62 protein-coding genes (1 of these 62 only partly in view) are annotated in these 54,042 nt (G+C 69.4%); 15 read left to right on the top strand and 47 right to left on the bottom strand.

Translation table 11 applies throughout. The annotated features are described in order from the left end of the window. Together ACIGCK_RS13695 and ACIGCK_RS13690 are read left to right on the top strand one after the other, a co-directional pair. A protein-coding gene (locus ACIGCK_RS13695) for a LuxR C-terminal-related transcriptional regulator (RefSeq protein WP_396666803.1) crosses the window boundary here: on the top strand, positions 1–1,402 show its 3' portion. 53 nt of this gene lie to the left of the window's left edge; only the last 1,402 of its 1,455 coding nucleotides appear in the window; the start codon falls outside the window, past its left edge; its stop codon occupies positions 1,400–1,402. Between the two features lie 279 nt (positions 1,403–1,681). Next, entirely contained in the window at positions 1,682–2,329 is a 648-nt protein-coding gene (locus tag ACIGCK_RS13690) for a DAK2 domain-containing protein (protein ID WP_396666802.1), read from the top strand. A gap of 267 nt (positions 2,330–2,596) precedes the next feature. On the opposite strand, the gene ACIGCK_RS13685 is transcribed toward ACIGCK_RS13690, so the two are convergent. The 3 genes from ACIGCK_RS13685 to ACIGCK_RS13675 form a co-directional block, all read right to left on the bottom strand. Continuing rightward, the gene (locus ACIGCK_RS13685; RefSeq protein ID WP_396666801.1) at positions 2,597–2,803 is read right to left on the bottom strand and encodes a hypothetical protein; all 207 of its coding nucleotides are present in this window, start codon (positions 2,801–2,803) and stop codon (positions 2,597–2,599) included. A gap of 110 nt (positions 2,804–2,913) precedes the next feature. Next, complete coding sequence (locus tag ACIGCK_RS13680) at positions 2,914–3,468, bottom strand: flavin reductase family protein (protein WP_396666800.1); 555 nt, start codon at positions 3,466–3,468, stop codon at positions 2,914–2,916. A 223-nt stretch (positions 3,469–3,691) separates the two neighbouring features. Continuing rightward, entirely contained in the window at positions 3,692–4,093 is a 402-nt protein-coding gene (locus ACIGCK_RS13675; protein WP_396666799.1) for an ankyrin repeat domain-containing protein, read from the bottom strand. A 631-nt stretch (positions 4,094–4,724) separates the two neighbouring features. Here ACIGCK_RS13675 and ACIGCK_RS13670 point away from each other — a divergent pair. Continuing rightward, a complete protein-coding gene (locus ACIGCK_RS13670; RefSeq protein ID WP_396666798.1) occupies positions 4,725–5,267 on the top strand; it encodes a hypothetical protein in 543 nt (180 codons plus the stop codon). 127 nt (positions 5,268–5,394) lie between these two features. Continuing rightward, positions 5,395–5,823, top strand: a complete 429-nt coding sequence (locus ACIGCK_RS13665) for a VanZ family protein (RefSeq protein ID WP_396666797.1) — start codon at positions 5,395–5,397, stop codon at positions 5,821–5,823. A 3-nt stretch (positions 5,824–5,826) separates the two neighbouring features. On the opposite strand, the gene ACIGCK_RS13660 is transcribed toward ACIGCK_RS13665, so the two are convergent. The 3 genes from ACIGCK_RS13660 to truA all read right to left on the bottom strand — a co-directional run bounded on the left by ACIGCK_RS13660 (position 5,827) and on the right by truA (position 8,910). Then, on the bottom strand, positions 5,827–6,534 hold the full coding sequence (locus tag ACIGCK_RS13660) for an endonuclease/exonuclease/phosphatase family protein (protein ID WP_396666796.1): 708 nt from the start codon (positions 6,532–6,534) through the stop codon (positions 5,827–5,829). A 484-nt stretch (positions 6,535–7,018) separates the two neighbouring features. Beyond that, positions 7,019–7,996 (bottom strand): acyltransferase family protein, encoded by a 978-nt coding sequence (locus ACIGCK_RS13655; RefSeq protein ID WP_396666795.1) that lies wholly within the window; start codon positions 7,994–7,996, stop codon positions 7,019–7,021. Positions 7,997–8,067: 71 nt separating this feature from the next. Then, the gene (gene truA / locus ACIGCK_RS13650; protein WP_396666794.1) at positions 8,068–8,910 is read right to left on the bottom strand and encodes a tRNA pseudouridine(38-40) synthase TruA; all 843 of its coding nucleotides are present in this window, start codon (positions 8,908–8,910) and stop codon (positions 8,068–8,070) included. Between the two features lie 277 nt (positions 8,911–9,187). On the opposite strand from truA, the gene ACIGCK_RS13645 reads away from it, so the two are divergent. After that, on the top strand, positions 9,188–10,414 hold the full coding sequence (locus tag ACIGCK_RS13645; protein ID WP_396666793.1) for a hypothetical protein: 1,227 nt from the start codon (positions 9,188–9,190) through the stop codon (positions 10,412–10,414). 15 nt (positions 10,415–10,429) lie between these two features. Here ACIGCK_RS13645 and ACIGCK_RS13640 read toward each other — a convergent pair whose 3' ends face one another. Next, positions 10,430–10,633: a hypothetical protein gene (locus ACIGCK_RS13640; protein WP_396666792.1), complete on the bottom strand. Its 204-nt coding sequence runs from the start codon at positions 10,631–10,633 to the stop codon at positions 10,430–10,432. 171 nt (positions 10,634–10,804) lie between these two features. Here ACIGCK_RS13640 and ACIGCK_RS13635 point away from each other — a divergent pair, with 171 nt between their 5' ends. After that, positions 10,805–12,367 carry a DUF4038 domain-containing protein gene (locus ACIGCK_RS13635; protein ID WP_396666791.1) on the top strand — a complete coding sequence of 521 codons (1,563 nt, stop codon included), beginning with the start codon at positions 10,805–10,807 and terminating at the stop codon, positions 12,365–12,367. Positions 12,368–12,428: 61 nt separating this feature from the next. On the opposite strand, the gene ACIGCK_RS13630 is transcribed toward ACIGCK_RS13635, so the two are convergent. From ACIGCK_RS13630 to ACIGCK_RS13620, 3 genes are read right to left on the bottom strand one after another with little or no spacing between them, the layout of a single operon-like run. After that, positions 12,429–13,535: a glycosyltransferase gene (locus ACIGCK_RS13630; RefSeq protein WP_396666790.1), complete on the bottom strand. Its 1,107-nt coding sequence runs from the start codon at positions 13,533–13,535 to the stop codon at positions 12,429–12,431. A 10-nt stretch (positions 13,536–13,545) separates the two neighbouring features. Further along, on the bottom strand, positions 13,546–14,628 hold the full coding sequence (locus ACIGCK_RS13625; RefSeq protein WP_396666789.1) for a hypothetical protein: 1,083 nt from the start codon (positions 14,626–14,628) through the stop codon (positions 13,546–13,548). Then, positions 14,625–15,752, bottom strand: a complete 1,128-nt coding sequence (locus ACIGCK_RS13620) for a glycosyltransferase family 4 protein (RefSeq protein WP_396666788.1) — start codon at positions 15,750–15,752, stop codon at positions 14,625–14,627. The genes ACIGCK_RS13625 and ACIGCK_RS13620 overlap by 4 nt, the downstream gene beginning before the upstream one ends. 280 nt (positions 15,753–16,032) lie before the next feature. Here ACIGCK_RS13620 and ACIGCK_RS13615 point away from each other — a divergent pair, with 280 nt between their 5' ends. The 6 genes from ACIGCK_RS13615 (at position 16,033) to ACIGCK_RS13590 (ending at position 22,950) form a co-directional block, all read left to right on the top strand. Next, positions 16,033–17,616, top strand: a complete 1,584-nt coding sequence (locus ACIGCK_RS13615) for a polysaccharide biosynthesis tyrosine autokinase (protein WP_396666787.1) — start codon at positions 16,033–16,035, stop codon at positions 17,614–17,616. Between the two features lie 52 nt (positions 17,617–17,668). Continuing rightward, positions 17,669–19,147, top strand: a complete 1,479-nt coding sequence (locus ACIGCK_RS13610; protein WP_396666786.1) for a sugar transferase — start codon at positions 17,669–17,671, stop codon at positions 19,145–19,147. A gap of 83 nt (positions 19,148–19,230) precedes the next feature. After that, complete coding sequence (locus tag ACIGCK_RS13605; protein ID WP_396666785.1) at positions 19,231–20,052, top strand: sugar phosphate nucleotidyltransferase; 822 nt, start codon at positions 19,231–19,233, stop codon at positions 20,050–20,052. A gap of 2 nt (positions 20,053–20,054) precedes the next feature. Further along, on the top strand, positions 20,055–21,080 hold the full coding sequence (locus ACIGCK_RS13600; RefSeq protein WP_396666784.1) for an NAD-dependent epimerase/dehydratase family protein: 1,026 nt from the start codon (positions 20,055–20,057) through the stop codon (positions 21,078–21,080). After that, positions 21,077–21,649, top strand: a complete 573-nt coding sequence (gene rfbC, locus ACIGCK_RS13595) for a dTDP-4-dehydrorhamnose 3,5-epimerase (protein WP_396666783.1) — start codon at positions 21,077–21,079, stop codon at positions 21,647–21,649. Before ACIGCK_RS13600 ends, rfbC begins: the two co-directional genes overlap by 4 nt. Beyond that, on the top strand, positions 21,646–22,950 hold the full coding sequence (locus ACIGCK_RS13590) for an NAD(P)H-dependent oxidoreductase (RefSeq protein ID WP_396666782.1): 1,305 nt from the start codon (positions 21,646–21,648) through the stop codon (positions 22,948–22,950). Before rfbC ends, ACIGCK_RS13590 begins: the two co-directional genes overlap by 4 nt. A gap of 67 nt (positions 22,951–23,017) precedes the next feature. Here the strand turns inward: ACIGCK_RS13590 and ACIGCK_RS13585 are convergent, their stop codons facing one another. Continuing rightward, the gene (locus ACIGCK_RS13585; RefSeq protein WP_396666836.1) at positions 23,018–23,371 is read right to left on the bottom strand and encodes a MerR family transcriptional regulator; all 354 of its coding nucleotides are present in this window, start codon (positions 23,369–23,371) and stop codon (positions 23,018–23,020) included. A gap of 191 nt (positions 23,372–23,562) precedes the next feature. On the opposite strand from ACIGCK_RS13585, the gene ACIGCK_RS13580 reads away from it, so the two are divergent. Next, the gene (locus ACIGCK_RS13580; protein ID WP_396666781.1) at positions 23,563–25,086 is read left to right on the top strand and encodes a SulP family inorganic anion transporter; all 1,524 of its coding nucleotides are present in this window, start codon (positions 23,563–23,565) and stop codon (positions 25,084–25,086) included. Between the two features lie 28 nt (positions 25,087–25,114). On the opposite strand, the gene ACIGCK_RS13575 is transcribed toward ACIGCK_RS13580, so the two are convergent. Further along, on the bottom strand, positions 25,115–26,215 hold the full coding sequence (locus tag ACIGCK_RS13575; protein WP_396666780.1) for a hypothetical protein: 1,101 nt from the start codon (positions 26,213–26,215) through the stop codon (positions 25,115–25,117). Positions 26,216–26,410: 195 nt separating this feature from the next. Here ACIGCK_RS13575 and ACIGCK_RS13570 point away from each other — a divergent pair, with 195 nt between their 5' ends. After that, positions 26,411–28,408 carry an acyltransferase family protein gene (locus ACIGCK_RS13570; RefSeq protein WP_396666779.1) on the top strand — a complete coding sequence of 666 codons (1,998 nt, stop codon included), beginning with the start codon at positions 26,411–26,413 and terminating at the stop codon, positions 28,406–28,408. 79 nt (positions 28,409–28,487) lie between these two features. Here the strand turns inward: ACIGCK_RS13570 and rplQ are convergent, their stop codons facing one another. The 31 genes from rplQ to rpsJ form a co-directional block, all read right to left on the bottom strand. After that, positions 28,488–29,048, bottom strand: a complete 561-nt coding sequence (gene rplQ, locus ACIGCK_RS13565; protein ID WP_396666778.1) for a 50S ribosomal protein L17 — start codon at positions 29,046–29,048, stop codon at positions 28,488–28,490. A 43-nt stretch (positions 29,049–29,091) separates the two neighbouring features. Next, positions 29,092–30,081, bottom strand: a complete 990-nt coding sequence (locus ACIGCK_RS13560) for a DNA-directed RNA polymerase subunit alpha (RefSeq protein ID WP_330170418.1) — start codon at positions 30,079–30,081, stop codon at positions 29,092–29,094. Positions 30,082–30,248: 167 nt separating this feature from the next. After that, a complete protein-coding gene (gene rpsK / locus ACIGCK_RS13555; RefSeq protein ID WP_013583990.1) occupies positions 30,249–30,647 on the bottom strand; it encodes a 30S ribosomal protein S11 in 399 nt (132 codons plus the stop codon). Between the two features lie 29 nt (positions 30,648–30,676). Beyond that, positions 30,677–31,057 (bottom strand): 30S ribosomal protein S13, encoded by a 381-nt coding sequence (gene rpsM / locus ACIGCK_RS13550; RefSeq protein ID WP_396666777.1) that lies wholly within the window; start codon positions 31,055–31,057, stop codon positions 30,677–30,679. Positions 31,058–31,208: 151 nt separating this feature from the next. Next, on the bottom strand, positions 31,209–31,325 hold the full coding sequence (rpmJ, locus tag ACIGCK_RS13545) for a 50S ribosomal protein L36 (protein WP_005050492.1): 117 nt from the start codon (positions 31,323–31,325) through the stop codon (positions 31,209–31,211). Between the two features lie 84 nt (positions 31,326–31,409). Further along, a complete protein-coding gene (gene infA, locus ACIGCK_RS13540) occupies positions 31,410–31,631 on the bottom strand; it encodes a translation initiation factor IF-1 (protein WP_017201569.1) in 222 nt (73 codons plus the stop codon). Between the two features lie 173 nt (positions 31,632–31,804). Next, the gene (locus tag ACIGCK_RS13535) at positions 31,805–33,688 is read right to left on the bottom strand and encodes a choice-of-anchor A family protein (protein ID WP_396666776.1); all 1,884 of its coding nucleotides are present in this window, start codon (positions 33,686–33,688) and stop codon (positions 31,805–31,807) included. Between the two features lie 43 nt (positions 33,689–33,731). Then, positions 33,732–34,412, bottom strand: a complete 681-nt coding sequence (locus ACIGCK_RS13530) for a DsbA family protein (RefSeq protein WP_396666775.1) — start codon at positions 34,410–34,412, stop codon at positions 33,732–33,734. A 22-nt stretch (positions 34,413–34,434) separates the two neighbouring features. After that, on the bottom strand, positions 34,435–35,280 hold the full coding sequence (gene map / locus ACIGCK_RS13525; protein ID WP_330170422.1) for a type I methionyl aminopeptidase: 846 nt from the start codon (positions 35,278–35,280) through the stop codon (positions 34,435–34,437). 1 nt (position 35,281) lies between these two features. Further along, complete coding sequence (locus ACIGCK_RS13520; protein WP_330170423.1) at positions 35,282–35,887, bottom strand: adenylate kinase; 606 nt, start codon at positions 35,885–35,887, stop codon at positions 35,282–35,284. Next, on the bottom strand, positions 35,884–37,206 hold the full coding sequence (secY, locus tag ACIGCK_RS13515) for a preprotein translocase subunit SecY (RefSeq protein ID WP_330170424.1): 1,323 nt from the start codon (positions 37,204–37,206) through the stop codon (positions 35,884–35,886). Before secY ends, ACIGCK_RS13520 begins: the two co-directional genes overlap by 4 nt. A 150-nt stretch (positions 37,207–37,356) precedes the next feature. Further along, positions 37,357–37,905, bottom strand: coding sequence for a 50S ribosomal protein L15 (rplO, locus tag ACIGCK_RS13510; RefSeq protein ID WP_396666774.1), 549 nt, complete (start codon positions 37,903–37,905; stop codon positions 37,357–37,359). Beyond that, the gene (rpmD, locus tag ACIGCK_RS13505) at positions 37,905–38,090 is read right to left on the bottom strand and encodes a 50S ribosomal protein L30 (protein WP_194424257.1); all 186 of its coding nucleotides are present in this window, start codon (positions 38,088–38,090) and stop codon (positions 37,905–37,907) included. Before rpmD ends, rplO begins: the two co-directional genes overlap by 1 nt. Beyond that, the gene (rpsE, locus tag ACIGCK_RS13500) at positions 38,090–38,770 is read right to left on the bottom strand and encodes a 30S ribosomal protein S5 (RefSeq protein ID WP_396666773.1); all 681 of its coding nucleotides are present in this window, start codon (positions 38,768–38,770) and stop codon (positions 38,090–38,092) included. Before rpsE ends, rpmD begins: the two co-directional genes overlap by 1 nt. Further along, on the bottom strand, positions 38,767–39,126 hold the full coding sequence (rplR, locus tag ACIGCK_RS13495) for a 50S ribosomal protein L18 (RefSeq protein WP_330170426.1): 360 nt from the start codon (positions 39,124–39,126) through the stop codon (positions 38,767–38,769). Before rplR ends, rpsE begins: the two co-directional genes overlap by 4 nt. A 2-nt stretch (positions 39,127–39,128) precedes the next feature. Further along, positions 39,129–39,665 carry a 50S ribosomal protein L6 gene (rplF, locus tag ACIGCK_RS13490; RefSeq protein ID WP_396666772.1) on the bottom strand — a complete coding sequence of 179 codons (537 nt, stop codon included), beginning with the start codon at positions 39,663–39,665 and terminating at the stop codon, positions 39,129–39,131. 6 nt (positions 39,666–39,671) lie between these two features. After that, a complete protein-coding gene (gene rpsH / locus ACIGCK_RS13485; RefSeq protein WP_330170428.1) occupies positions 39,672–40,070 on the bottom strand; it encodes a 30S ribosomal protein S8 in 399 nt (132 codons plus the stop codon). A gap of 83 nt (positions 40,071–40,153) precedes the next feature. Further along, positions 40,154–40,744, bottom strand: a complete 591-nt coding sequence (gene rplE / locus ACIGCK_RS13480) for a 50S ribosomal protein L5 (RefSeq protein WP_330170429.1) — start codon at positions 40,742–40,744, stop codon at positions 40,154–40,156. Beyond that, the gene (rplX, locus tag ACIGCK_RS13475; protein WP_330170430.1) at positions 40,744–41,103 is read right to left on the bottom strand and encodes a 50S ribosomal protein L24; all 360 of its coding nucleotides are present in this window, start codon (positions 41,101–41,103) and stop codon (positions 40,744–40,746) included. Before rplX ends, rplE begins: the two co-directional genes overlap by 1 nt. 3 nt (positions 41,104–41,106) lie before the next feature. After that, positions 41,107–41,475 carry a 50S ribosomal protein L14 gene (rplN, locus tag ACIGCK_RS13470; RefSeq protein WP_330170431.1) on the bottom strand — a complete coding sequence of 123 codons (369 nt, stop codon included), beginning with the start codon at positions 41,473–41,475 and terminating at the stop codon, positions 41,107–41,109. A 3-nt stretch (positions 41,476–41,478) separates the two neighbouring features. Beyond that, a complete protein-coding gene (rpsQ, locus tag ACIGCK_RS13465) occupies positions 41,479–41,814 on the bottom strand; it encodes a 30S ribosomal protein S17 (RefSeq protein WP_330172054.1) in 336 nt (111 codons plus the stop codon). Next, positions 41,814–42,128: a 50S ribosomal protein L29 gene (rpmC, locus tag ACIGCK_RS13460; protein WP_396666769.1), complete on the bottom strand. Its 315-nt coding sequence runs from the start codon at positions 42,126–42,128 to the stop codon at positions 41,814–41,816. The genes rpsQ and rpmC overlap by 1 nt, the downstream gene beginning before the upstream one ends. Continuing rightward, a complete protein-coding gene (gene rplP / locus ACIGCK_RS13455; RefSeq protein WP_045275476.1) occupies positions 42,128–42,547 on the bottom strand; it encodes a 50S ribosomal protein L16 in 420 nt (139 codons plus the stop codon). The genes rpmC and rplP overlap by 1 nt, the downstream gene beginning before the upstream one ends. Continuing rightward, the gene (gene rpsC / locus ACIGCK_RS13450) at positions 42,547–43,302 is read right to left on the bottom strand and encodes a 30S ribosomal protein S3 (RefSeq protein ID WP_330170433.1); all 756 of its coding nucleotides are present in this window, start codon (positions 43,300–43,302) and stop codon (positions 42,547–42,549) included. The genes rplP and rpsC overlap by 1 nt, the downstream gene beginning before the upstream one ends. Beyond that, on the bottom strand, positions 43,302–43,697 hold the full coding sequence (rplV, locus tag ACIGCK_RS13445) for a 50S ribosomal protein L22 (protein WP_330170434.1): 396 nt from the start codon (positions 43,695–43,697) through the stop codon (positions 43,302–43,304). The genes rpsC and rplV overlap by 1 nt, the downstream gene beginning before the upstream one ends. A 22-nt stretch (positions 43,698–43,719) precedes the next feature. Next, positions 43,720–44,001, bottom strand: a complete 282-nt coding sequence (rpsS, locus tag ACIGCK_RS13440; protein ID WP_330170435.1) for a 30S ribosomal protein S19 — start codon at positions 43,999–44,001, stop codon at positions 43,720–43,722. Between the two features lie 13 nt (positions 44,002–44,014). Continuing rightward, a complete protein-coding gene (gene rplB, locus ACIGCK_RS13435) occupies positions 44,015–44,854 on the bottom strand; it encodes a 50S ribosomal protein L2 (protein ID WP_330170436.1) in 840 nt (279 codons plus the stop codon). Between the two features lie 24 nt (positions 44,855–44,878). After that, on the bottom strand, positions 44,879–45,178 hold the full coding sequence (gene rplW / locus ACIGCK_RS13430) for a 50S ribosomal protein L23 (protein WP_330170437.1): 300 nt from the start codon (positions 45,176–45,178) through the stop codon (positions 44,879–44,881). After that, the gene (gene rplD, locus ACIGCK_RS13425; protein ID WP_396666765.1) at positions 45,175–45,834 is read right to left on the bottom strand and encodes a 50S ribosomal protein L4; all 660 of its coding nucleotides are present in this window, start codon (positions 45,832–45,834) and stop codon (positions 45,175–45,177) included. The genes rplW and rplD overlap by 4 nt, the downstream gene beginning before the upstream one ends. 4 nt (positions 45,835–45,838) lie before the next feature. Then, complete coding sequence (gene rplC / locus ACIGCK_RS13420; protein WP_396666763.1) at positions 45,839–46,498, bottom strand: 50S ribosomal protein L3; 660 nt, start codon at positions 46,496–46,498, stop codon at positions 45,839–45,841. Positions 46,499–46,505: 7 nt separating this feature from the next. Next, on the bottom strand, positions 46,506–46,814 hold the full coding sequence (rpsJ, locus tag ACIGCK_RS13415; RefSeq protein WP_013584016.1) for a 30S ribosomal protein S10: 309 nt from the start codon (positions 46,812–46,814) through the stop codon (positions 46,506–46,508). An 837-nt stretch (positions 46,815–47,651) separates the two neighbouring features. Between rpsJ and ACIGCK_RS13410 the strand changes: the two genes are divergently transcribed. After that, positions 47,652–49,202 carry a NosD domain-containing protein gene (locus tag ACIGCK_RS13410; protein ID WP_396666761.1) on the top strand — a complete coding sequence of 517 codons (1,551 nt, stop codon included), beginning with the start codon at positions 47,652–47,654 and terminating at the stop codon, positions 49,200–49,202. Positions 49,203–49,305: 103 nt separating this feature from the next. Here ACIGCK_RS13410 and tuf read toward each other — a convergent pair whose 3' ends face one another. The 4 genes from tuf to rpsL form a co-directional block, all read right to left on the bottom strand. Beyond that, complete coding sequence (tuf, locus tag ACIGCK_RS13405; RefSeq protein ID WP_396666759.1) at positions 49,306–50,499, bottom strand: elongation factor Tu; 1,194 nt, start codon at positions 50,497–50,499, stop codon at positions 49,306–49,308. A gap of 125 nt (positions 50,500–50,624) precedes the next feature. Beyond that, on the bottom strand, positions 50,625–52,739 hold the full coding sequence (gene fusA / locus ACIGCK_RS13400) for an elongation factor G (protein WP_330170442.1): 2,115 nt from the start codon (positions 52,737–52,739) through the stop codon (positions 50,625–50,627). An 86-nt stretch (positions 52,740–52,825) separates the two neighbouring features. Beyond that, the gene (gene rpsG, locus ACIGCK_RS13395) at positions 52,826–53,296 is read right to left on the bottom strand and encodes a 30S ribosomal protein S7 (protein ID WP_100809897.1); all 471 of its coding nucleotides are present in this window, start codon (positions 53,294–53,296) and stop codon (positions 52,826–52,828) included. A 5-nt stretch (positions 53,297–53,301) separates the two neighbouring features. After that, entirely contained in the window at positions 53,302–53,670 is a 369-nt protein-coding gene (gene rpsL, locus ACIGCK_RS13390) for a 30S ribosomal protein S12 (protein ID WP_292812855.1), read from the bottom strand. Positions 53,671–54,042 lie beyond the last annotated feature (372 nt).

Genomic DNA, 54,042 nt, shown 5'->3' with positions numbered 1-54,042 from the left:
AGGAGCCGTTCCCGCGCTCGCACCGTCCTCTCCCCGGCCCGGGGCGGCCCTCGCCCTCTACTACGGCACCGATCCCCACCGCCTGAGGGCCTCGCTCGCACGCAGCGTCCCCACCGACGCTCTGGGCCGGTCGACACGCCACGTCCTCCTGGCCCTCACCGGGGTCCCCGATCCCGGTGACACCGACGGCATCCTCCCGAGGGACGAGAAGATCGCCTGCGCCGTACGCGAGCGCGCCCGCGGCAGGCCCGGGAAAGCGCTCGAGATCCTCCGCGAACACGTCGCGGTGCAGCGCGCCTCCGCCACCGTCGACGACTCGGACGGGTGGCATCCCTTCCTCGCCCTGCTCCGCGGCAGCACGGCTATGTTCGCCGGCGACCTCGTCGATGCACAGGCCCATCTCACTCGCGCACGCATGTGGCACGTCGCGCCGGAGCTGCGCATCATCCACCGGCACGCCCACGCCCTCTCCGCCCTGCTGCACGCCGTGGTCGGCAACCGCGCGGTGGCGCTCGGCGAACTGAAGTCGCTCGATCAGGTCCCCGTCACCGGGTCCTGGGTCGAGGCGGAGATCGCCGCGGCGAAGTCCCTGTGCCTCTCCGCGCTCGAGGCCGGCGACATCGACCGCCGCACCTCCCCGTCGATGCCCCTGTCGGATCTCCGGGAGCTCTGGCCCTTCGCCGCCGTCGTCTACACGCAGCCGCATCTGGAGCAGGGACACTTCGTGGATGTCGAGGCGACGCTCGAGAGCATCGAACGGGCCGGCTGGCCCGGAGTGGACACCAGCGACGGGCTCCCGGGGTCGGTGGTGCCGCTCCTGAGAGCCGGCATCGCCCGCGCGCGAGGAGACCTGCTCGGCGCCGCGCGGGCTCTCGGCCGCGCGGATCCGCGCTGCTGGGAAACCCGGTCGGCGCGGACCCTGCTGCTCCTCGATACCGGCGAGCTCGGCCGCGCACGAGACTCCGCCGAGGAACTCCTCCGACGCGCGACCGGGATGCGGCGTATGCGCCTCACCGCCCTCGGCATCCTCGCGGCGTGCGCGCTCCGCACGAAGGACTCGGACGCGGCCGACCACCATCTCGGGGCGCTCTGTTCGCAGTCCATGCCCCTCAGCCCCAGCGAGTGCGGCCTCCTGCCCGCCGACGTCGCGGCGGCGCTGGATGACCGGGCGTCGTCGCCCACAGTCGAGTCGCCGGGCGAATCGAACCCGGGCGCCGTCACTCCCGGGGAGCGTGCGCTTCTCACGCTGCTCGAGACCGGGGCCACCCGCGCCGAGATCGCTGCGGCTCTCTTCGTCTCGGTGAACACCGTCAAGACCAGGCTCCGCCTGCTCTACCGCAAGCTCGGCGCGTCCTCCGCGGCCGAGGCCCTTGCCCATGCACACCGCCGCGGCGACCTCTGAGCGGATCGGGCCCGCTCACCGGGGTGAAGGTCGGGTGAGGCGGCGGTTTTTCGTCGGCTGCGCCGGCCGCTCCGTCTACCGTGGGGGGGTGCGAGGTCTATCGCCCGCCACCGTCGTCCCCAGCGACGGGTGCCGACGCAGTCCCCAATGCCCGGTGCACGGCGGGTCCTCGCGCTCGGGCCCCCTCGAGACGCTCGTTCCCCAAGAGCGCGTCTCGAGGGGGCCACCTCGAGCAGCCACGGACCCGAACCGCTTCCCCACTGGGGTCGAGGAGTACCGGTGATCACCCGAGGTCATTCGCTCAGCTGGCTGGAGCTCTTCGAGGACGCTGTGCTGTCACAGGCAGACCTCCTCGGAGAGCTCGACGCGCGCAACGACGACGGCGATTTCGCAGAGAACGTCCGACAGGGGCTCGTCTTCACGCGCGAATACCTGGCGCTCCTACCCGCAGACGGAGCGCGCGCACCGTTCCTCGCCCTCGGCCGCGGCTTCCTCGAGGTGGGCAGCATGGGCGGCGCGCTTCTGGGAATGGTCTTCCACGCGATCTCGCGGGGCTGCCGCGGAGACGACGACCTCACTCTCTCCCAGCTGGCGGCCGCGGTGCGGACGGCGAGTGCGACGGTCGCCCGGCGCACGGGCGCTACGCTCGGCCAGAAGACGCTCCTGGACGCGCTCCTCCCGGCCGACTGGGCGCTCGCGTCGGCCGTCTGCGCGGGCGCCGACGGCGCCACCGCGCTCGATCAGGCGGCCGCCGCGGCCGAGTCCGGCGCACGGGCCACCGGAGCGATGCCCAACGTCTACGGCGCATCGGCCCGCAGGGGAGTGCCGGATGGCGGCGGGGCCTCCGACCCGGGCGCCGTGACGGTGGCGCTGTTCTTCGCAGCGGGGGCGCACGCGCTCGGCCGGAGGCAGGGCGCTCCGGTCTGACCCGACCACAGGCGCGAGAACTCACGACGCCGAAACGTCAGGACCTTTCGTCGGCGCCTCGTCCGAAGCCGTCTCGCGGGCGCGACGGCTCATATCATCTGATCCCGCGGGGGTGGGGGCTGCCGGCCCGATACCACCCGAATCGACAGCCCCCGCACGTGACCGGCACGAGTCGAAGCCTGCTCCCCCAAGAGCCTCGGCCTTTCGTGATGTCAGTCCAATTCAAGCGGATATGACGCCGCGATCGCACCACCCGCCGTGAACGGATCAGCCGAGCTGCTTCTGCGCCCGCTTGACGGCGCGCCGGAACTTCTTGCTCGCACGCTTGCGGATCTTCTTCACCGTGCGGTCGTTCCACACCGACCCGGCGGCGTCGCGGACGGCGTCGTACTGCGCCCGTCCCTGACGGGAACCGGCGAGGAACGCGGCGATCACGATGACCGTGAGCGCGGCGAGGATGAATGCCTTCTTCATGACGGAGTGTCCTTCCTGAGGCGGTCCGACCACGCTAGGTGGCGGGCGCCCGGCGCCGCCGGGGCTGGCGGATGCCACCCGGATGCGCTACACCGCGCAGCGGGTGCGGCTCACCCCAGGCCGCTCAGCCGGTGGAAGCGCTGCTGCTGATAGACGAGGGGATGGGCGTCGTGATCCACGCTCAGGCCATGCACCTGCATCACGACGATGCGGTGGTCGCCCGCCGGGGTGGTCGAGAGCACCTCGCAGTCGAGCCACATCGTGGAGCCGTCGACGAAGAGAGCCCCGGCATCCGTCGCCGTCGTGGACAGCCCGGCGAACCGGTCGCGGCTGCGGGAGGCGAGCTGGAGGCAGGCGTCGGCGTGATCGCCGCCGAGGATCGACACCCCCAGCCGGCCCGCGCCCTCGAGCACGGGCCAGGTGGTGGAGGCGTTCTGCACCGAGAACATGACCATCGCGGGGCTGTAGGACACGCCCACCGAGAAGGACGACGCGACCATGCCGACCGGGGACCCGTCGACCACGGCGCAGATCGCCGCGACGCCGGAGGGGAACCGTCCGAACGCCCCCCGCACATGCGCGGGCTCGTCGCTTACGGCTGTCAGGGATCGAGACGGCGGCGCGGTCTGCGCGGGGTGCTCGACGAGATCGGAAACGAAGCTCATGGGCAGACTCCTTCGACGGATGGCGCACGGGGCGACCAGGCGATCCGGTGGGGATCGCACCGACGGAGGACAGCCGAGCCGCATCTGCCGGTACGCACCGGTGGGAAAGATGCCCCCGAGGTCTTGTGTCTCGGATGGGTCCGCAGCGGCTCACGCTGCCCCGCCAGTATGTCCGCGAGCGATTACGCCACCGTGACCCCGAGGTAACGGGAGTGTTGCGCGGTCACCGCGCCTCGTCGAGCACCGTCTTCATCTCAGGCAACCCGAACTGGTCGGCGATCTGCGCGGCCGTCGGCACGCTGAGATCCGGATCGCCTCCAGCTCCGAGCAGGGCGCGCAGCGTATCGACATCGCGGCGGAACACGGCGCACGCGATCGCCGTCTGACCCGCCTGGTTGACCGCGTTCACATCCGCTCCGCGCCGGAGGAGATCGGCGACCGTCTCGCTGTGCTCGGCGTACGTGGCGACGATGAGCAGCGTGTCCCCCCGCGCGTTGCGCGTGTTCACAGGCACACCGGTGTCGATCATCTCGGCCAGCGGGCCGGTACGTCCTTCGCGCGCGAGTGCGAACGTGCCGTCGATGACCTCAGCGCTCAGGTGCGCCCCGGGGTTGCCGTCGCTCATCGTGCCATTCTGGCGCCCCGCCGCGTGCGGCGCATCCCAGCGCCCCGATCGCCGACCGCGTTGTGCGCATAGGGCCCGCGGAGTATCGTCCCCGGCATCCACGATGATGTGGATGAAATCTGGGGTTGGGGAACACCATGGTCGGATTCACGGTGCATGCGGAGCGCGCGCGGGGCAGCGCGCCAGAGGCGACACGACGCTCGGCGCCGCCGTTCGAGCCCTCGCGACGGCCGTTCGTGCCGCGGATGCTGTGGGGGACGGGGCAGGAACGCTGCGCCGAATGCGGCAGCACGCTCAGCCCGGGGGCGGCCTACCGCCTGTCCGCCAGGGCGGTCTACTGTTCGCCCGAGCACGCGGAGCAGGATCTGCGAAGCTGAACTCGCCCTCCCGGCGGTCATTCCGCAGTACGCACGCGTTCAGCGTCTCTTCACGCAAATGAAACATCCGGGGTTGGCATATCCTGCGATCTTCCTGAATACTGGAACGCGGAGGGGGCTGACCCGCTGGGGGTCTTGGCCGGCTGGGCTTCATGTTTCCCCGAGACCGTCGAAGTGGGGGCTTCGTGGTCTCAGTGCATACATCACGCTGACCACATACGCAGACCAAGGGAATTCACAACATGAAGCTCACGATGAAGAAGGCAGCCGCCGCATTCGCCCTGGCCGGTGCCCTCGCGCTGGGCGCTCCTGCTGCTGCCAGCGCCTACGTCCCGAGCGGCAGCATCAGCGGCCCGTCGACCGTCGCACCCGGCGGTACCGGCACCTTCAGCTTCGCCGCCGGCGTCTTCGACGCGGGCGCCACCGTCACCTTCACGATCACGGGTGAAGGCGCGAGCGGGGTTACCCTCGCGTCGATCGTCAAGACCGCGATCGAGACGAAGAGCTACACGAAGCCCGCCAACGCGGACGGGTCCGCGTCGGTGCAGGTGACCCTGCACCCGCAGGCGACGGGCACCTACACGCTCACGGCGACCGACGGCAACGTCTCCACGCCGAACATCACGATCACCGCCGCGGCCGCGGCCGGCGGCTCGGGCGGCGACGCCCTGCCCGACACCGGCACCGACAGCGCGCTCATGCTCGGCCTCTGGGTCGGCGGCGGTGCCCTGCTGCTCGCCGGTGGCGCGATCGTCGTCGCCACGACCGTCCGCCGTCAGCGCCAGCACGCGGCCTGACACCGGCTCCACGAAGGCCCCGCACCGCTACGGCGTGGGGGGCCTTCGTCGTGCGCGGCGGGCACCGCCACCGGGATAGGATTCCGGCAACCCGGCGACGACGCCTCCCACGACCCGCGGAGGGCGAATGCACACACCGTACGAGCAGCCGCGACGTCCTGCGTCACAGGTCTCCCGCGGACTCGCGGTGGGCACGCTCGTCGTCTATGTCGCGACCCTCGGTCTCATCGCCCTGTGGCCGACCCACATCGACGCACCGTTCTCCCCGCACATCGCATGGCTCCTCGAACGCGTGCCCCTCCTGACATACAACCGTCTCGAGTTCGCCGCGAACATTCTCCTGTTCGTGCCGTTAGGCTTCCTGCTCGCGGTGCTGGTGGCACCCCGCTGGCGATGGACGATCCCGCTCGCCGCCCTCGCGGTGTCGGCCCTCATCGAGGGGTGGCAGGCGCTTGGGCCCGGCCGCACGTCGACGCTGCTGGATGTCGCGGCGAATGCCGCCGGGGGCGTGCTGGGGCTCGTGATCGCCCTGATCGCCCTTCCCCGTCGCCGATGATCCTCAGACGCCGGATGCCGCGACCGTCGAGGTCAGGGGCACCGCTCCCGGGCTGGCCGTGACGAGGATCGGCTTGTGATCGGACAGCCCCTGTGGGAGCGTGCGGACGCCCTCGATGTCGAACCCGACCGAGGTCGCGAAGTCGTAGTGACCGCGGAAGAACCGGTAACGGGTGTAGGTGCGGGCGTCGCTGAGGTTCAGTTCGTACCCCTGCTCCCTCACCTTCTGCCCGAGGTTCTCCTTGAAGACCGGGTAGTTGTAGTCGCCGACCATGAGGGCCGGTAGCCCGGGGCCCATCTTCTCGAGCTCGACGAGCGCCGTACGGATCTGGTGCCGGCGAAGCGAGTTGAGTGCCGTGAGAGGCGCCGCGTGGAAGGAGGCGACGATGATCTCGCGGCCCGCGTCGATATCCAGCAGGCGCACTCCCAGCACGCGTTCCTCGGCCGGCTTGAGCACGCGATCGTGCAGGGACTTCTTCACCGCCAGCGCGCGCACATCCAGCGCCCGGAACCCGTTCGCGCGGTAGTACACGGCGAGCCCCAGCCGGTTGCGCGCCGTGGCCTCCGCGAGACGGAGCCCGTGGATCTCGTGCGGGATGCCTGTCGAGTCGCACTCCTGCAGACACAGCACGTCCGGATCGTGCCGGTCGGCGAGCGACGCCAGCTCGCGGGCGGCCCGGTGCTTGCGAAGGTTGTACGAGATGACTCTCATGGCATATCGAGCGTACGCCCACGTCGTTACGGCGAGGTGTCTCGGCCGCGTCCGGTCGCCCTTTCACCGCCGCCTCCCAGGCCGCGGCTTCCTGGGGTGCGGCAAGAAGCCTGTCTGCCGGACGAGGCTCGAGCGGCGTAGCATCACTATCGAGAGAGTTATCCTCGGCGACCACTATCCCCCCTGTGCCGCCGAACGCACTTTCGATTGCCCTCTACGGACACCCGCGTATTCCCCCCGACGCACCGTAGGGGGCGTTCTTCATTCCGCATGTTCGCCCGGAACCGCGTGTCGCTGCCCGCCTACTCGACATATAGCGCCGTTTCTCCCTAAAATGCTGACGGGGAGAGAATTCTCCGGTTGGCGCTGTCCCCAGCAGCGTGCGCGACACGGTCCCCAACGCGTCGCCCGCAACCGACTCTCCCGCAGTGGCCCCCTCGAGATGCCCGTTCCCCAAGAGTGCACCCCGAGGGGGCCACCTTCGTCAGCGCAGGGCGCTCGCGCGCGTCGACGCCGGCCATTCGAACAGCCACCCGACCAGAGGCGCCCGCGTGCGCAGCATGGCGAAGAGCGTCCCGACCACCATCGCGGCGCCGACTCCGATCATCCAGACCGCCCACGCCGCCCTCCACCCCGCCGCCGCGATGAGGAGCGAGTCGAGCATCCAGATGAGCGTGTAGTGGGTCACGTAGAACACGATCGAATTCCGCCCCACGTACTCGACCGGCATCGGCGCTCGGCCGAGCGCCTTCCCCGGCAGTACCGTCGCCACAGCGACGATGAGGCCCACCACCCCCCACGCGTAGGCCGGTTCGTAGCGCACCTGAACGCCGGCGACGCTCATCGCCGATACGGCGACAGCGGCCGCCAGACCGGCACCGATGGCGAGCCTGCGGATCGGCGCCGACCATCGCACCGGTCCCCTCCTCGACCACGCCCACCCGAGCAGGAAGAAGGCGAGGAGGAACAAGAAGCGCGACATCCGGTAGTCCTCGGGCGCGAAGCCCGAGGCGAGCATGGCCACAAGAGCCGGCCACAGGGGCGGGACTCCCGCGCGTGCCAGCAACCACGCGAGCGCGTAGTACGCCAGCAGGAACCACAGATACCAGAGGTAGGTGGGCGGGAAGAGGAGAATGTTGGGCACGAGCGAGAGCGTGAATGTCCCCGTGACGACGAGGAAGATGACCGACCACAGCAGGTAGGGCCAGCCGATCGCACGAAGCTTCCCCATGGCGTAGGCGCGGGTCGGCTTGGACAGCGCTCGCGGGACCAGGATGCCGGAGAGGAACATCAGTAGCGGCATCCGGAACGGCGAGACGATGTCGTCGAATGCGCTCAGCGCAGGTGGCACCGTGAGCCCGAAGTCCGCCACCCACGTCATGGAATGGTGCATCACGACGAGGAGGATGGCGACCCCCCGGGCCTGATCCATCCACCGCAAACGCTCCCCCAGCTCCCCCATGCCCCCACCCTACGGACAACCCTCGCGTTACGGAAGGTTTGACCCTCCCGTGAGGTGAGGGTGACAGGGATTCACCCCAGTTCGCGCCGTGCGCGCGTCTGGGTCGCGCGTTCCGCGAGGAGATCCGATGCGGGGTAGCCCACCTCGGCCAGGGTGAGTCCCCGGGCGGCGAGCACCGGAAAGGCGCTCGATCGAGTCCCCTCGTCGCGGAGGCGCGCGGCATCCTCGACGTCCAGGCGCCCCTCTCCGATCGCCGCGCACACGCCGACGAGGGCGCGCACCATGCTGTGGCAGAAGGCGTCGGCCCGCACCTCGGCCTCGAGCACGCCGTCGGGCAGTCTCCGCCAGGTGTAGTCCAGCAGTGTCCGGATCGTCGTGGCCCCCTCTCGGGGGCGGCAGTAGGCCGCGAAGTCATGAAGCCCTCGAAGGCTGGATGCCGCGGCATCCATCGCAGCCGCGTCGAGCGACGCCCGCACCGAGGTGGTGTCATGACGGCGGAGCGGATCGTAGCCGGAGGCCGCATCGGCGATGCGGTAGACGTAGCGCCTCCAGACGGGCGAGAAGCGGGCGTCGAACCCCTCGGGGGCCGCGGTCGCGGCACGCACCGTCACGTCGGAGTACGCCCCGAGCACCCCCCGGAGGCGATGCGCGAGCTGATCGAGCGGGGGACGCGTGTCACGAGGGCGGTGGAGTCGCTCGATGTCATCGGGGGCGACATCGACGTGCGCGACCTGCCCTGTGGCATGCACGCCGGCATCCGTGCGTCCGGCAACGACCAGGCGCGGCGCGGCCGGGCTGCGCAGCACCCGCTGCAGCGCGGTCTCGAGCGCTCCCTGCACCGTCCGCAGGCCGGGCTGGCGCGCCCACCCGGCGAAGTGCGTGCCGTCGTAGGCGATGTCGAGGCGGATCCGCACGCCGCCAGCCTACTTGCGCTTGCCCGACCCGCCGCATGCTTCCGCCCGGCGGGTATCCCCCGGTGTCGGCAAGGACGACGAGGCCCATCACGCGTGCGGCCGCGTCCTCATTCCGGCGATCGATGCGGTGGGGAGGGCGCTGCGGATCGTCGGCCCCTGACTTGTGTCCTGTCCGCACGTGAGGCAGGGTGAGAGATGCCGTGCGCGGGCGCGTGACACGGCAGGGGCTGGGGGGACGCATGGTGGGGCATGCTTGCGCGAGCGCGGGTGGGGACCGATGAGGTTCCGCCGTCTGCTGTACCTCGCGACGTTCCTGATGGTGCCGGCGCTCAGCGCCGTCACGCCCCTCATCGCCATCCCGGCGATCACGAGCACTGCGGGCGCGCGCGGGTGGGAGGCCTACGCGCTCGGCCTATCGATCGGATCCGCGGCCTGCGTCATCATCGAGCTGGGCTGGCCGCTGACCGGACCCCAGCGGGTCGCCGCGGAGCCGCCGGGACGGCGCTGGGCGACCCTGGTCTCGTCGGTGCGCACTCGACTGCTGGCCCTGCTGGTGCTCGCTCCGCTGGCCGTGCTCGTGGCGATCGCGCTCACCCGGATCACCGGCGCGTCCTACACGATCACGGCGGCCCTCATGGCGGCGGCGAGCGCCGCGACGGGCCTGTCGGGCAACTGGTACTTCACCGGCGTCGGGCGCCCGCTGCGCATCCTCACCTCCGACGCGCTTCCGCGTGCGCTCCTCGTCGTCGCAGGATCGATCGCGGTCGTGAACGGGGCGCCGCTGCAGACGATCCCCGCGGCGTTCCTCATCGCCGTCCTCTTCAGCCCCATCGCGAGCCTCCTGCTGGCGCGTCACGAACGGGAAGGGCCGACGCGTTTCCGCCTGCGCGACGATATCGCCACGATACGAGGTCAGCTGACCGCGATGAGCGGGCGGTCGATCGCCGCGCTGTACGCCGCGCTGCCCATCACGCTCGTGGGGATCTTCGCCCCCTCCGCGCTTGCCGCGTTCGCCGCTGTGGAGCGGCTCATGCGGATGTCGCTGACGATTCTGCAGGCCGTTCCCAACGCCCTGCAGAACTGGCTCGGCCAGGCGCGCGACCCCGCCGAGATCCGCCATCACGTGCTCACCGTGATCAAGCTGAACTCGGCGCTGGGCCTCGTGTGCGGCGTCGGCTTCGCGGTGCTCGCCCCATGGATCAGCTCGATCCTGTTCACGGGCACGGTGGCGGTCGATCCGCTGCTCGCCGCGGCGTCCGGCACCGTCCTCGCCCTGGTCTGTCTGACCCGCGCCACGGGTCCCCTCGGCCTCATCCGATACCGGAAGATCCACGCGGTGACGGTCTCCGCCGCGGCCGCCGCCGCCGTGGGCGTGCCCGCCATCTGCGTCCTCGCGGTGTTCTACGGAGCCGTGGGGGCGGCCCTCGGCGGGGTCCTCGCCGAGGCGACGGCGGCGGCGGTGCAGATCGTGGTGCTCGCGCGCGTCATGCGGCGACGCACCTGAGCGCGCCGGTCCGGCTCATGGCTGCGAGTCGGCGTTGCCGGCGGCGTCGGCAGCGTCGCGGCGAGCGGGCGCGGGGTCGGCGACGCTCGCTCGCCAGCTTCCCATGACCTGCGCATGCTCGTCGCCGCGCCGGACGACACGGCCGATGACGAGCGCGACTCCCACGCCCACGACCAGCCAGACGACGAGCACGAGAGCGACAACGACCAGGAGTTCCACGCGTACCCGCCCTCGAGACCCTCGCGGATCCGAGCGGACCAGCGCCGTCATCCTATCGGCCGAACCCGTTCACGGTGGTGAACCCGCGCCCAACCCTCTAGCATGGGAAGAGTTGGCCGCCTGGGGAGGGGGCCGCGTCGGGGAGTATCGAGACACGTCTGGGGGCGTTCGATGGCATACGGGGGCAACTGGGAAGGCGGACGCGTCGTCGTCCGTTCGGAGACGGTGGATTCCGAGCCCGCCCGCACCCAGAATGCGGGCCCGGCCGAACCGGTGGTCGCGCCCGCCGGCGGCGGGGGACGTCGCATCAACCGGCGCGACGCGCTGCGTCTCGGACTGTTCGGACTCGGCGGCGTGATCATCGGAGGGCTCGGCGGATTCGCCCTCGGCCGCTCGACGGCTCCGTCGGCGACCGCACCGCACCCCGTGAGCGGTGCGCCGGAGCGCGCCGGGCTGGCATCCGCCGCCTTCCCGATCACGATCGGCGCCGACGCGCGCTCGCTCGTGGACAGCGAAGGCCGCCACTTCCTCTACCTCGCCGACACCCCCTGGAACGCCATCAGCCGGATGACGCGCGAGTCGTTCACCACGCTCGCCACCGCGCGCAGTGAAGGCGGATTCACCGCCCTGCAGATGTCGGTGCTCGACTTCGACCCCCGGGCGCAGAACGCCTACGGCGAGCGCCCCTTCGCCGAGCGCGGCGACCTTGCGGAGCCGCTGAGGGGCGAAGCCGACTATTGGACGCACGTCGAGTGGTGCGTCGACGAGTGCGCCCGCCTGGGACTGGTGGCCTGTCTTGTCCCGAGCTGGTACGGCGGATGGGGCGATGCGTGGCGGGGGTACGTCACCGAGGACAACGCCGCCGCCTACGGCACCTTCCTGGCGGACCTCCTGGGTGACCGCCCCAACGTGTGGTGGCTGCTCGGCGGCGACAACGATCCCACCGACGAGGGCGAGGCCACGTCGGGCGTCCCCGGCGGCCTCTCGCGCGGTCCGGTGGTCGCGGCGACCATCCAGATGGGCCGAGCGCTCTACGAGGGACAGTCCGTTCCTCAGCTGATGTCCTATCACACGGCCCGCGAGATGACCGTCGAGGAGCACTTCGGCGACGAGGCGTGGTATCAGCTGTCGGCGGCGTACAGCGGCGCCGACCCCGCACCGTTCGTCCGCGCGGAGTTCGACCGCAGCACCGTGCGCCCCGTCATCCTGTGGGAGTCCTACTACGACGGCCGTGACAGGGAACCCCTCCTCGACCGCCGGGAGGTACGCGCTCAGGCCTACCACGCCTTCCTGTCCGGCGCCGCGGGCGCCGCATACGGCCACGAGGACGTCTGGCCGGTGACCGAGGAGTGGCCGGCGGCGCTGGCGGCCGGCTCCGCCGAGGACGTCCGCGTCCTCAGCACGCTGCTCGCCGCTTTCGTGCCCGGCGTGCTCGAGCCGCTCGGAGCCGAGTCGGGCCTGCTTCCCGACGGTCACGGCACGCCCGGCACCGCTTCGGCCGTGGCCGTGGCCGCACTGCCCGACGGGGCGGGCGCCATGGCCTACTTCGGCGAGCCGCGCTCGACCATCACGATCGACACCACCGCTCTCGATGCCGACGCCACCTTCGCCATCCGCTGGTTCGATCCGGCGACGGGAGAAGAGTTCTTCGTCGCAGACGACCGCGCGGGCGAGCACGTCGTCGTGAGTTGGCCCTCGACCTGGAGCGACGCGGTTCTGCTCGTGCGGCGCTGACCTGGGCGGCCGGGGCGCCGCCGGCGACGCGGGGAGGGGGGATGCGCCGCCGGCGACGGTTCTAGGAGACGAGCGCGTCGCTACGACGCCCCGCCATCGCCTCGTACAACGCGATGGACGTCTCGCCCAACCGCGCGTCGGAGAGTCTTTCGCGCTGCACCTCGATCGCCCGCTCCGCCATCCGAGCACGCTCGGCGCGATCACTCACGAGGCGGGCGACGGCGTCGGTGAGCGCGGCGGTGTCGTCACACAGCACTCCGGTCTCGCCGGGGATGACGACGTCGCGGTTGCCGACGATGTCGGTCGCGACCGCCGGCAACCCCATCACCTGGGCCTCCATGAGCGAGATCGGCATGCCCTCCCAGCGTGACGGGAAAAGGAAGATGTCGGATGCCGCGAGCCGCGCCACGACGTCGCTGTGCGCCAGCCACCCCGTCACGGTCACGGGGGCATCGCCGATCCACCGGCGGCGCTCCTCGGGCGTGCCATCCCCGATCCAGACGAACTCCGCCTGCTCGCCGAGGCTGCGTGCGATCTCGGCGAAGCGGTCGGGCGCCTTCTGCTCCATCAAGCGTCCCGATGCGATCACGACGGGTTGCCCCGCGGAGCCTTCCGCACGGGGCAGGCCCGCGACGGGGATTCCGTTCTGCAGAACATGCACGTCGCCGTCTGAGCGCCCGAGCCGTTCACGCGTCACGCGCGCCTCGGAGTCGGACACCAGGATCAACCCGTCGCAACGGGCGCGCAGCACCCGCTCGATCGCCGCCGCAGCGCGGTTGGAGAAGGCCGAGCCATCCCCGCGAAGGAACGCCCAGCCGTGCGGCGAATAGGCGATGACGTCCGCCTGCCGCCGGATAGCGGGAGAGAGGCGCCCGGCGAACCCCGCGAACGTCGAGTGCAGGTGCACGACATCGGCACCGTCCCGGGTCGCGACGACGACGGCGCGGCGCAGCCCGTCGACGGCGCGGATCCGACCGCGATAAGGCACCTCGACCCGCGTGACCTCGGCGGGGAAGCGCTCGTCGAGCTGCGCCTCCGGTGGCACGGACGGCTTCCGGGGGTACACGACGAGGACGTCGTGCCCCAGCGCAGCCTGCTTCGCCGACAGTGCAGCGACCGCCGCGAGCACGCCCCCCACGAGGGTCTCCGTGACGTGGACGATCTTCACCGGGTCTCCTTCACGACGGCATCCGCTCGCTCTTCGCCGTCGCGGCGAACAGCGCCAGGAACAGGGGCAGCTGGGGCGTGATGTGCCTCAGATACGAGCCGTAGTCGGGTTCGAACGCGGTCTGCACCATGAGGAACGCGAGCAGGAATGCCAGCGGCAGCACGGCGCCGGTGCGCGTGCCGACGATGAAGCGGATCCTGCCGATCGCGAGCGCCCAGCACACCGCCATGAACGTGCCCGCCAGCAACTGCACGACATCGCCCGAGAAGATCATCCAGACGGGGAACGCGATCCACAGCATCATCGCGACGGCGTTCACCCACTGCGTAGGGATCGCCAGGCCCGGCACGAGGTCGTCCAGCTGCGTCGAGCGATCGTAGTCGAGCACCGTGTTGATGTCCGTGCGGAAGAACGTGAACGGCACGCCCATCACGAACTGGAATGCCACGACGAGGGCGAGAAAACCGACGAGGATCACCGGAATGAGCATCCACGCCGACTTCACGGCGGGAAGCACGAACCGGAACACGAGATAGAGCGCCACGACGAGGTACCAGTACTGGCGTACGTACGTGGCGTACAGGAGGGCGAGCGCGATCCAGGCGACCTCGAGCTTCCACGAGCGCCGCGCGGCGAGGAGCAGGATCGCCAACGGGAGGACGAAGAACTCCTTCGAATACTGCGAGAGATATACGCCGCCGAGAAGGAGCGAGCCCGCCGCGAGGCCGATCGCGGGGAAGGACATGCGCGGAATCGTGCGCCACCCGACGCCCACCACGACCGCCGCGGCGAAGACGAGGTAGGCGAGGATCGGAAACACCTCGGGGATCGACCCGAGGCCCGTCACCCGGTAGAGCCAGCCGGTGGTTCCATAGGAGCTCGGCCCGTCCGACTGCAGCTCCCCGGTGATGAATCTGCGGATGATGAATTCGTCGAGGAAGAGCTTCGCGGGAAGCATCGAGTGGCTCCGCCACGCGATGAAGGCCCCCGCGACGAGCGCGACGCTCACGAGCCAGTACTTCACGGCATCCAGCGGCATGCCGCTTCGAGCATCGTGCAGGGGGGCGCGGGTGGGCTCCCTGACGAGGCTCATGCGACACGCTCGACAGGCGCCGCCTCGGCCGGGACCACGCCCGCGGCCTCCCGGACGAGGGCGGAGAGGGTGTCGGCGGATGCCGCCCAGTCGAAGGCGCGCACCCCTTCCCGTCCTGCCCGGGCGAGCTCGTCCCGCATCCCGGCGTCGCCGTGGAGCTGCGCCACGGCCGCGGCCAGCGCCGCCGGGTCGCCGGCGGGCACGAGCAGCGACCCGCCGATCGCGCTCGCGAGCTCGGTCTGTCCAGGCACCCGCGTGACGATGCTCGGGGTGCCCGCCGCGGCGGACTCGATGATCTTGAACGGAGACACGCCGGTGGCGCTCGCCGCTACGTCGTGCCGCGTCGCCAGGGTCATCTCGGCACGGGCGGCGGCACGGGCCACCTCGTGCTTGGGACGCCGCCCCAGGTACGTCACGCGTGGGTCGTCGCACGCGCGCACGGCGGGCGCCATCTGCCCGTCGCCGATGACGTGGAGGTCGAGGTCGCCCGGCCATGAGGGGTCGGCGAGCGCATCGAGGATCGTGTCGATGCCCTGCCACGACGCCATGTTCCCGAAGAACAGCGCGTGGGGCGGCGTCGAGGCGCCGCCGTCCCGTTCTGCCCGCGCACGCTCCGCATCGAACTGCGCGACGTCCGCGCCGTTGGGGATGACGGTGACGCAGTCCCGGCCGTCGTCGCGGACGCTCGCGACCCATTCGGCGAGCCCCTCGCTCGGCGTGACGATGCGCGTCGCCTGCCGGATCGAGGACAGCGCCAGACGGGTGAACCAGGGCGCGCGACGCGTCCACGGATTCGAGTCGTACATGTCGTCGAGATTGCCCTGCACGAAGATCACCAGCGGCAGCCCGCGGCGCGTGAACCGGCCGCTCACGAGCGCCACGAACGGGCTCCAGCGCGCGAGCAGGACACCTCGGGGCCGGATCATCCGCCCCCGGACCACCACGGAGGCGAGCCGGAAGATCTTCCGCAATGCTCCCGGCACCCACCGCGGCCCCTCGCGCCAGACCGTGACGACGCGCACGCGGAAGTGCGGATCGGCCAGCCGAGCGAGGGTCCCCCGCGTGTGAGCGCCGGCCGCCGTGTAGTCGGCCGCCAACTCGGCGCAGAAAAGCGTGAGCGGCAAACCGCCCGGAGCGCTAGCGCCCTCGATCGTCCCCAACGATCGCATGACTCATCCCCCATCATGAGTGTGCGTGGGCCCCATGCTAGCCATCTCGGGCCCACCTTGCGCAACGTCTTCGCGCAAATGGCTCGTACGACGCGCCGTCGAATGTGTCCGCGGGGTGGCTTCCGAAGACCGATGGCGCTATACATGACTGAGCGACGTCGTCGGGGGGACCGACGGGGCATGGGGAAAGATCGCCTTCCACGTCGCTCATCACGCAATTCTCTGGGGGGGAAGAGTGGGGACTCGAGACTATGCGCGGATCTTCCGCCGTTCGTGGCTGCTGATCGTCGTCTTCGCGATCGTGGGCACGCTCGCGGCCTGGGCTGTGACCGCAACGACGACGCCTCGCTACTCGGCGACGAGCGCGGCGTTCGTCTCCAGTGACGCGGGCGGCACGCTCAACGAGCTCACGCAGGGCAACGCGTTCACGCAGCAGCGGGTGAACACGTACGCGAAGCTGATCACCGAGCCGATCGTCACGGAACCGGTCATCGAGGACTTCGGCCTCGACGTCTCGCCCGGAGCGTTCGCGGGCGACGTGACGGTGTCGATCCCCGTGCAGACGACGATGCTCGAGGTCACCGTGTCGGGCGAGTCGCCCGCGATCGCCGCGAGCGTCGCGAATGCGCTCATCACGAGCCTCGCCACCACGGTCGAGCAGATCGAGACCACCGCCGTCAGCAGCACGCAGGTGATGCTGGATGCCGCGGGCAATCCCGTCCTCGACGCCGCCGGGAACCCGGTGCCCTCCGAGCCCGTGCCTCCCGTGCAGATCACGCAGGTCCGCTTCGCGGAGACTCCCTCGACGCCCGTCAGCCCGAACCTCGCTCTGAACCTGGCCATCGGCCTGGCCGCCGGTCTCGCGCTCGGGGTGCTCGCTGCGATCCTCCGCGACCTGATCGACACACGACTGCGCACGCTCGACGATGTCGAAGCGGTCACGACCGCGCCGATCGTGGGAGCCATCCCGCAGGCGCCGCGGAGCAGGTCCGGCAGCATCCTCGCGGAGGACGACCCGGGCAGCCCGACGGCCGAGTCGTTCCGCATTCTCCGCACGAACCTCCAGTTCCTCGATGTCGACGGGCCCGCGACCTTCGTCGTGACCTCGCCCTCTAGCGGAGAGGGCAAGTCGACCGTCACCACGAACCTCGCCGCGTCGATCGCGGCGACCGGCGTGCGCGTGCTCGTCGTCGAGGCCGACCTGCGCCGTCCGCAGGTGCACAACTACTTCGGGGTCGAGGGCGGCGCGGGCCTGACCGACATCCTCATCGGCCGTGCCGAGCTCGCGGACGTCGTCCAGCCGTGGCGGTCGCCGAACCTCCACATCCTGGCGGCGGGGCGCATCCCGCCTAACCCCAGCGAGCTGCTGGGGTCTCACCAGATGCGCGAGCTCATGACGCAACTGCAGGAGCGGTACGACGTCGTGCTCTACGACACGCCGCCCGTGCTCCCGGTGCCCGACGCCGCGATCCTCTCCCGCACCGTCGGGGGCGTGCTTCTCGTCACGTCGATCGATCACACGCGCCGGGACGAGGTCAGAAGCGCGGTCATCGCGCTCGAGAAGATCAACGCGCGGATCTCCGGGGTGGTGGCGAACCGCCTCCCCGGCCGGGGCACGACGTCCTACCTGGCCGAGGCCTATCACTCGAGCAGCACTCCTCAGCGCGAGCCCGCGGCGGAGAGCGAGGACAACCTGTCCGACTTCGAACAGTTCTTGCGCGCCCCGGGGGGCGGGGCGCCGCTTGATCTCGACAGCCGGAAGAGCACGTTCGCGCGAAGCGGCAGACGTTCGCACCGGGGGCACGAGACGTCGCCGTAACACGACCGCTGCGCTGACCGCATAGCTGGGGAATCGATCGCTGGGGAAGATCATGGTCACGGAATCGCTGTCGCACTCGATCGTGCGCGCACCGGCAGCTCTGGATTGGCTGTCGCTCTATCGACGCACCCTCTGGGTGTCGGATGCTCTCGTCATCGCGGGGGTGATGTTCGCCACCCAGTACGTGTGGTTCAGCCTCACCGGAGAACCCGTGTCACGGCCCGTCGATGACATCGGGCCCGTCACCTACACGTGGCTGTCGACCGCCCTCATCCTCGGGTGGCTCGTCGCGCTGGCGATCTCCGGTTCCTACAGCGACCGGGTCGTCGGGATCGGCACGGCCGAGTACCGCAAGGTGATCGCCTCCGCGATCTATCTCTTCGCGATCCTCGCCGTCGTGTCCTATCTCACCTCCACTCCGATATCCCGGGGGTACCTGCTTCTCGCGTGTCCCGCCGGCACCGCGCTCCTGCTGCTCACGCGGGCGCTCTGGCGCCGGCGCCTGTGGGCGGCCCGGCGCGCGGGCGACGCGATGTCGCGGGTCCTCGTCATCGGCGACGACCAGGAGAGCGCGCGCATCATCGCGGAGCTGGGACGGATGCCGGAGGCCGGCTATCGCGTCGTGGGGGTGAGCGGACCCGGCACGCGGTCGGACTTCTCCTCCGCAGGCGTGGACGTTCCCTTCCTCGGACCGGTGCGGGACATCGACCGCATGCTGGAGATCACGGGCGCCGACACCGTGCTGGTCGCGAGCGACGCGGCGCTCTCGGCGCAGAGCGTCAAGCAGATCAGCTGGCAGCTCGAGGCGGGGCGGCAGCACCTCATCATGGTGCCGAGCCTCACCGATGTCGGGGGGCCCCGGATGCACCTGCGTCCGGTCGCCGGGTTCCCCCTCGTCCACGTGGAGACCCCGCGGTACTCGGGGCGTCAGCGCTTCGTGAAGCGATCCTTCGACGTCGTCGGCTCGGGGGCGCTGCTCCTCGTGCTCGCACCGTTGTTCGGCGTGCTCGCGCTCCTCGTGCGTCTCTCGAGCCGCGGTCCCGTCTTCTACCGGCAGGAGCGCATCGGGCAGGAGGGCGTGCCCTTCCGCATGATCAAGTTCCGCTCGATGATCCCGGACGCCGACGACATGCTCCAGCGCCTGCTGGCCGAGCAGGGCAAGGCGGGGCAGCCCCTCTTCAAGCTCGAGAACGATCCCCGCATCACGCCGATCGGACGGATCCTCCGCAAGTACTCGCTCGATGAGTTCCCGCAGCTGATCAACGTCTTCCTCGGAGACATGAGCCTGGTGGGCCCGCGCCCCCAGCGCAAGGAAGAGGTGGCGTTCTACGACTCGGCCGCCGAGCGGCGCCTCATCGTCAAACCGGGGATGAGCGGGCTCTGGCAGGTCAGCGGCCGCTCGGCGCTCTCCTGGGACGAGGCCCTGCGCCTCGACCTCTACTACGTCGAGAACTGGACCCTTCTGGGGGATGTCAGCATCCTGTTCCGCACCTTCAAGGCCGTGTTCGCTCCGGGCGACACCGCCCACTGACACCGACCGCCTCGATAACCGAACATCACAAACAAGGTCGTCGCCTGGGGGCTCCGACCACCTTCAGAGAGGAAAACGTCGTCATGTCCGACGTCAGCACCGTCGCGCCTGAAAAGGCCGACATCCCCGTCGTCATCCTGTGCGGGGGCATGGGAACACGCATCCGCGAAGCCAGCGAGAAGCTGCCCAAGCCGCTCATCGAGATCGGCGGCAAGCCGATCCTGTGGCACATCATGAAGATCTACGCCGCGAACGGATTCCGCCGATTCGTCCTCCCCCTCGGGTACAAGGGCGACCAGATCCGCGACTTCTTCCTCACCTACGGCGATCAGGGGCGCGACGTCACCGTCAACCTCGCCAGCGGAGGGTCGCCGCAGTGGTACGGCGAGGCCCAGACGGAGGACTGGGAGGTCACGCTCGTCGAGACCGGCATCGAGACCGGCACGGGAGCGCGCATCAAGCGCGTGGCCCGATACCTCGATCAGCCCTACTTCCTGCAGACATACGGCGACGGCATCGGCAACGTCGACATCGGCGCCCTCTACGCCCAGCACGTCGCGAGCGGGCTCGTCTCGACGGTCACGGGCGTGCACCCGACGAGCCGCTTCGGCGAGATGCACGTCTCGGGCGAGCGCGTGACGGAGTTCAACGAGAAGCCGACCATGGCGGACGGCTGGGTCTCCGGCGGCTTCTTCGCGCACAAGCGGGAGATGGTCGACCGCTACCTCGACGAGGACCCGGATCTGCTCCTGGAGAAGAAGCCGCTGCAGCAGCTCGCCGCCGACGGCAACCTGGGCGTCTTCACGCACGAGGGCTTCTGGATGGGCATGGACACGTACCGCGACTGGACCGAGCTCAACGGGCTCTGGGACTCCGGCGACGCGGCCTGGAAGGTGTGGGGCTGAGCATGAAGGTACTCGTCACGGGAACCGAGGGTTACCTCGGCTCCGTCCTCGCCCCCGAGCTGCTGCGCGACGGCCATGAGATCCGCGCCGTCGACACCGGCTTCTACAAGGCGGGGTGGCTCTACAACGGCGTGGACGCCACGCCGGAGACGCTGGCCAAGGACATCCGCCACGTCGAGCCGGCCGATCTGGAGGGCATCGACGCGATCGTCCACATGGCGGAGCTCTCGAACGACCCGCTCGGGCAGTTCAACCCCGGCCTGACGAAGTCCATCAACCACGAGGGATCGGTGCGCCTGGCCCGCCTGGCGAAGGATGCCGGGGTGTCCCGGTTCATCTACATGTCCTCGTGCAGCGTGTACGGCGTTGCGGACGGAGTCGTGGACGAGTCCTCCCCGGTCGACCCGCAGACGATCTACGCCGAGTGCAAGGCGATGGTGGAACGCGACGTGCTTCCGATGGCCGACGACGGTTTCTCGCCGACCTTCCTGCGCAACGCGACGGCGTTCGGCGCCTCCCCGCGCATGCGCTTCGACATCGTCCTCAACAACCTCGCGGGGCTCGCGTGGACGACGAAGCAGATCGCGATGACGAGCGACGGCACGCCGTGGCGTCCCCTCGTCCACGCGCTCGACATCGCCAAAGCGATCCGCATGACGCTGCAGGCGCCCCTCGACAGCGTGCGCGGTGAGATCTTCAACGTGGGGTCCGAGGAGCAGAACTACCAGGTGCGCGAGATCGCCGAGGTGATCGGCGAGGTGTTCCCGGGCTGCGACGTCTCCTTCGGTGAGGCGGGGGGCGACAACCGCAGCTACAAGGTCAACTTCGACCACATCCGCGAGGTGCTGCCCGGGTACGAGTGCGACTGGAACGCGCGCCGCGGCGCCGAGCAGCTGCTCGCCGTGTTCTCGTCGATCGATCTCGACGAGGCATCCTTCTCGGGCCGCGGCTTCACGCGCCTCAAGCAACTGGAGTACCTGATCCGCACGGGTCAGGTCGACGACGAGCTCTTCTGGAGGAAGCCGTGATCTTCCGCACCACCCCGATCGCGGGGGTCGCGATCATCGACCTCGAGGAGCACAGCGACGACCGCGGCTTCTTCGCGCGCTCGTTCGATCGAGCCGAGTTCGAGGCGGCGGGCCTGGACCCGCACATCGAACAGGCGAACATCTCGTACAACCACCGTGCGGGGACGCTGCGGGGGATGCACTTCCAGGTCGCTCCGAGCCCGGAGACGAAGCTGATCCGCTGCACGCGCGGAGCGATCGTCGACACGATCGTCGACATGCGGTGGGACTCCCCCACGCGCCTGCAGCACGTGTCGGTGGAGCTTTCGGCCGACAACCGCCGCGCCCTGTACGTGCCCGCGTACTTCGCTCACGGGTACCAGACCCTCGTCGACGACACGGAGGTCACCTACATGGTCTCGGGCGGCTACGCCCCGACGGCGGAGCGGGGACTGCGGCACGACGACCCCGCGCTGGGGCTGACCTGGCCGCTGCCCGTCGCGGACATCTCGGCGAAGGACGCCTCCTGGCCGCTCCTGTCGGAGTGGACGGACGAGCAGCTGGCCGCCGTGACGGGAGGGACGCCGTGATCCTCATCGACCGCGCGCTGGCTCAGCGCGAATCTGACGGGAACCCGATCGGCGTCGCGCTCGTGGGCGCCGGTTTCATGGGGCGGGGCCTGATCAATCAGATCGTCAACAGCGTTCCGGGGATGCAGATCTCGGTCGTCGTGAACCGCACCCTGGAGAAGGCCGAACGCGCCTTGCGGGACGCCGGGATCACCGACGTGCGCGTCGTGACCGACGCCGCGGGTGTGGATGCCGCGGTCGCCGCCGGCGCTGTGGCGATCACGACGGATCACCGGGCCGCGTGCAGCGCGGAATCCGTCGACGCCCTCGTCGAGGCGACGGGAGCCGTCGAGTACGGCTGCCACGTGGTGGTCGACGCGATCGCGGCGCGCAAGGACATCGTGCTCATGAACGCCGAGGTCGACGGAACCGTGGGCCCTATCCTCAGCAAGCGGGCGAAGGCCGCCGGGGTCGTGCTCACGGGGTGCGACGGCGACCAGCCGGGCGTCCAGATGAACCTCGTCCGCTTCGTCCGCGGCATCGGGCTGACCCCCCTCGTCTGCGGCAACATCAAGGGCCTCCAGGACGAGTACCGCACCCCGGCCACGCAGGCGGCGTTCGCCGCGAAGTGGGGTCAGGACCCGTACATGGTCACGAGCTTCGCCGACGGCACGAAGGTGTCGTTCGAGCAGGCGATCGTCGCCAATGCCACCGGCATGAGCGTCGAGCGTCGCGGCATGCGCGGCGCCGATCACTCCGGTCACGTCGACGAGCTCACGGGCGCGTACGACGTGGAGGAGCTCGAGCGGCAGGGCGGCGTCGTCGACTACGTCGTGGGCGCGCAGCCCGGGCCCGGCGTCTTCGTGCTCGCGACGCACGACGACCCGAAGCAGCGTCACTACCTGAACCTGTACAAGCTCGGCGAAGGTCCGCTCTACAGCTTCTACACGCCCTATCACCTCTGCCACTTCGAAGTGCCGAACACCGTCGCCCGCGCGGTCGAGTTCCGCGACGCGGCGCTCGAGCCGCTCGGTGCGCCCACCGTGGAGGTCGTGACGGTCGCCAAGTCGGATCTGCCGGCCGGCACGGTCCTCGACGGCCTCGGCGGCTTCCACACCTACGGCGTCGCCGAGCGGGCCGACACCACGGCGGCACAGGAGCTGCTGCCGATCGGGGTCGCCGAGGGATGCCGCACGCTGCGCGACATCGCGAAGGACGAGGTGCTCACCTACGCCGACGTCGAGCTGCCCGAGGGCCGCCTCGTCGACGCTCTCCGCGCGGAACAGGCGGCAGAGCTGCCCGCCGCTCTCCAGCGGGCCTGACCACCCCGGCGGGCGGGATCTTGGGGGCCGAAAGGTGTCCCGCCCGCCGGGGAGACCCCCTCGCGCGTCATCGCGCGTCGAGCTGGGCGAGGAAGTCGTCCGCCATCGATGCCTGTTCGCGCAGACGATCGCGCCGACGCTGCGCCTCCGCGCGGATCTCGTCGAGCTCGGCGCGCTTCGCCGCATCGTGCGGGTCGGCCGCGAGGGCGTCGACGACGCGGAGGACCGCACCCATCTCCTCGAGCGTGTAGCCGAGCGGCTTCATGCGGCGGATGACGAGCAGACGGGCGAGGTCCTGCTCCGTGTAGAGCCGGAAGCCGCCCTCGGTGCGCGCGGACGGTTTGAGAAGCCCCACCTCGTCGTAATGGCGGATGGTACGCAGCGACATCTCGGCACGCTCGGCGAGCTCGCCGATCTGCATCACCTCGTCGGACACGAGTCCTCCTCCGCCGCCGATCGCGGCAAACCTCACGTTTGGGTAGAGTTGTCCCGGGGCGCGCTCTCCGCGCCCCGATCCCTCATTCTCCTCCGTCGCATCGTTGCGACCGGTCGGCGCGCGCATCCGCGCCGAACCTCGCGAACCTCTTCCGCCCGCACGTCCCAGGAGCGCACATGACAGCCCTCACCCCCGCACGCGAGAACGCATCCCGCTACCGCATCGAGCCGACCGTGATGCAGGCGCTGCGCACCCCGCGCCTGCTGACCCGCGAGGTGCTGGCCGGTCTCGTGGTCGCGCTCGCCCTCATCCCCGAGGCGATCGCCTTCTCGATCATCGCCGGCGTCGATCCCCGAGTGGGCCTGTTCTCCTCCTTCGTCATGGCCGTTGCGATCGCCTTCGTCGGCGGCAGGCCCGCGATGATCACCGCCGCCACCGGGGCGATCGCCCTGGTCATCGCCCCGGTGGCACGCGAATACGGCATGGACTACCTCATCGCGACCGTGCTGCTGGGCGGCCTCCTGCAGATCGTGCTCGCCCTGCTGGGCGTCGCGAAGCTCATGCGCTTCATCCCCCGATCCGTCATGGTCGGCTTCGTCAACGCGCTCGCGATCCTCATCTTCACGTCGCAGCTTCCGCAGCTGATCGGCGTGCCATGGCTCGTCTACCCGCTGGTCGCCGCCGGGCTGCTGATCATGATCGTCATGCCGCGGCTGACCAAGGTCGTTCCCGCGCCTCTCGTCGCCATCGTCCTGGTCACCGCCGCCGTCGTCGTCTTCGCCTTCCAGGTGCCCGACGTCGGGGGCGAGGGCGAGCTGCCGCGCAGCCTCCCCGAGCTGTTCATCCCGCAGGTGCCCCTCACGCTCGAGACGCTGCAGATCATCGCACCCTATGCGCTGGGTGTCGCCGTCGTCGGCCTCATCGAGTCCCTCCTGACGGCGAAGCTCGTCGACGACATCACCGACACGCACTCGCGCAAGACCCGCGAGGCGTGGGGCCAGGGCGTCGCGAACGTTCTCTCGGGCGCGTTCGGCGGCATGGGCGGTTGCGCGATGATCGGCCAGACCATGATCAACGTCAAGGCCTCGGGCGCGCGCACGCGCATCTCCACCTTCCTCGCGGGCGTCTTCCTGCTCATCCTGGTGGTCGCGCTGGGCGACATCGTCGCGATCATCCCCATGGCCGCCCTCGTCGCCGTCATGATCATGGTGTCGGTCGCGACCTTCGACTGGCACAGCATCCACCCCGCGACCCTCAGGCGCATGCCGCTGAGCGAGACCGCCGTCATGGTCATCACCGTCGTGGCGACGGTGATGACGCACAACCTCGCGATCGGCGTCATCCTCGGCGCGCTGACCGCCATGGTGCTCTTCGCCCGCCGGGTCGCCCACTTCGTCACCGTGACGCGTACGATCGCGGAGGACGAGAGCGTCCCCACCGCCTACTACGCCGTCGACGGCGAGCTCTTCTTCGCCTCCAGCAACGACCTCACGACGCAGTTCGACTACGCCGGCGACCCCGACCGGATCGTCATCGACATGTCACGCTCGCACGTCTGGGACGCCTCCACCGTCGCCGCCCTCGACGCGATCGTGAACAAGTACGAGCGCCACGGCAAGCGGGTCGTCATCGAGGGCATGAACGAGACCGCCTCCGCCTTCCACGGGCGCCTCTCCGGCGGCCTCGGCGCCGGGCACTGACGGCGGGCACCGGCGCGGTGCCACCGGCTCAGCCGACGCGCTGACCGCGCCGCGCGATGCCGAGGAGCTCCTCCAGGGATGCCGCGGACACCTCCGTGGCGAAGCGCTCCACGAACACCCGCCGAAGCCGGGCGCCGAGCGCCACCGGATCGGCCGCGCGGATGCGTGCCGCGACCGCCGCGGCATCCGTCCAGTCCGTCACGGGAATGTAGGAGCCGGCGCAGTACTCCTCGATCACCGGCGTAGGCGTGGCCACGAGGCCGACACCGAAGGCCGCCGCCTCGACGATCTTGGACGGCAGCTGATTGCGTGCGGCACTCGAGGCCGGGTCCTGCGGCACGAGCGTGAAGTCGATATCGGCGTAGACCTCGCGCAGCGTGGCGTCGTTGCCGATCGAGTGCCACAGGGCTCCGCCGCTGTCGGGTCGGAACGAGCCGCTGAAGCTGGAGAACTCGATCTCGGGCATCGCGCGCACCAGGTCGAGGATGCGGTCGGCGCCCTTGTGCGGCCGCACCGTGCCGAGGTAGGCCAGGCGCAGCGGCCCGGGCCGCCGCGACGACCGCTCGGGAAGCAGCCAGCCCGTGGGCCGCGCGTGCGGGATGATCGTCGACGTGCGGCGCGGATGCGGGCGCTCGGCGTAGGTGTCCCGCAGCGTGGCGCTGGAGAAGCTGTAGGCGTCCGCGGCCTCGGCGGTGCGGCGTTGTGCCCGCGCCACCTGCAGCGGCGACTTGCGATGCAGCACGTTGAGATGGACGGCGGTCTTGACCGAGGCGTTCGCCTGCTCGCGCATGAGACTCACGTCGTCGTCGTCGAAGTCGGCGATCACCGTGACCCGCGGCGTCCCCGCGACGGCACGCGCGATGCGGTCGAGGGGCGAGAGCCCCTTCGAGATCCACACCACCACGGGCTCATGACGCGCGGCGTTCCGGATGCGGTGGATCAACGGATCGAGTCGGTGCGGCGAGAACCGGTGAAGCGGCAGATCGAAGTGGCGCGCGCCCGTCCAGGCCGGGCCGTCGTCGAGCGCCCACAGCTCGACCTCGCCCACTTCCGCCGCGACGAGGCTCAGGCTGATCGCGCGCCCCAGCGAGTTTGTCACGGCGGACTCCGCCAACGTGAAGGTGATCATGCGGTTCCCCCAGAACCCCTGCGGCGGCGTCCCCCATGCACGCCGACCCCGCAACAATAGCGCGCTCCGGGGGCGCACGTACAGGGAGCGCCCGGACGCGCTTCATCCCGGCTGGGAACGAGCCCTGCGCGGTGTCGGGAGCCCGACGTACACTAGGCGGGCCGCGCGCTCCGCCCGCCCGCGCGCACTCGAACGATGAGCATCTCACCCGCCCTTCTCGACGCGCCGCCCAGCGCCTCCGCATCGCCGGCTCACGGCCCAGCGGCGGCGCCGTCAGCCGTGCCGCGATACGCCGGGCTCGACGGGCTGCGCGCGGTCGCGGTCGCCCTCGTCGTGGCGTATCACCTGTTTCCCGGCCTCGGCGTGCGCCAGGGGTTCATCGGCGTCGACGTCTTCTTCGTCATCAGCGGCTTCCTCATCACCTCGCTCCTCCTGCGCGAGACCTCCCGCACCGGCCGGATACGCCTCGGCGAATTCTGGCGGCGCCGCGCTCGTCGGCTGATCCCCGCCATCGTCGTGCTCATCCTGGTCTGCGCCTCGTGGGCGTGGCTGCAGGGCGGCGACGCCCTGGTGGGCCTCGGCAGGCAGGTGCTCGGCGCCCTGACGTTCAGCTACAACTGGCTCTCGATCGAAGCGGGGACGGGTTACTTCCAGGAGGGCACCCCCGAGCTCTTCCGCAATCTCTGGTCCCTCGCGGTCGAGGAGCAGTTCTACGTCATCTGGCCCCTCCTGCTGCCGGCGGTGCTGCTCCTGCGGGCGCGGTGGGCGCGGGGCGCGATCGCGGTCCTCGCCGCGGGGGCCTCCGCGGGGTGGATGGCCGTCCTCGTCGCCGGCGGTGCAGATCCCACGCGGGCGTACTTCGGAACCGACACGCACGGCTTCGGCATCCTGCTCGGCGTCGCGCTGGCCTTCATCGCGGAGCGCGCGCTCTCAGCGCCGCGACCGTGGATGTCGCACGCAGCGGTTCGGATCGGCATGAGCGGATTCGCCGCCCTCGCCCTCGCCGCCCTGCTCCTGCTCGCCACGCTGCAGCCCACGCTCGGAACGGCGACGTTCCCGGGCGCGCTCGCGGCCGCCAGCCTGCTCTCGGCCGTCGCCATCGCGGGGGCCGTCTGGCCCGGTTCGCTCTTCGGCAGGGCCATCGACGCCTCTCCCCTGCGGTGGGTCGGCGAGCGCTCCTTCGGGATCTACCTCTGGCATTGGCCGCTCCTCGTGCTCCTGCTGCCCGCGGCGGCCGCCGACGCCGAGGGGGTGCCCGCCTGGATCGGCGGCACGGCGCTCGCACTCACGCTGGCCGCCTCCTGGGCCTCCTATCGGTGGGTGGAGCAGCCCGTTCGCAGGCTCGGCTACCGCGGCTGCCTGCGCAGACTTCGGGCGCGCCTCGGCGGCGCTCCGCTCACGCGCCTCTCCGCCGTGCTGACGATCCTCGTCATCTGCGCCGGCACCGCCGCGACCACCGCGGGCATCGCGGCCGCCCCCGCCCGGTCCTCCGGCGAGGCGGCGGTCTTCGCCGGTCAGGCAGCGCTTCGGCAGCCCGGATCAGTCGGCGATCGCGTCCCCGGCACGTCGACGCAGCCGCGCCCGCCGCTGGCGCCGACCCCGGCGGGATCGCCCACGGCGGCACCGCAGCCCGTCGCGATCGCCGGCGACCAGGTCACGGCCGTGGGCGACTCGGTCATGCTCGCCTCGGCAGGCGGCCTGATGGATCGCCTGCCCGGTATCCAGGTGGATGCCGCGGTGTCGCGCTCGATGCATGCCGCTCCCGCCATCCTCGAGTCCCTCTCCGGATCGGGGCAGCTCCGGCCCTTCGTGGTGCTCGCCCTGGGCACCAACGGGCCCGTCGACGATGCCGCTCTCTCGCGGGCGGCGGACATCGCCGGCCCCGATCGCACCCTCGTCCTCGTCAACGCCTACGCACCGCGCGACTGGATCCCCGGCGTCAACTCCGACCTCGAGGCTTTCGCGGCGACCCGCGAGAACGTCGTCATCGCCGACTGGTCGGCCACGGCGGCGGCGCATACGGACCTGCTGGCGGGCGACCGCATCCACCCCGGGCAGGCCGGTGGGCGACTCTTCGCCGAAACGGTCGCGTCGGCGGTGCAGGGAGCGGAGGACGCACGCGCCCAGAGGGAGTTCGAGCGCGCGCAGCTTCGGTCCGCGCTCGCGACCCGCCTCGTCGTCGGCGACGAATAGCCCGCGGGCCGGCGCACGACAGAGGAGGGCCCGCGCTCCTCTCGGATGCGCGGGCCCTCCTCTGTGCGGAGGCCGACGATTACTTCTCGGCGTTCTCCTCGGCCACGACCTCGTCGGCCTGCTCGGCGGCCACGGCGGCCTCCTCTGCTGCGGCCTGGTCGGCGGCGGTCTCGCCCTCGGCGGCCTCGCCCTCGGCCGGTGCCTCGGCGGGCTCCTCTGCCACGGGCTCCGCGGCGGGGGCCGCGACGGCGCTCTTCTTCGACGACTTCACCTTCGGGGTGACGGGCTCGAGGACGAGCTCGATCACGGCCATGGGGGCGTTGTCGCCCTTGCGGTTCCCGACCTTCGTGATGCGCGTGTAGCCGCCTTCACGGTCGGCCACGAGCGGCGCGATCTCGGTGAAGAGGACGTGCACGACCTCACGGTCGCCGATGACGCTCAGAACGCGGCGGCGCGCGTGCAGGTCGCCGCGCTTGGCGAACGTGATCAGGCGCTCGGCGAGGGGCCGCAGGCGCTTCGCCTTCGTCTCCGTCGTCTTGATCGAGCGGTGCGTGAACAGGGCCGCCGCGAGGTTGGCAAGCAGCAGGCGCTCGTGTGCGGGGCCGCCTCCGAGGCGGGGACCCTTCGTGGGCTTGGGCATTTCTCAGTTACTCCAGGGGTTCTCAGTCGGGTGTGCGGGCCGCTCAGGCGGTCTCGTCGTCGTAGCCGCCGTAGAAGGACGCACCGTCGAACCCGGGGACCGAGTCCTTCAGCGACAGGCCCAGCGAGACGAGCTTGTCGCGCACCTCGTCGACCGACTTCTGACCGAAGTTGCGGATGTTCATCAGCTGCGTCTCGGAGAGGGCGACCAGCTCCGAGACCGTGTTGATGCCCTCGCGCTTGAGGCAGTTGTACGAGCGGACCGACAGGTCGAGGTCCTCGATCGGCATCGACAGCTCGTTCGAGAGCACGGTCTCGACCGGCGCGGGGCCGATCTCGATGCCTTCGGCCTCCACGTTGAGCTCGCGGGCGAGGCCGAAGAGCTCCGTGAGGGTGCGGCCGGCCGACGCGACGGCGTCGCGGGGCGCGATCGACGGCTTGGACTCGACGTCCAGCACGAGCTTGTCGAAGTCGGTGCGCTCGCCGGCACGCGTCGCCTCGACGCGGTAGCTCACCTTGAGCACGGGCGAGTAGATCGAGTCCACGGGGATCTGGCCGGCTTCGGCGTACTCGTTGCGGTTCTGGGTCGCCGAGACGTAGCCGCGGCCGCGCTCGATCGTCAGCTCGAGCTCGAACTTGGCGGTGTCGTTGAGCGTCGCGATGACGAGCTCCGGGTTGTGCACCTCGACGCCGGCCGGCGCGGAGATGTCGGCCGCCGTGACCTCGCCCGAACCGGTCTTGCGCAGGTAGGCGGTGATGGGCTCGTCGCGCTCCGAGGAGACGACGAGCTGCTTGATGTTGAGGATGATCTCGGTGACATCCTCCTTCACACCCGGGATGGTGGTGAATTCGTGGAGCACGCCGTCGATGCGGATGCTCGTGACCGCCGCGCCGGGGATGGAGGACAGCAGGCTGCGGCGCAGCGCGTTGCCGATCGTGTAACCGAAGCCCGGCTCCAGCGGCTCGATGACGAACCGGCTGCGGAACTCCGAGATCTTCTCCTCGGTGAGGGTGGGACGCTGTGCGATGAGCACGGTGTGATCCTTTCGGCTAAGTGCCCGCTATATGACACTTATGGATGAGGTGTTGAGTTTTTGCTCGGGCGGAGGCCCGGCCGCGGGGCGACCGTGGGCTGCCGCGGAAGATTCGCGGGGCGCGACGGCGGGGCCGGGACCGCCTCGCGGCATCCCGGCCCGGCACGTCAGACGCGGCGGCGCTTGGGGGGACGGCAGCCGTTGTGCGCCTGCGGCGTCACGTCCTGGATGGACCCGACCTCGAGGCCGGCGGCGGTCAGCGAGCGAATCGCGGTCTCGCGGCCCGAGCCGGGGCCCTTCACGAAGACGTCGACCTTCTTCACTCCGTGCTCCTGCGCCTGGCGGGCGGCGGACTCGGCCGCCATGCCGGCGGCGTACGGCGTCGACTTGCGCGAGCCCTTGAAGCCCACGCCGCCCGAGGACGCCCAGCTGATGACGGCGCCCGACGGGTCGGTGATCGAGACGATCGTGTTGTTGAACGTCGACTTGATGTGGGCCTGGCCCACCGCGATGTTCTTCTTCTCCTTGCGACGCGGCTTGCGCGCGGCGCTCTTGGCCTGTGCCATGTGTCTTCTCTCCTAAACCTGGGGCGCGCTTACTTGCGGCCGGCCTTCTTCTTGCCGGCGACGGTGCGCTTGGGGCCCTTGCGGGTACGCGCGTTCGTCTTCGTGCGCTGGCCGCGCACGGGAAGGCCGCGGCGGTGGCGCAGGCCCTCGTAGGAGCCGATCTCGACCTTGCGGCGGATGTCGGCGGCGACCTCGCGGCGGAGGTCGCCCTCCACCTTGTAGGTGGCCTCGATGTGGTCGCGGAGGGCGACGAGCTGGTCGTCCGAGAGGTCCTTGACGCGGACGTCGGGATCGATGCCCGTCGCGGCGAGGATCTCGTTCGAGCGGGTACGGCCCACGCCGTAGATGTAGGTCAGGGCGATGACCACGCGCTTATCGCGCGGGATGTCGACGCCGGCAAGACGTGCCATGCGGCTCTCCTAGGAGTGTCGTGGAGGTGTGGAGCAGGATCGGTGCCCGGGCCTCCGCCCCGGGGTGTCCCCCGCACGGATGCGGGATCTGAAACTGCCGGATGTGTTGTGTTCAGTTGTCCGTGTGCGAGCCGCGACGAGCGCGGCGGTCTCAGCCCTGGCGCTGCTTGTGGCGCGGGTTGGACTTGCAGATCACCATGACGCGGCCGTGGCGACGGATCACCTTGCAGTGATCGCAGATCGGCTTGACCGAGGGGTTGACCTTCATGTGCTTCTCTTTCGCTGTCTTCGTGCCGTCGGTCCGTTCCGCGGGCGCGGAGCGGCGATGACGGCCGTTACTTCTCGACCGGGTCTAGCGGTAGCGGTAGACGATGCGGCCGCGGGTGAGGTCGTAGGGCGAGAGCTCCACGACAACGCGGTCCTCGGGGATGATGCGGATGTAGTTCTGCCGCATCTTTCCCGAGATCGTCGCGAGGACCTTGTGTCCGTTGCTCAGCTCAACGCGGAACATCGCGTTGGGAAGCGCCTCGGAGATCACGCCCTCGATCTCGATGACACCGTCTTTCTTGGCCATACACTCGCTTACGCTGGGCAGACCGGTCGGTCTGCGGATGAATGGGATGGGTGGCGCCCCGCTCAGCTCGCCGTGTCGATCGGACACGCCGAGAGAAGGCGCAAGGCACCAAAGATCTATGGTATCCCACGCGACCGGCCCTGTCCACCGCTGCCGGTGGCGGGCGACCCGGTTCAGCGGCGGTTGCGGCGCCACCCGAGGATCGCAAGGGCGCCGCCCGCGACGAGCACGGCGATCGCGACGATCCACAGCCACCACACGGGCGTCGACCCCGTGGGCGGCAGCGTCTGCTCGAAGACGTTCCGCACCGTCACGATCTGCTCGGATGCCGCGGCATCCGTCACGACGAACGACGCCGGCGTGATGCTCGGCTCGCGCCACCATCCCCCCGCTCGCGATGGCGGCTCCGCCTGGGACACGGCGCAAGTCGCGCCGATCGGCGCGGCGAAGGGCCCCGCGCGCCCCTCGCCGGCCGTCGCCCACGATCCGGCCGCGACGACCGATCCCGCGACCTCGCACGCCCACACCCCGGAGAACGCCGCAGCCGCGGCATCCGTCCCCCCTCCGCCCGAGACGGACGTGACGATGGCGAAACCGGAGACCGCCACCGCGTTGGTGACCGTCAGGGAGACCTGCGGGACACCGGTCGGCGGCGGCACGACGAACGTGACAGGCTCTCCGGCCGGCGTCCCGTCGACGCTCCACGCCGGGTCCCGCCATGCGAAGCCGGCAGGCAGGGCCGAGGCGAGCTCGGCCACGGTGCACACCGACCCCACCGGCAGGCCCTCTACGCGGACGGGCTCCGCGGGCGTGACGGTCCACACCTCGAGTCGGACACCGAGCCGGCCCGGGACCTCGCACGAGACGAGGCCCGAGAAGCGCGCGTCGGGCGGCACGAACCCGGCCCCGTCGCCGAGCAGCTTGCGCACATCGACGTATCCCTCGTCGAGCGGGGGGATCGGTGGAGTCACCTCGCACTCGAAAGGCGGCAGGACGAACGGGTAGTTGTGCAGCTCGTTGCCGACGCCGTCGACGACGAGGTTGCCGCCGATGTAGACCCGCCCGTTCGCCGACGCGGTGATCCGGGCGGAGCCGGCGGGCACCAGCAGCGATCCGAGCACCTGGCTCGAGCCGGCGATGTCCACCTGCCCCGCGTCCGGGAGGTTCCACAGCGTACGGGCCGCGACGGCGCCGAACAGCGGCGACGTCAGGTCGTCGGCGCGTACGCCGTCGTCGGCGTAGTAGGTGTGCAGCATCGTGACCCGGCCGGAACCGGTGACCGTGATGATCACGGCGGCATCCGAAGCGATGTCCTCGAAATAGATCTCGGAGACGGCGTTCGCCTGCGAGCCGGTGATCGTGAACATCTCGGTCGCCCCCGCGGTGCCGGACCCCGTGAACGTCACCCGGTTGCCCGAGACCGCGCCGGGGGTGGCTGCCGCGGCCGCCCAGTCCGCCGACTGAGTCGCCATCGCCCCGCCCCACGCGGCGAAGACGCCGAGCGCGTCGGCTGCTCCGAGACCGGCGTGCAGTCCGCCGTTGTTGAGCTCGTAGCGCGGCGACGGGAACGCGGGCGACGCGGACCCACCGACCTCGACGTTGCCACCCAGAAGGGTCGTCCCGGCGTCGTCGAAAGCGAGAGCACCGACATCCAGCACCGTCGTCGGCCCGACCATCAGGTCGCCGCCCACGAGCAGCATCTCGTCGCCGGAGCTCGGCCGCACGTTGGATCCGACGCCGACCGAGCCGACGTTGACGCGACCGCTCTCGCGGGTGAATGCCGCGTCGCCCGTCACCACGACGAGACCCTCGATCTCGGCCGCGGAGCCCTCGGCGCGCAGATCGCCGCCCACGAACACCGAGACGTTGTTGTCCGTCCACAGCTCGTTGGTGTTGCCGGGCGGGGGGAGGGTTCCGTCGGGGCACTCCCCCGGCACGGCGTGCGCCGTCGGGGCGGATGCCGGGGCCGCCGCCCACACGCCTCCCACGCCCGCCGCGAGGGCGACCGCCATCGCGGCGCCCACCGCTCGTCGTGCCCGCGTCGTGGCGTGCGGCATCCGCGCCCCCTTCGTCGGGGCTTACGTTAGCGCACGGGCGGATTCAGCCCAGGCGGGCGACGATGTCGGCCTGCGGGTCGCCGGTGAGCTGGATCCGCTCGCCATCGACGACGACCGTCGGGGTGCCGCGACCGCCGTTCTCGTCGGCCGGCATCTCCCGTGTCATCGCGGCCACGAAGCGATCGTAGGTGCGCTCCGTGACGCACGCGTCGATGCCCGTCGCTCCCGCCGTCTCCGCGATGTCGATGATCTGCTCGTCGGTCAGGCCGGCGGAACCCTCTGCGGGCTGGTTCTCATACATCGCCTGGACGAAGGGCGAGACCGCCTCGGGCGAGCTCTCGGCGACGCAGTAGAGAGCGTTGGCGGCGCGCGTGGAGTAGTCGGTTCCCTGCGAATAGCGGTCGAGGATCGCGACGGGGTGGTAGTCGAGCGTGATCGACCCGTCGTCGACGAGCCCTGCGAGGGTCTCCCCGTAGATCTGCTCGAACTGGTTGCAGATGGGGCACATGAAGTCGATGTAGGTCGCGACGACGTCCTCGCCCTCGCCCACCGAGACCGCCCCGGTCTCCGCGTTCACGATGTCGGACTCGGGCGCCGGCCCCGCCGACGTCGCGCTGCTGTTGATCCACACGACGGCGACCGCCGCGACCACGAGCACGGCCACGACGCCGACCGAGATCCAGATCGCGAACCAGTTCGTCTTCTTGCCCGCGGCAGCGGCCATGTCATCCCTCCCGAGGACTTCTTCAGCTGATCGGCACCGGCGTGATGCCGAACGGCTCCAGGCCCGCGGCCCCGCCGTCGTGCGCCGTCAGCACCCAGATTCCGCCATCATGCACGGCGACGCTGTGCTCCCAGTGGGAGCCGGACGAGCCGTCCACCGTCGAGACCGTCCAGTCGTCGTCCTCTACGAGCGTGGCGGGGTCGCCGTCGACGACCATCGGCTCGATCGCCACGGCCAGACCGGGCTTGACCTCGGCGCCGCGGTCGGCGACGCGGTAGTTGAACACGGGGGGCGATTCGTGCATCTTTCGACCGATGCCGTGACCCACGTAGTCCTGCAGGATGCCGTAGCTCCGGCCGCTCTCGGCGCCGCGGTCCTCGATGTAGCCCTGGATCGCGGCCCCGACCTCCCCGAGGAAGCGCGCCGACGCGAGCGCCGCGATGCCGGCCCAGAGCGAACCCTCGGTGACGCTGGAGAGCGCCTCGCGCCGGGCCACGAGCTCGGGGCGGTCGGGGTCGGGCAGGACGATCGTGAACGCCGAGTCCCCGTTCCATCCCTCGAACTCCGCGCCCGCGTCGATCGAGAGGATGTCACCGGGCTCCAGGACACGCGTGCCGGGGATGCCGTGGACGACCTGCTCGTTGACCGACGCGCACACGGTATGCCGGTATCCGCGCACGAGCTGGAAGTTCGAGCGCGCACCGGCGCCGGTGATGACGGCGGACGCCGCGGCATCCAGCTCGAGGGTCGTCACGCCCGGGGCGGCCAGCCGGCGCACCGCCTCGAGCGCGTCGGCCGTGATCCGGCCGGGTCGCACCATCGCCCGCAGCTGCGCGGGGGACTTGTAGATCGACCGTCGCAGGCCCACGTCAGGCGGCGGCCCGGCGGGCGAGCCCGCGCGCCTCGAGCGCGGCGAAGATGCGCTCGGTGATCTCCTCGAGCGAGCCCACCCCGTCGATCGTGTCCACGATCCCCCGCTCGCGGTAGACGCCGAGGATCGGGGCGGTCTCGTTCTCGTAGATGTCGAGACGCTTGGCGATCACCTCTTCGGTGTCGTCGGTGCGTCCCTGCTCGGCGGCGCGCAGCTTCAGTCGCTCGATGCTCTCCCGGCGGGGGACGTCGAGCTCGATGACGGCGTCGAGCGCCTCGCCCCGGCCCGAGAGGAAGTCGTCCAGGTGCGCGACCTGGCCGAGATTGCGCGGATAGCCGTCGAGAAGGAAGCCGGAGGCCGCATCCGGCTGCGTGAGCCGGTCGCGGACGATCTCGCTCGTCAGCTCGTCGGGAACGAGGTTGCCCGCCTCCACGATCTGCTGCACGCGCCGGCCGAGCTCGGTTCCCTCGCTGATGTTGGCCCGGAAGACATCTCCGGTCGAGACGACCGGGATCTCGTAGGCCTCGCCGACGAGGACCCCCTGGGTCCCCTTGCCGGAGCCCTGCGGGCCGACGATCAGGAAACGTGCGGAGGTCTGCGTCATCGGAGGAGCCCTTCGTAGTGGCGCTGCTGCAGCTGCGCGTCGATCTGCTTGACGGTCTCGAGACCCACGCCCACGATGATGAGGATCGAGGCGCCGCCGAACGGGAAGTTCTGGTTGGCGTCGACCGTGGCGAGCGCGATGAGCGGCAGCAGGGCGATGAGACCGAGGTAGATCGAGCCCGGCAGCGTGATGCGCGTGAGCACGTAGTCGAGGTACTCGGCGGTGGGGCGACCCGCCCGGATGCCGGGGATGAAACCGCCGTAGCGCTTCATGTTGTCGGCGACCTCGACCGGGTTGAAGGTGATCGCGACGTAGAAGTACGTGAAGCCGATGATGAGGAGGAAGTAGACCGCCATGTAGAGCGGGTGATCGCCGGTGGTGAAGTACTGCGAGATCCACACGACCCAGCCCGCGGGCTCCTCGCCGACGGCCGGCTGGTTGAACTGAGCCAGCAGGGCGGGGATGTACAGCAGGGAGGAGGCGAAGATGACGGGCACGACGCCGGCCATGTTCACCTTGATCGGGATGTATGTGTTGGTGCCGCCGTACGTGCGCCGGCCCACCATGCGCTTGGCGTACTGCACGGGGATGCGCCGCTGCGACTGCTCGACGAAGACGACGAGCGCGACGACCACGATTCCGATAGCCAGCACGAGGAGGAAGGTCTCGAAGCCGCGCGCCTGCCAGATCCCCCACATCGCGGCGGGGAATGTCGCGGCGATCGAGGTGAAGATCAGCAGCGACATGCCGTTGCCGACCCCCCGCTCGGTGACGAGCTCCGCGAACCACATGATGAGGCCGGTACCCGCCGTCATCGTGATGATCATGAGCAGCTGGGCCCACCAGGCCTCGTTGGTCAGCAGCTGGTCGCATGCGGCGACGCCGGTGTTGCCGAAGAGCTGCCCGCTGCGGGCGACCGTGACGAGCGTCGTCGACTGCAGGAGCGCGAGGGCGATCGTGAGGTAGCGCGTGTACTGGGTGAGGCGGGCCTGGCCGGCCTGACCCTCCTTGTGCAGCGTCTCGAAGTGCGGGATCACGACGCGCAGCAGCTGCGTGATGATCGTCGCCGTGATGTACGGCATGACGCCGAGCGCGAAGATCGACAGCTGCAGCAGCGCACCGCCCGAGAAGAGGTTGACGAGCGAGAGCAGGCCCTCGGTCCCCTCGTTCTGCCCGATGCACGACTGCACGTTCACGAAGTCGACGAACGGCGTCGGCACGTGCGCACCGAGACGGTAGAGCACGATGATGCCCAGGGTGAAGGCGATCTTCCGGCGCAGATCGGGTGTGCGGAAGACGCGCGCGATTGCGCTGAACAAGAAGGATCCTCCTGAAGGGGAATGAGGCCGCCCGCGGGACGGCCAAGCACCAGGGTAGCCCAGGGTCGCTCGCGGGGCGTATCCCGACCGGCGACAGCAGTCCCGGACGACGAAAGGGCCGGAGGATTCCCCCGGCCCTTTCGTGCGTGGTTACTTGACGCTGCCGCCCGCGGCGACGATCTTCTGCTCGGCGGAGCCGGAGACCTTGTCGACCGTCACGGTGAGCTTGACGGCGATGTCGCCGTCGCCCAGCACCTTGACCTTCTCGTTCTTGCGAACGGCGCCCTTGGCGACGAGGTCGGCCACGGTCACGTCGCCGCCACTCGGGTAGAGCTCCGCAAGCTTGGCGAGGTTGACCACCTGGTACTCGACGCGGAACGGGTTCTTGAACCCGCGCAGCTTCGGGGTGCGCATGTGCAGCGGCATCTGCCCGCCCTCGAACCCGGCGCGCACGGTGTTGCGGGCCTTCGTGCCCTTCGTGCCGCGACCGGCGGTCTTGCCCTTCGAGCCCTCTCCACGACCCACGCGGGTCTTGGCGGTGTTGGCTCCGGGCACCGGACGCAGGTGGTGGACCTTCAGCACACCGGGACGCGTCGTGGCCTGGGCGGGTGCCTTGTCGGCCTTGGCGGGGGCCTTCTTCGCCGCCGGCTTCGTGGCGGGCGCAGCCGCCTCGGCCGCAGCCTTGTCGTTCTCAGCCATCAGTCGATCTCCTCAACCTTCACGAGGTGGGCGACAGTCTTGACGTAGCCGCGGGTCTGGGCGTCATCGGGACGGACGACCGTGTCGCCGATCCGCTTGAGGCCGAGGCTCCGCAGCGTGTCGCGCTGGTTCTGCTTCTCGCTCACCTTGGACTTGACCTGCGTGACCTTCAGACGCGCAGCCATCATGCACCTGCCTTCGCAGCGGCGACGGCCTCGGCCTCGGCCCGCACCAGGCGCGCGGGGGCGACCTGGTCGAAGTCGAGACCACGGCGGGCGGCCACGGCGCGCGGCTCTTCGAGCTGCTTCAGCGCCGCGACGGTCGCGTGGACGATGTTGATCGTGTTCGACGAGCCGAGCGACTTCGACAGCACGTCGTGGATGCCGGCGCATTCGAGCACGGCGCGCACGGGGCCACCGGCGATAACACCGGTACCGGCGGTCGCCGGACGCAGGAGCACGACGCCGGCGGCCGCCTCACCCTGCACGGGGTGCGGGATCGTCACGCCGACGCGGGGCACGCGGAAGAAGTTGCGCTTGGCCTCTTCGACACCCTTGGAGATCGCCAGGGGGACCTCGCGCGCCTTGCCGTAGCCGACGCCGACGAGACCGTTGCCGTCGCCGACGACGACGAGCGCCGTGAAGCTGAAGCGACGACCGCCCTTGACGACCTTCGACACGCGGTTGATCGTGACGACGCGCTCGAGGAACTGGCTCTCGTTGCGGTCACGCGAACCGCGGTCGCGGTTCGGGTTGCGCTCGCGGCCGCCGCGGCGGGGCTCGCGCTCACGCTCCGTGGGCGCGTCCGTGGTGGCGGGCGCCTCGGTGGTGGCGGACACGTTGTTCTCCTTGTTGTCGGTGCTCACAGGTTCAGCCCGCCCTCTCGCGCGCCGTCCGCGATCGCGGCGACACGGCCGGCGTAGCGGTTGCCACCCCGGTCGAAGACGGCCTCACTGATTCCGGCGGCCTTCGCGCGCTCGGCGACGAGCTCGCCGACCTTGCGCGCCTTGGCCGTCTTGTCGGCCTCGAGGGAGCGCAGGTCGACCTCGAGCGTCGAGGCGGATGCCACAGTGTGGCCCTTGCTGTCGTCCACGAGCTGCACGAACACGTGGCGGGACGAGCGGTTCACGACCAGGCGCGGACGCTCGGTGGTGCCGACGATCTTCTTGCGAAGACGGGCGTGGCGGCGCGAGCGCGCGACGGACTTCGACGTCACAGCCATGGTTACTTACCAGCCTTTCCGGCCTTACGCCGAACGACCTCGCCGGCGTAGCGGATGCCCTTGCCCTTGTACGGTTCGGGCTTGCGGATCTTGCGGATGTTCGCGGCGGCCTCACCGACGGCCTGCTTGTCGATGCCGCTCACGGTGACCTTGTTGTTGCCCTCGACCGTGAGCGTGATGCCGGCCGGCGGCTCGATGAGCACGGGGTGCGAGAAGCCGAGCGCGAACTCCACGGAGCCGCCCTTCTGCGCGACGCGGTATCCGGTGCCGACGACCTCGAGGCCCTTGGTGTAGCCCTGGGTCACGCCGATGATGTTGTTGTTGATGAGGGTGCGCGTGAGGCCGTGGAGCGAACGCGACTCGCGCTCGTCGTCGGGCCGGGTCACGAGAATCTGGTTCTCCTGCACCGCCACCTCGATGGGACGGGCGATCTGAATGCTCAGTTCGCCCTTGGGGCCCTTGACCTGGACATCGCGGCCGCTGACCTCGACGGTCACGCCGGCGGGGATGTCGATGGGAAGCCTACCGATACGGGACATGACGGATCACCACACGTAGGCGAGGACTTCCCCACCCACGCCCTTCTGCTCGGCCTGACGGTCGGTGAGGAGACCGGAGGAGGTGGACAGGATGGCGACGCCGAGGCCGCCGAGCACGCGGGGCAGCTCGGTCGAGCGTGCGTACACGCGCAGACCGGGCTTGGACACCCGCTTGATGCCGGCGATCGACCGTTCGCGGTTCGGGCCGTACTTCAGCGTGAGGGTCAGCGTCTGACCGACGCGGGCGTCGGCGACGGCCCAGTCGGAGATGTAGCCCTCCTGCTTGAGGATCTCGGCGATGTGGGTCTTGAGCTTCGAGCTCGGCAGGCTCACGGAGTCGTGGTGCGCCGAATTCGCGTTGCGCAGACGGGTCAGCATGTCTGCGACCGGGTCTGTCATTGTCATGTGTGTAGTCCTTCGTTCACCAGGTTTCGACCGCCGTTACACGACGGGCGACCTGTGGTGGTGGTGTGCCCGGATGGGCGGGTTCAGGCCTGGGCGTTCGGGTCGCGGAATGGGAAGCCGAGGTGACGCAGCAGAGCACGACCCTCGTCATCCGACGTCGCGGTCGTGACGACCGTGATGTCGAAGCCGCGGACGCGATCGATCTTGTCCTGGTCGATCTCGTGGAAGACCGCCTGCTCCTGCAGACCGAACGTGTAGTTGCCGTGGCCGTCGAACTGCGTGGCCGACAGACCGCGGAAGTCGCGGATGCGGGGCAGCGCCAGCGAGATGAGGCGGTCGAGGAACTCCCACGCGCGGTCGCCGCGGAGGGTGACGTGCGCGCCGATGGCCTGGCCCTCGCGCAGCTTGAACTGCGCGATGGACTTGCGGGCCTTCGTCACGACGGGCTTCTGACCGGTGATCTTGGTGAGGTCGTCGACCGCACCATCGATCACCTTGCTGTCACGAGCGGCCTCGCCGACACCGGTGTTCACGACGACCTTGACCAGACCGGGGATCTGGTGGACGTTCGCGTACCCGAACTCCTCGCGCAGCTTCTGCTGGATCTCGGAGCGATACTTCTGCTTCAGGCGCGGCTGGATCTTGCCAGCCGGCGCGGCAGTGGACGTTGACATCAGAGGTCCTTACCTGACTTCTTCGCGTAGCGGACGCGCACGGTGCGCTTCTCGCCGTTCTTCACGACCTCCTCGACGCGGTGGCCGACGCGGGTCGGCTTCTTCGTCTCGGGGTCGACGATCGCGACGTTGGAGATGTGGATCGGGGCCTCGACGGTCTCGATTCCACCGGTCTTGGTTCCGCGCTGCGACTGGCCGACGCGCGTGTGCTTGGTGACGTAGTTCACGCCCTCCACCACGACGCGGTTGGTGCCGGGAACGACCTCGAGGACCTTCCCCTGCTTGCCGCGGTCGCCGCCGCGTTCGGGCTTGGCACCCGAGATGACCTGAACGAGGTCACCCTTCTTGATCTTCGCCATGGGTTACAGCACCTCCGGGGCGAGCGAGACGATCTTCATGAATCGCTTGTCTCGCAGCTCACGGCCGACCGGTCCGAAGATGCGGGTGCCGCGGGGCTCCCCGTCGTTCTTCAGGATGACGGCGGCGTTCTCATCGAACTTGATGTAGGAGCCGTCCGAGCGACGCGTCTGCTTGACGGTGCGCACGACGACCGCCTTGACGACATCGCCCTTCTTGACGTTGCCGCCGGGGATCGCGTCCTTGACCGTGGCGACGATGACGTCGCCGAGGCCGGCGTACCGACGGTTGGAGCCGCCGAGCACGCGGATCGTGAGCAGCTCCTTGGCGCCGCTGTTGTCGGCGACCTTGAGGCGGGATTCGTTCTGAATCATTGCTTACTTCGCCTTCTCGAGGATCTCCACCAGGCGCCAGCGCTTGGTCGCGCTCAGCGGGCGGGTCTCGTTGATGAGGACGAGGTCGCCGATGCCGGCGGTGTTGCCCTCGTCGTGCGCCTTGACCTTGGAGGTGCGACGGATGACCTTGCCGTAGAGGGGGTGCTTCACGCGGTCCTCGACCTCGACGACGATCGTCTTGTCCATCTTGTCGCTGACGACATAGCCGCGGCGGGACTTGCGGTACCCGCGGGCGCCGGCGTCACGGACGTCGTGCTCGGCGTGCTCGTGACCCGCGACCTGCTCTGCGGCGGTGTCGGCCTTCTTCGTGGTGGCCATCACTCAGCCTCTCCTTCGGCGGTGGCCGAGTCGTCCTCGGACTTCTTCGCCTTGCTCTTCTTGGCCTTCGTCGCCGTCTCCGCGGGGGCGGGCGTGGCACGGATGCCCAGCTCGCGCTCACGGATGACGGTGTAGAGCCGCGCGATGTCGCGCTTGACGGCGCGGATGCGGCCGTGGCTCTCGAGCTGGCCGGTGGCCGACTGGAAGCGCAGGTGGAACAGCTCTTCCTTGGCCTTGCGCAGCTCCTCGACGAGGCGCTGGTCTTCGAACGTGTCGAGCTCTGCCGGGGCGAGCTCCTTGGTGCCGATCGCCATTACGCGTCGCCCTCCTCGCGCTTGATGATGCGTGCCTTCAGGGGCAGCTTGTGAATGGCACGGGTCAGGGCCTCGCGAGCGAGTTCCTCGTTGACACCGGCGACCTCGAAGAGGACGCGACCCGGCTTGACGTTGGCGACCCACCACTCGGGGGAGCCCTTACCGGAACCCATGCGGGTCTCGGCGGGCTTCTTCGTGAGCGGACGGTCGGGGTAGATGTTGATCCACACCTTCCCGCCACGCTTGATGTGACGGGTCATCGCGATACGCGCCGACTCGATCTGGCGGTTGGTGACGTACGCGGGCGTGAGGGCCTGGATGCCGAACTCGCCGAACGACACCTTCGTGCCACCGGTCGCCTGCCCGTCCCGCTTGGGGTGGTGCTGCTTGCGGTACTTGACCTTGCGGGGGATGAGCATTACGCCGACACTCCTTCTGCGACGGGCGCCTCGCTGCGGGGGCCACGGCGACGGTCGCCGCGGTCGTCACGACCGCGCGACTTGGGCGCGTTGGCCTGCTCGCGTGCGAGCTCCTTGTTGGTGAGGTCGCCCTTGTAGATCCAGACCTTCACGCCGATGCGGCCGAAGGTCGTCTTGGCCTCGTAGAAGCCGTAGTCGATGTTCGCGCGCAGCGTGTGCAGCGGCACACGACCCTCGCGGTAGAACTCCGAGCGGCTCATCTCGGCACCGCCGAGGCGGCCCGACACCTGGATGCGGACACCCTTGGCGCCGGCGCGCTGCGCGCCCTGCAGCCCCTTGCGCATCGCGCGGCGGAACGCCACGCGTGCGGAGAGCTGCTCGGCGACACCCTGCGCGACGAGCTGGGCGTCGGCCTCGGGGTTCTTCACCTCGAGGATGTTCAGCTGGATCTGCTTGCCGGTGAGCTTCTCGAGGTCGGCGCGGATGCGCTCGGCCTCGGCGCCGCGGCGGCCGATCACGATGCCGGGGCGGGCGGTGTGGATGTCGACGCGGACGCGGTCACGCGTGCGCTCGATCTCGATGTTGCTGACGCCCGCACGGTCGAGCGAGGTCTGCAGCATCTTGCGGATCTTGATGTCCTCGGCGACGTAGTCGGCGTAACGCTGACCCGGCTTCGTCGAGTCCGAGAACCACCGCGAGACGTGATCGGTCGTGATGCCGAGGCGGAAGCCGTACGGGTTTACCTTCTGTCCCATTACTTGCTCGCCTTCTTGGTCGGGGCGGCGGCCGCGTCAGCGACCTCGGGGGTCGACAGGACGACCGTGATGTGGCTCGTGCGCTTCTTGATCTGGAACGCGCGGCCCTGGGCGCGGGGCTGGAAACGCTTGAGCGTCGTGCCCTCGTCGACGTAGGCGTTCTTGACGAACAGACCCTGCTCGTCGAAGTACTCGCCGTCCTTGTCGGCCTTCACCCGTGCGTTGGCGATGGCCGACGCGACGAGCTTGTAGATCGGCTCGCTCGCACCCTGCGGTGCGAACTTCAGGATCGCGAGGGCCTCTTCGGCCTGCTTGCCCTTGATGAGCGCGACGACGCGACGAGCCTTCTGAGGGGTCACGCGGATGTGTCGCACGCGGGCGATGGACTCCACCATTTCTCTCTCCTCCTCGGTCGCCTTAGCGGCGACGGCCCTTCTTGTCGTCCTTCTCGTGACCGCGGAAGGTGCGGGTGGGCGCGAACTCGCCCAGCTTGTGGCCGACCATGGTCTCGGTCACGAACACGGGGATGTGCTTGCGACCGTCGTGGACGGCGATCGTGTGGCCGAGCATGGCCGGCACGATCATCGACCGGCGCGACCAGGTCTTGATGACGTTCTTCGAACCCGACTCGTTCTGAGCGGCGACCTTGCGAAGCAGGTGCTCGTCGACGAAGGGGCCCTTTTTGAGACTGCGTGGCATCTTCTGTTCCTACCTACTTGCGCTTCTTGCCGGCGTTGCGACGACGGACGATCAGCTTGTCGCTTTCCTTGTTGGCGTGGCGGGTGCGGCCCTCGGCCTGACCCCACGGCGACACGGGGTGGCGTCCACCGGACGTCTTGCCCTCACCACCACCGTGCGGGTGGTCGACCGGGTTCATCGCGACACCGCGGACCGTCGGGCGCACGCCCTTCCAGCGCTTGCGGCCGGCCTTGCCCCAGTTGATGTTGGACTGCTCGGCGTTGCCGACCTCGCCGACGGTCGCGCGGCAGCGCGCGTCGACGTTGCGGATCTCGCCCGAGGGCAGGCGCAGCTGGGCGTAGGGGCCGTCCTTTGCAACGAGACGCACCGACGCGCCGGCCGAGCGCGCGATCTTCGCGCCGCCACCGGGGCGCAGCTCGATGGCGTGCACGACGGTACCGGTGGGGATGTTGCGCAGCGGCAGGTTGTTGCCGGGCTTGATGTCGGCGTTCGGGCCGGACTCGACGACGTCGCCCTGCGACAGTTTGTTCGGCGCCAGGATGTAGCGCTTCTCGCCGTCCACGTAGTGCAGGAGTGCGATGCGCGCCGTGCGGTTGGGGTCGTACTCGATGTGAGCGACCTTCGCGTCGATGCCGTCCTTGTCGTTGCGACGGAAGTCGATCAGGCGGTACTGGCGCTTGTGGCCACCACCGATGTGACGCGTCGTGATGCGACCCTGGTTGTTGCGACCACCGGTCTTGCTGAGCGGACGCAGCAGCGACTTCTCGGGCGTCGAACGCGTGATCTCGGCGAAGTCGGCGACCGACGAGCCGCGGCGACCGGGCGTCGTGGGCTTGTACTTGCGAATAGCCATGTTCTTAGTCCTCTATCCCGACCGTCAGCCGACAGCCGTGAAGATGTCGATGGTGCCCGACTTGAGGGTCACGATCGCGCGCTTGGTGTCCTTGCGCTTGCCGAGCCCGAACCGGGTGCGACGGGCCTTGCCGTTGCGGTTGGCGGTGTTGACCGCCGCGACCTTGACGCCGAAGATCTTCTCGACCGCGAACTTGATCTCGGTCTTGTTGGCGCGGGGGTCCACCAGGAAGGTGTACTTGCCCTCGTCGATCAGGCCGTAGCTCTTCTCGGAGACGACCGGCTTCAGGATGATGTCGCGCGGGTCCTTGTTCAGGGCGCTCATGCGGAGACCTCCTCGGTGGCCGACTTCGACGCGACGAAGGCGTCGTACGCGGCCTTGGTGAAGACGATGTCGTCGGAGACGAGCACGTCGTAGGCGTTGAGCTGGTCGAAGAACAGCACGTGCACGTACGCGAGGTTGCGCACGCTCTTGATGCTCAGCTCGTCGTCGCGGTGCAGGACGACCAGCACGTTCTTCGTGGGGGCGACCTGCGCGAGGTACGCCGCCGCCGCCTTGGTCGAGGGGGCGCCCTCGATGCCGAGGGACTCCACGATGTGCAGGCGCTGGCCCCGGACGCGGTCGCTGAGCGCGCCCAGGAGGGCGGCCGCGATCATCTTCTTGGGGGTGCGCTGCGCGTAGTCGCGCGGCTTCGGACCGTGGACGATGCCACCGCCGGTCATGTGCGGCGCGCGGATCGAGCCCTGACGGGCGTTACCCGTGCCCTTCTGCTTGAAGGGCTTGCGGCCGGCACCGGAGACCTCGCCGCGACGCTTGGTCGAGTGCGTGCCCTGGCGGGCCGCGGCGCGCTGCGCGACGACGACCTGGTGGATCAGCGGGATGTTCGTCTTGACGTCGAACACCGAGGCGGGCAGCTCCACGGAGCCGGCCTTCTTGCCGTCGGTGCCACGGACATCGAGCGTGAGAGTCGAGTCAACCATGTGCTCAGGCGCCCTTCACTGCGTTGCGGACGTACACGATGCGACCGCGCGCACCGGGGACGGCGCCCTTGACGAGCAGCAGACCCTTCTCGGCGTCGATCGCGTGCACGGTGAGGTTCTGGACGGTCACGCGCTCGCCACCCATACGGCCGGCCATGCGCATGCCCTTGAAGACACGGCTCGGGGTCGACGAGGCGCCGATCGAGCCGGGCTTGCGGTGGTTGCGGTGCGCACCGTGCGAAGCGGAGACACCCTTGAAGTTGTGGCGCTTCATGACACCCGCGGTGCCCTTGCCCTTGCTGGTGCCGACGACGTCGACCAGCTGGCCGGCCTCGAACACGCCGTCCACCGTGAGCTCCTGACCGAGTGAGTAGTCAGCGGCATCCGCGGTGCGCACCTCGGTGAGGTGACGGCGGGGGGTGACGCCCGCGGCCTCGAAGTGGGCCGTCAGGGGCTTGTTCACCTTGCGGGGGTCGATCTGGCCGTAGGCGATCTGAACGGCGTTGTAGCCGTCCTTCTCGGGCGTGCGCACCTGGCTCACGACGTTCGAGGCGAGCTCGATGACGGTGACGGGGATGAGCTTGCCCTGCTCGTTCCACACCTGGGTCATACCGAGCTTGGTGCCCAGCATGCCCTTCGAAATCTTGTTGTTGATGTCAGCCATGTCGTCCTCAGAGCTTGATCTCGATGTTGACGTCGGCCGGCAGGTCGAGGCGCATCAGGGAGTCGACGGCCTTGGGCGTCGGGTCGATGATGTCGATCAGACGCTTGTGGGTGCGCATCTCGAAGTGCTCGCGGCTGTCCTTGTACTTGTGCGGGGAACGGATGACGCACACCACGTTCTTCTCCGTCGGAAGGGGCACGGGGCCCACGACGGTCGCTCCTGCACGGGTCACGGTGTCGACGATCTTGCGGGCCGAGCTGTCGAGCCCCGCGTGGTCGTACGACTTCAGGCGAATGCGGATCTTCTGTCCCGCCATTGTCTGCTCACTCTCTTTCTCGCGTCTTACGACACCGGTTCGGATGCCGGGCGCATTGGACGCACGGTGGCGCTCTCGCGCCGGGCACTTCGCCGCCGCCCGGAGGCGACGTGTTGCTGCACCGCTGTTCTGCTGTCAGCCCGGGAGTTCGAGACTCCCGGCATCCGCACGATCGCTCCGCACGCGCGCAGGGCACTCGGACGGAGCGATGATGGGATGTGTCGTTCTGCTGCCCGCGGCCTAGGTTCGACATCGGGGCCTGGGCCCTGCGATGCGTCCTATGCACTGCCCTGGCAGTGATCCGGTGCGCGCATACGCGGCCCCCGGAGTGTGGAACCTGACTAGTCTACGTGACGCCCGGGCGTGTCGCAAACCCGGGCGTGTCGCAGAGAGAAGGGCGGTGCCCCAAGCCACCGCCCCCTCCCCGCCCGCCGCGCGGCGGGACTCTGCGTCAGCCCGCGCCGCGTATGCGAGGCGGACCGTCGATCGGTGGGAGGGCCCCGGAGGGGATGCGGCCTCGCGCGCGCGTCGAGTCCGCGGGAGCGGCGCGACCAGGACGACGGGAGCACGGGGTCACCACCGCGGATGCACCGCACCGGGTGCCACGCGTCGTGGTCGATCCTGTCCCCATCAATGCATCCCCACATGCATCTCACCGGCGGCGCCCTGCGCCCACCGGACCGCGACCCCCCGTCGCGGGTTCGCGGGCCGGGCCCGCATGCGCCGTGTCCCCCACGGCGCGTGCCCATCTTGACACAGCGGTCACCACGACGGAAGGGCGAGTGCGCGGGAGCGACCGCAACCCTCTCGTAACGTGATGGCCGCTAGCATGTGGACATGCCGGGGGCAGATGGGGATCAGGGGAAGAGCTCTGCGCACGCGCGGGAGCACGAGGCGTCGGGGGGACACCGGCCGCATCGCCGCGCGTGGGTCGCACCGGTCGCGGCAGCGGGCGGGGCCCTCCTCGTCGGCGGCGCGATATGGCTGTTCGCTCCCCTCGCGGTGGCGGCGCAATCGGAGCCGGCCCCCACTGTGACATCCCTTGTCCCGCTCATCACCTCGACGGTTCCGGCCGGCACCTCGGCCGTGCTGGCCGGGCCCGGCATCGACCCGACGGGCGCGACCGTCTCGACCGACGGCGTCAGGGCGTTCATCGCGAGCCTGCCCGCGGAGGGCGTGCGCACCGTCGAGGTGCCCTCCGGGTCGGTGATCCGCCTGGACGGCACGATCGAGATCCCCGGCAACACCATCCTGCGCGGGGGCGGGGAGCTGCGCTGGACCGAGGGGATCTCGGAGAGCGCGGCCCTGAGCGTCGTCGGCGACAACGTCGAGATCTCGGGCGTGACGATGACGAATCCGAACGAGCTCGGGAGCGCAGAGGGCGACCGCAACTACGGGATCGAGATCAAGGCGTCCGATGTTCGCGTGATCGGCAATCACATCGAGCGATTCCAGAACGGCATCGCCGTGCGGTACGGCGGCGAGTTCCACGACATCGTCATCTCCGGCAACCGCGTGAAGGACGTCATCGGCGTCGGCGCCGGGCCGGACTCGCGGGAGAACCGGGGCGAGGATCGCGGCGACGGGATCGTCGTGTGGGGGGCGCAGGCCACCGTGACCGGGAACATCGTCAACGCGAAGCCCGGCACCGACGCCCGCGTGGGCATCCACACCGAGAGCATCACCCTCGGCAACACCGAGGACGCCCCACACACCGCGTCGATGGTCGCGATCACGGGCAACGTCGTCTACGGGCAGTTCCGCCGCTCGATCGTGAGCGAGAACGTCGCCCACACCACCATCACGGGCAACACCGTGGCGGATGCCACGTGGTGGGGCATCGCCGTGATCCTCCGCTCGCACGACAGCGTCGTGGCGGACAACACGATCCTGTACACGCGCACCGCCGCCGACGGCCAGGGGCAGAACTACGACCCTCGCAGGGCACCGATCATGATCTACGGGGGCGTGGAGCGCGCGCAGATCAGCGGCAACTCGCTCGTCGTGAAACCGGGCGCCGAGGCACGCGCGTTCATCGTCATCCAGGGCGAGGGCGACCAGGCCCCCGCGGACATCACGGTCGACGGCAACACGGGATTCAACGACGAGGGCACGGTGACGGACGGCATCGCGACGGTCGGCACGACATCCGGCGTCCGGGTGACGGACAACCGGCTCGAGGGCTTCTCATCGGCGGGCGTCTCGCTCTCCCGCACGAGCGACTATCTCGTCGACCGGAACGAGCTCTCCGGCGCCGGCGCGGCCGTCGGCGTGCGCATCGAGGACAGCTCGGGATGGGGCAGGGTGACCGGCAACATCACCACCGGCGTCGGGAGCGCGGTCGAGGCGCCCGACGGCGCGGACGTATCGGGCAATCTCGCCCCCTGATCCCGCGCCCGGGCGCGATGCCGCGACGACACGACGAAGGGGCCGGGCCCGAAGGCCCGACCCCTTGTCGGTGCGGATGCCGAGGCATCCGCCATGAATCAGATCACTTGATGATCTTGGTCACCGTTCCGGCGCCGACGGTGCGGCCACCCTCACGGATCGCGAAGCCGAGGCCCTCTTCCATGGCGATGGGCTGGATCAGCTCCACCGTCATGTCCGTGGTGTCGCCGGGCATGACCATCTCGGTGCCCTCGGGCAGCGAGATGACGCCGGTGACGTCCGTGGTGCGGAAGTAGAACTGCGGGCGGTAGTTCGTGTAGAAGGGGTTGTGACGGCCACCCTCCTCCTTGGACAGGATGTACGCCGTGCCCTCGAAGTTGGTGTGGGGCGTGACCGAACCCGGCTTCACGACGACCTGGCCGCGCTCGACGTCGTCGCGCTTGAGACCACGCAGGAGCAGACCGCAGTTCTCGCCGGCCCAGGCCTCGTCGAGCTGCTTGTGGAACATCTCGATACCCGTGACCGTCGTCTTCTGCGTCGGGCGGATGCCGACGATCTCGACCTCGGAGTTGATGCCCAGCGTGCCGCGCTCGGCGCGACCCGTCACGACCGTGCCACGACCGGTGATCGTGAAGACGTCCTCGATCGGCATGAGGAACGGCTTGTCCTTGTCACGCACGGGGTCGGGGATCGACTCGTCGGCGGCGTCCATCAGGTCGAGGATCGACTGGACCCACTTCTCGTCGCCCTCGAGAGCCTTCAGGCCCGAGACGCGGATGACCGGAGCGTCGTCGCCGGGGAAGCCCTGGCTCGACAGCAGCTCGCGGACCTCGAGCTCGACGAGCTCCAGGATCTCCTCGTCGTCGACCATGTCGGCCTTGTTCAGCGCGACCATGAGGTAGGGCACGCCGACCTGCTTGGCGAGCAGAACGTGCTCACGCGTCTGGGCCATCGGGCCGTCGGTGGCGGCGACCACGAGGATCGCGCCGTCCATCTGGGCAGCACCGGTGATCATGTTCTTGATGTAGTCGGCGTGACCCGGGGCGTCGACGTGCGCGTAGTGACGCTTGGGGGTCTCGTACTCGACGTGCGAGATGTTGATCGTGATGCCGCGCTGACGCTCCTCGGGAGCCGAGTCGATCGACGCGAAGTCGCGCTGAACGTTGGTGGCCGACGGGTACTTGTCGGCGAGCACCTTCGAGATCGCGGCGGTGAGCGTGGTCTTGCCGTGGTCGACGTGACCGATCGTTCCGATGTTCACGTGCGGCTTGGTCCGCTCGAACTTGGCCTTAGCCACTGGGTCCTCCTCAGGACTGTCGTGTAGAAGCCCCGGTCGCTGGATTGCGACCGGCTCTCTACGGGGATGGTTCTCAGTCTAGTTATGAAGTTGTAGAAACCGAATGCCGAGGCATCCGACGCGGGTTACTCGCCCTTGTTCTTCTGGACGATCTCGTCGGCCACGGCGCGCGGGACCTCGGCGTAGCTGTCGAACTCCATGGAGTAGACGGCGCGGCCGGAAGTCTTCGAGCGCAGGTCGCCGATGTAGCCGAACATCTCGGACAGCGGGACGTTCGCCCGCACGACCTTGACGCCCGCGGCATCCTCCATCGACTGGATCTGTCCGCGGCGGCTGTTGAGGTCACCGATGACGTCGCCCATGTACTCCTCGGGAGTACGCACCTCGACCGACATGATCGGTTCGAGGATGACCGGACTCGCCTTGCGGACGGCCTCCTTGAAGCCCATCGAACCGGCGATCTTGAACGCCATTTCAGACGAGTCGACATCGTGCGACGCACCGTCGAGCAGGATCGCCTTGACACCCACCATGGGGTAGCCGGCGAGAACGCCGACGTTCATGGCGTCCTGGAAGCCCTGATCGACCGGCGCGATGTACTCGCGCGGGATTCGTCCGCCCGAGACCTTGTTGACGAACTCGTACGTGGTCTCGGCCGTGACTTCGAGCGGCTCGAGCGCGAACTGGATCTTCGCGAACTGACCCGAACCACCGGTCTGCTTCTTGTGGGTGTAGTCGTGACGCTCGACGGCCTTCTTGATCGTCTCGCGGTACGCCACCTGCGGCTTTCCGACGTTGGCCTCGACCTTGAACTCGCGCTTCATGCGGTCGACGAGGATGTCGAGGTGCAGCTCGCCCATGCCCTTGATGACCGTCTGGCCCGTCTCGGCGTTCTGCTCGACGCGGAACGTCGGGTCCTCTTCGGCGAGCTTCTGGATCGCGGTGCCGAGCTTCTCCTGGTCGGCCTTGGTCTTCGGCTCGATGGCGACCTCGATGACCGGCTCGGGGAACGTCATCGACTCGAGCACGACCTGGTGGTTCGCGTCCGAGAGCGTGTCGCCCGTCGTCGTGTCCTTGAGACCGATCACGGCGTAGATGTGACCCGCGGTGACCGAGTCGACCGGCATCTCCTTGTTGGCGTGCATCTGGAAGATCTTCCCGATGCGCTCCTTCTTGCCCTTGGTGGCGTTGACCACCTGGGCGCCCGAGTCGAGGTGACCCGAGTAGACGCGGATGTAGGTCAGGCGACCGAAGAACGGGTGCGTGACGATCTTGAACGCCAGAGCCGCGAACGGCTCCTTGCTGTCGGCGTGACGCTCGATGATCTTCTCTTCGTCCTTCGGGTCGCGCGCCTCGATGGCGGGGACGTCGAGGGGCGAGGGGAGGTAGTCGACGACCGCGTCGAGCATGGGCTGGACGCCGCGGTTCTTGAACGCGGAACCGCAGAGCACCGGGTAGACCTCGGACGCGATCGTCATCTTGCGGATGGCGCCCTTGATCTCGTCGGTGGTGAGCTCTTCGCCGCCGAAGTACTTCTCGAGCAGCACCTCGTCGGACTCGGCGACCGTCTCGAGAAGCTTCTCGCGGTACTCGGCGGCCTTGTCGGCGAGGTCGGCGGGGATCTCCTGGATCTCGTACTTGGCGCCCATGGTGACGTCACCCTTGGCATCGCCGGGCCATACCAGCGCACGCATGTAGACCAGGTCGACGACGCCGACGAAGTCGTTCTCGGCGCCGATCGGGATCTGCAGCACGAGCGGCTTGGCCTTCAGCCGGTTGATGATCGTGTCGACCGTGAAGTAGAAGTCGGCGCCGAGCTTGTCCATCTTGTTGACGAAGCAGATGCGGGGCACGTCGTACTTGTCGGCCTGACGCCACACGGTCTCGGACTGGGGCTCGACACCCTCCTTGCCATCGAAGACGGCGACGGCACCGTCGAGAACGCGGAGCGAACGCTCCACCTCGACCGTGAAGTCCACGTGTCCGGGGGTGTCGATGATGTTGATCTGGTTCTTCTCCCAGAAGCACGTGACCGCCGCAGAGGTGATCGTGATGCCACGCTCCTGCTCCTGCTCCATCCAGTCGGTCGTCGCCGCGCCGTCGTGCGTTTCGCCGATCTTGTGGTTGACGCCCGTGTAGAACAGGATGCGCTCGGTGGTCGTCGTCTTGCCAGCATCGATGTGGGCCATGATGCCGATGTTGCGGACCTTGTTGAGGTCGGTGAGCACGTCTTGTGCCACGGGTGCGTTTCCTTACGTGAGGTGACGGGATGTCGCGGGTTCCGCCGGCCGGAACCGGTGGTCCCGGCCGGCGGAGTGGATGCTGATTACCAGCGGTAGTGCGCGAAGGCGCGGTTCGACTCGGCCATCTTGTGGGTGTCTTCGCGGCGCTTGACCGCGGCACCCAGGCCGTTCGAGGCGTCGAGGATCTCGTTCTGCAGACGCTCGGTCATCGTCTTCTCACGACGACCCTTCGCGTAGCTGACCAGCCAGCGCAGCGCGAGGGTGTTCGCGCGGTGCGGCTTGACCTCGACCGGCACCTGGTAGGTCGAGCCGCCGACGCGGCGGCTGCGGACCTCGAGGGTGGGGCGGACGTTGTCGAGCGCCTTCTTGAGCGTCGCGACCGCGTCCTGGCTGTTCTTCGCCTCGACGCCCGCGAGGGCGTTGTAGACGATCGACTCGGCGAGGGACTTCTTGCCGTCGACCAGGATCTTGTTGACGAGCTGGGTGACGATGGGGGCGCCGTAGACCGGGTCGTTGACGACGGGGCGCTTCGGGGCAGGACCCTTACGAGGCATGGTTCTCAGCCCTTCTTCGCGCCGTAGCGGCTGCGAGCCTGCTTACGGTTCTTCACGGCCTGGGTGTCCAGGGCGCCACGGACGATCTTGTAACGCACACCGGGCAGGTCCTTCACACGACCGCCACGCACGAGCACCATCGAGTGCTCCTGCAGGTTGTGGCCCTCGCCGGGGATGTAGGCGGTGACCTCGGTGCCGTTCGAGAGCTTGACACGGGCGACCTTGCGCATCGCCGAGTTCGGCTTCTTGGGCGTCGTGGTGTACACACGGGTGCACACGCCGCGCTGCTGCGGGTTGGCCTTCAGGGCGGGAGCCTTGGTCTTGGTGACCTTCGGCGAGCGACCCTTCCGGACCAACTGCTGAATGGTTGGCACTGGTTGTTCTCCTTCATGCTGCACGGTGACAGCGTTCGTGTTCTCTCCCGGGCATCCGGATATCGGTCCGGCCGGCCCGGGTCACGTAGACCCGCTCCCGCGCCAGAGGGCTGTCGCGATCGAGTGGGTATGCCGTGGGGGTGACCTGTTCGCAGGTCGTTCCCTGAGATGAGATGCGGCTTCCGCCCACCCCGGGACACGCTCACGGCACGTCGCAGGGCGCGCATGGGCGCACACCCGATCAATGATACGCGCGGGGGGCGAGGGCGGTCAAACGGACGACGAGACTCACGTAAAGTGCCCGCGAAACGCCCTCGGTGCCTCATTTGAGATTGCCCGCGAAATGGTGACGCTCGGGGCATGGGAAGTGAG

Origin of the sequence: Microbacterium sp. NPDC078428 (assembly GCF_044542535.1) — a bacterium.
GTDB lineage: Bacteria > Actinomycetota > Actinomycetes > Actinomycetales > Microbacteriaceae > Microbacterium > Microbacterium limosum.
The sequence above is the reverse complement of the archived record's forward strand: the minus strand, read 5'-3'. Positions and strand labels throughout refer to the sequence as shown.

Coding starts and splice junctions, on each gene's coding strand:
- rplV (WP_330170434.1), bottom strand. CDS start 43,697: ATGGTGGAGTCCATCGCCCGCGTGCGACACATCCGCGTGACCCCTCAG.
- rplB (WP_330170436.1), bottom strand. CDS start 44,854: ATGGCTATTCGCAAGTACAAGCCCACGACGCCCGGTCGCCGCGGCTCG.
- rplW (WP_330170437.1), bottom strand. CDS start 45,178: ATGAGCGCCCTGAACAAGGACCCGCGCGACATCATCCTGAAGCCGGTC.
- rpsJ (WP_013584016.1), bottom strand. CDS start 46,814: ATGGCGGGACAGAAGATCCGCATTCGCCTGAAGTCGTACGACCACGCG.
- ACIGCK_RS13605 (WP_396666785.1), top strand. CDS start 19,231: ATGTCCGACGTCAGCACCGTCGCGCCTGAAAAGGCCGACATCCCCGTC.
- ACIGCK_RS13625 (WP_396666789.1), bottom strand. CDS start 14,628: ATGAGCCTCGTCAGGGAGCCCACCCGCGCCCCCCTGCACGATGCTCGA.
- ACIGCK_RS13575 (WP_396666780.1), bottom strand. CDS start 26,215: ATGATCACCTTCACGTTGGCGGAGTCCGCCGTGACAAACTCGCTGGGG.
- rplX (WP_330170430.1), bottom strand. CDS start 41,103: ATGGCGAAGATCAAGAAGGGTGACCTCGTTCAGGTCATCTCGGGTGCC.
- rplF (WP_396666772.1), bottom strand. CDS start 39,665: ATGTCCCGTATCGGTAGGCTTCCCATCGACATCCCCGCCGGCGTGACC.
- rplR (WP_330170426.1), bottom strand. CDS start 39,126: ATGGCTGTGACGTCGAAGTCCGTCGCGCGCTCGCGCCGCCACGCCCGT.
- ACIGCK_RS13665 (WP_396666797.1), top strand. CDS start 5,395: ATGCACACACCGTACGAGCAGCCGCGACGTCCTGCGTCACAGGTCTCC.
- rpsC (WP_330170433.1), bottom strand. CDS start 43,302: ATGGGACAGAAGGTAAACCCGTACGGCTTCCGCCTCGGCATCACGACC.
- rpsH (WP_330170428.1), bottom strand. CDS start 40,070: ATGACAATGACAGACCCGGTCGCAGACATGCTGACCCGTCTGCGCAAC.
- ACIGCK_RS13530 (WP_396666775.1), bottom strand. CDS start 34,412: ATGGCCGCTGCCGCGGGCAAGAAGACGAACTGGTTCGCGATCTGGATC.
- rpsG (WP_100809897.1), bottom strand. CDS start 53,296: ATGCCTCGTAAGGGTCCTGCCCCGAAGCGCCCCGTCGTCAACGACCCG.
- ACIGCK_RS13660 (WP_396666796.1), bottom strand. CDS start 6,534: ATGAGAGTCATCTCGTACAACCTTCGCAAGCACCGGGCCGCCCGCGAG.
- ACIGCK_RS13570 (WP_396666779.1), top strand. CDS start 26,411: ATGAGCATCTCACCCGCCCTTCTCGACGCGCCGCCCAGCGCCTCCGCA.
- ACIGCK_RS13585 (WP_396666836.1), bottom strand. CDS start 23,371: ATGCAGATCGGCGAGCTCGCCGAGCGTGCCGAGATGTCGCTGCGTACC.
- ACIGCK_RS13670 (WP_396666798.1), top strand. CDS start 4,725: ATGAAGAAGGCAGCCGCCGCATTCGCCCTGGCCGGTGCCCTCGCGCTG.
- ACIGCK_RS13675 (WP_396666799.1), bottom strand. CDS start 4,093: ATGAGCGACGGCAACCCCGGGGCGCACCTGAGCGCTGAGGTCATCGAC.
- rplQ (WP_396666778.1), bottom strand. CDS start 29,048: ATGCCCAAGCCCACGAAGGGTCCCCGCCTCGGAGGCGGCCCCGCACAC.
- rplC (WP_396666763.1), bottom strand. CDS start 46,498: ATGGCTGACATCAACAACAAGATTTCGAAGGGCATGCTGGGCACCAAG.
- rpsS (WP_330170435.1), bottom strand. CDS start 44,001: ATGCCACGCAGTCTCAAAAAGGGCCCCTTCGTCGACGAGCACCTGCTT.
- ACIGCK_RS13680 (WP_396666800.1), bottom strand. CDS start 3,468: ATGAGCTTCGTTTCCGATCTCGTCGAGCACCCCGCGCAGACCGCGCCG.
- ACIGCK_RS13520 (WP_330170423.1), bottom strand. CDS start 35,887: ATGACGCAGACCTCCGCACGTTTCCTGATCGTCGGCCCGCAGGGCTCC.
- rpsM (WP_396666777.1), bottom strand. CDS start 31,057: ATGGCACGTCTTGCCGGCGTCGACATCCCGCGCGATAAGCGCGTGGTC.
- rplE (WP_330170429.1), bottom strand. CDS start 40,744: ATGTCAACGTCCACTGCCGCGCCGGCTGGCAAGATCCAGCCGCGCCTG.
- rpsK (WP_013583990.1), bottom strand. CDS start 30,647: ATGGCACAGGCCAAGAGCGCCGCGCGCAAGCCGCGTCGCAAGGAGAAG.
- ACIGCK_RS13645 (WP_396666793.1), top strand. CDS start 9,188: ATGAGGTTCCGCCGTCTGCTGTACCTCGCGACGTTCCTGATGGTGCCG.
- rpmJ (WP_005050492.1), bottom strand. CDS start 31,325: ATGAAGGTCAACCCCTCGGTCAAGCCGATCTGCGATCACTGCAAGGTG.
- rpsQ (WP_330172054.1), bottom strand. CDS start 41,814: ATGGCCACCACGAAGAAGGCCGACACCGCCGCAGAGCAGGTCGCGGGT.
- rplN (WP_330170431.1), bottom strand. CDS start 41,475: ATGATTCAGAACGAATCCCGCCTCAAGGTCGCCGACAACAGCGGCGCC.
- rplO (WP_396666774.1), bottom strand. CDS start 37,905: ATGGCTGAGAACGACAAGGCTGCGGCCGAGGCGGCTGCGCCCGCCACG.
- ACIGCK_RS13635 (WP_396666791.1), top strand. CDS start 10,805: ATGGCATACGGGGGCAACTGGGAAGGCGGACGCGTCGTCGTCCGTTCG.
- ACIGCK_RS13580 (WP_396666781.1), top strand. CDS start 23,563: ATGACAGCCCTCACCCCCGCACGCGAGAACGCATCCCGCTACCGCATC.
- rplD (WP_396666765.1), bottom strand. CDS start 45,834: ATGGTTGACTCGACTCTCACGCTCGATGTCCGTGGCACCGACGGCAAG.
- rpmD (WP_194424257.1), bottom strand. CDS start 38,090: ATGGCTGCGCGTCTGAAGGTCACGCAGGTCAAGTCCAAGGTGAGCGAG.
- ACIGCK_RS13410 (WP_396666761.1), top strand. CDS start 47,652: ATGCCGGGGGCAGATGGGGATCAGGGGAAGAGCTCTGCGCACGCGCGG.
- ACIGCK_RS13535 (WP_396666776.1), bottom strand. CDS start 33,688: ATGCCGCACGCCACGACGCGGGCACGACGAGCGGTGGGCGCCGCGATG.
- ACIGCK_RS13685 (WP_396666801.1), bottom strand. CDS start 2,803: ATGAAGAAGGCATTCATCCTCGCCGCGCTCACGGTCATCGTGATCGCC.
- ACIGCK_RS13600 (WP_396666784.1), top strand. CDS start 20,055: ATGAAGGTACTCGTCACGGGAACCGAGGGTTACCTCGGCTCCGTCCTC.
- infA (WP_017201569.1), bottom strand. CDS start 31,631: ATGGCCAAGAAAGACGGTGTCATCGAGATCGAGGGCGTGATCTCCGAG.
- rplP (WP_045275476.1), bottom strand. CDS start 42,547: ATGCTCATCCCCCGCAAGGTCAAGTACCGCAAGCAGCACCACCCCAAG.
- rpmC (WP_396666769.1), bottom strand. CDS start 42,128: ATGGCGATCGGCACCAAGGAGCTCGCCCCGGCAGAGCTCGACACGTTC.
- ACIGCK_RS13655 (WP_396666795.1), bottom strand. CDS start 7,996: ATGGGGGAGCTGGGGGAGCGTTTGCGGTGGATGGATCAGGCCCGGGGG.
- ACIGCK_RS13610 (WP_396666786.1), top strand. CDS start 17,669: ATGGTCACGGAATCGCTGTCGCACTCGATCGTGCGCGCACCGGCAGCT.